The following is a 57,671-nucleotide window of genomic DNA, read 5'->3' as shown; positions in this document are numbered from 1 at the left end:
GGAATCGAATCCTGACATGAAAAAGCATACTTTATCTGGCTTATTAGCATTATCTGTATTAGTCGGCTGCTCTAGCAGCGATGAGATTGTTCCAGATATCCCACCTTCCGAATTATATTCTGAAGCTCAAGTATCTTTGCAAAGTGGAAACTGGTTATCGGCAATCGATAAGTTGGAAGCTTTAGATTCTCGATATCCATTTGGCGCTTATTCAGAGCAAGTCCAATTAGACCTTATATATGCCTACTACAAGAATGATGACTTGGCTCTGGGATTAGCAACCATAGAGCGATTTTCCCGCTTAAATCCAACGCATGAAAAGCTTGATTGGGTGTTGTATATGCGTGGCCTTACTCACATGGCACAAGATCGTAATTTTATGCATGACTTGTTCAATGTAGATCGCAGTGACCGAGATCCAGAACCAGTGAAAAAGGCTTTTGCTGACTTTAAAAAATTACTCGAGCGTTACCCAAACAGCCCATATGCAGAAGACGCTCAAAAGCGTATGATTTCACTAAAAAATCGTCTTGCTGATTACGATCTCGCAACTGCAGATTTTTATCTTCGCCGCGAAGCTTGGATAGCTGCAATCAATCGAGCACAAGAGTTACAGAAAACCTATCCTGATACTGAAGCTGCCCTAAAGTCCCTTAAGATTCAGTTAGAAGCATACCAAGAATTAGGCCTAGAAGATGCTGTAAAACACACTCAGCAATTGATTGACTTGAACACGCTATAGATTGAACTTGTAGGATATATGGTTAAGAGTGAAAAGCTAAACATATTCTACAAGTCCGTCATTAACACCTGTATATATTTTTCAGCCGAGGGGTGCACTAAAAAGTGTAAGCTTTTTAGTTTGTTACACTAACAATCTAGCAACTCCTCATATCTTCACAAGCCTTTTCTTTCATCCAAAGATTCAATTCTAGATATCGATCACGTTTGAATTTCCTATCTCGAAATACAACCAAAATATCGATCAAGATCACATTATTTTGATTTTAGATAGGTAATCTGAAGTTAATCCACTAAGGGTGCTACAGAGGAAGAATATCTATGAAAGTAAACATCACTGGTAAAAACATTAACATCACCTCTGCTATCCGAACTCATATAGAGAGTAAATTTAAGAAGTTAGAAAAGTGGCAAGTCGATATTATCAGCTGCCAAGCCTGCTTTAGTGAAGAGCCAAATAAACAGATGAAATTTGAGGCGGTAATTACAGTACCTAAAGGTAAGTTGGTTGCTTCAGCTGTACATACCGATCTTTATGCTGCTGTTAATGAAGTAGAACAAAAGCTCGAGCGACAACTAAACAAGCTGCGTCATAAGCCAGAAGCTCGGCGTGCTGAGAAGCTCGAGCCCGAAGAAATCGAAGCTGAATAACCTTTGTCAGAGTCAGTTTTTAATAACCACTTAAAAAATAGCGCCTCGTGCGCTATTTTTTTGCTTGACGCTGATTAACTGCTTGCTTATTGTGTTAGCGCCATCACAACTATATTGATAAATATGATTCTAAACTGCCTGTTCTTTTTTGACTTATTTTTTCTCCAATAGATCTGGAGGCACTCTCGTTTTCGAAAGATAAGTCAGAAACGAACAGGAAGCCTCCCAATTGGGAGGCTTTTTTTATGAGGACAACAAGATGACTGAACAAAAATACTCACTCGATGATATTCGCTCACGTTTAAATGAGTTAGACGACGAACTGTTAAAGCTCTTATCGGAAAGAAGGCAAATGAGTATTGAGGTAGCCAAAAGCAAGGTTCAGACATCTAAACCTGTACGTGACGCTGATCGCGAGCAGCAACTTTTGGTAAAACTAATTAATGCAGGACGTGATAAATATAAGCTGGACGCTCAATATATAACAAAACTATTCCATACTATTATTGAAGATTCGGTTTTACTTCAGCAATCTTACCTACAAAACCTCGCTAACCCAGAGCTCAGTCGCAAACCGTTAGCTAGGGTCGCATTTCTAGGAGCAAAAGGGTCATATTCTCACCTTGCTAGCCTTGAATATTTCAGCCGAAAAAATACCGAGTTAATAGAACTCAACTGCCAGCATTTTAAAGAAGTTGCTCAAACGGTTGAATCTGGCCATGCGGACTATGGCGTTCTCCCGATTGAGAACACCAGCTCAGGTTCAATTAATGAGGTATATGATTTACTTCAACATACGACTTTGCACATTATTGGAGAAATTATTTTGCCAATAGATCACTGCTTAGTTGCCACATCGGACGTGCGAATAGAAGATATCAAAACACTTTACTCACATCCTCAACCACACCAGCAATGCAGTGAATTTCTGAGTCGATTTAAAAATATCACACTTAAATCATGCACAAGTACTGCTGATGCCATGAAAAAAGTAAAAGAAATAAATCAAAGCGATGTAGCAGCCATTGGCCATGCAGCAAGCGGTAAGCTTTATGGCTTACAACCTATACAGACAAATATTGCTAACCAAACCGAAAATCACACTCGCTTTATCATTGTTGCAAGAAAACCTGTGGAAGTATCCAGTCAAATACCAGCAAAAACAACTCTAATAATGTCGACTTCTCAAGAAGCAGGATCCTTGGTTGCAACCTTATTAGTTTTGCAAAAATATTCAATTAATATGAGCAAACTTGAATCTCGACCTATTATGGGGAACCCATGGGAAGAAATGTTTTACGTAGACTTAGAATCTCACCTTGAATCTAAACAAATGCAGAAAGCACTTCAAGAACTCACAAAACTAACTAAGCACCTAAAAGTTTTGGGATGCTATCCGAGCGAAAATGTGTCACCCACAAAAATAAGAAATGAATAAAAAAGGAATATAGATCAAATAAATAATCTCATATGACTGACACTGATCAGAAAAATATTTAATATAGTTACATCAGTTGCATATAAATGTAGTGTCAGTCATTTCAGGCATGTCATTTTGAGCGAATTTATCGGAGCATATGGAGCTTCACGTTTGACATGAGATCGCTATTTCTCCTTTTGCTTGCGTTCACCACGCAAAGCTTTTCAGCACAAACTAAAACACCAATAAATATTTACATGTGGGAAGATACGATCTCACCGTACGTCGTTGAGGATTGGGAATCATCAACAGGCATACCTCTCGAAGCCACACATTTTGATAATGATGATGAGCGCAGTTTGTTGATGATGAAAAGTCAGCAATTGCCCTTTGATGTAATGATTTTAGATAATGTCTCTGCCCAAATATACGGGCGCTTAGGTTTATTTAAGGATCTCAGTAACCTCAAAAACCGCGAACATAATGGAAAAAAGTGGCTACAAGCTTGTGGTGACTATGCAATCCCCTATTTTTGGGGAACAGTAGGAATAGCATATAGAAAAGATATAGTCCCAGCGCCACCAGCTACATGGGGCGAGTTTATTTCTCCTCCTAAAGTACTGGAAGGACGTATCGGAATGATCAATGACAGCATTGAAAGCTTTCTCCCAGTATTTTATAGCTTGGGCCTGACCCCAGATGAAGATAATCCAATACTTATAGAAGCGGCTTACCCTAAAATACAAGCCTTCAACACTAAAATACTAACATACGAGTATATATTGAGTTATGTAAGGGGGCCACAATACACCAATGATAATCTTGCCATGGCTTTAGCCTACAGTGGAGATCAATACTCTCTCAATCGCTATTTTGTCGGTGATAAATGGGCGTTTACTATTCCGGATGGTGAAATCTTCATCTGGATTGATTGCCTAGCGATCAATAAACGTTCATCTAACCCTGAAGGGGCACAAGCCTTTCTAGAATACATTATGGATCCCGATGTAGCTGCAAAAAATGCAATATTTATCAAAGCTTCAACTCCAAACCTTACCGCATTAAAACAAATGCCTGATTGGTATAAAAATGATGCATCATTGTTTCCAGCACAACAAAGAATAGATCAGGGTCGAGTTGATGTCGCACTGTCTCCTGAAAACATAAGCTTACGAACTAAAATACTCAATCGCATTCTAAAACGTCATGAAACTCAGTACTAGAGTACTGTTGCTAGTATCGCCAGTCATTCTAATCAGTGCTGCATTTTCTAGCTACGGTATATATAACAATCAAAAAGATGCGTTAGTAAAACGCGAAAATAGTTATCTTCAATTAACGATGGAAAAGTTGGCTGGGCATTTTCGTCAGTCTGTAGCTATATTAAACAGTTACTCTCTGACTCTAACGAAAAGCGATATCATACGCCATTATTTCATCAAGGAAGATAACCCATATCGCGAGATGGAACTCATCGATACGCTGCACACTACGCTCTCTAGCCTCCAAGTGAATAAAAACAGCGATGTGGCAGTAGCGATCCTCGATCATACTCGCAGTCCCTTGTTTTATGCCGATAACCAACTCGACCCGTTTTCAACGCTCGATAAAAAGGTGCATAATTTCGTCGAAGCTAATTATCGGTTGACTGGAAATGATTCCTTTATCGGATTTACCCAGAATCATCAGGGCCAGAGTGTCCTCATCCGCTACGATGTTCTCGATATAGACACCTTGATGTCTCCACTCAGTTATAATAAAGACCACTTCTTTTTTGTTGTCGTCTATTTGTCGTTAGATAAGTTCGATCAGCTCAAACATATTATCGAGTTTGACAATGATAGCAGTATCTTTTTCAGTGATTACCCTATTGTTAAATCAGGTTTAACACAATCGGTTGAGCTGTTGTCAGGTATTTATGCCGTTTTAGATCCTGCTCAATATTTACTCACAGAGCAACTTTATACAATTAAACAAAGGTTAGTACTCTTTTTTGGTGCTTCTACTGTTGTCACAATTTTTATTCTACTCTTTCTGCTACATAATCGGGTGATCAGTCCGATTACTTTTCTAGATAAACAGCTACAGCAAGTAGAGCAGCGCCAAAGCTGTAATATTCAGCGCCTTAACACTAGTGATGAGATTGGAAGACTATCAGCTAGATTCTACGACATGTATAAAGAGCTCAGTTCGATCTATCAAAAAACCAAGGCGATGGCTGAAAATGACCACTTAACCCAACTCGCAAACCGGTATCAATTTCGAATATGTGTAAATCAAACCATAAGAGATGATATTCTATGTAGTCAGGCTTGGATTTTGTATATTGATTTAGACAATTTTAAATACGTTAATGACAAATATGGTCATCATGTAGGTGATTCTCTCCTAATCAATTTCGCAGAGCACATTCGTAAAGTAAGCCACACCTATGAGCAAAAACAAGGCACAAAATGTCTAGCATCGAGATTATCCGGTGATGAATTTGCTATTTTTATCTCCTCTTCAACGCAGGATGATTACTCATACCAACTCGCCGAGGATATACTAGAGCCAATACAAAACTCTCAAGGCTCTCCTTTAGGCAATTTTCCTATCACTGCCAGTATAGGTATCGCAACCTACCCTAAAGATGGCCAAGATCTGGAAAAACTACTTTCCAATGCAGATACAGCTATGTATCAAGCAAAACGGGCAGGAAAAAATCAAATAGCTCGATATTCACAAGAGCTAGATGAGGTTGTGCGACGCAGAAATCAAATAGAGCAAGCGCTTAGAAACGGTGAGTTCGATGATGAATTTTCATTGATGTATCAACCCTACTTTGACCGTTCCGGTAAAAAAATTGTTGGTGTTGAGGCGTTACTGCGTTGGTTTTCACCTAATATGGGCAAAGTCAATCCGGCAGAGTTTATACCGATCTCGGAAAAAACTGGCCTATTTGGCAAAATTGATCGCTGGGTTATTCATCAGGCCTTCAAGGACTTCACGGCATTACAAAAGTGCTTTGAGTACCCTCTTCAACTATCAATCAACTTATCCTCTGCAGAATTGGACTCCCAGCTATTGGCCAGAGACATACAAAATGCAGCTCAAAAATTTCATGTGGAGCCAAGTTTAGTTGATTTCGAAATTACGGAAACCTTTGCTACTGACTCACAAAGCTACCCTCTTTTACACGAACTGTCTTTGATGGGCTTTAAGCTTGCTATTGATGATTTTGGTTCAGGTTATACCTCTATCACTCAACTAGTGGAGTATCCAGTACAAAAAATCAAACTCGACAGAGAATTTCTTACCACATTGATCAAAACTAAAAATCAGAAAGTCATTAAGCCATTGGTAGAGCTCTGTCACTCTCAGTCCATGATAGTGACAGCAGAAGGAATAGAATCTGTATCTATGTTAAACTGGCTGGCGGATAATCATTGTGATTATATGCAGGGTTATTTTCTATCTCCTCCTCTATCACTATCAGAGCTAAAGCTTATTAATCAATCGGAACATAGGTGTGAAGATGTCAACACAGAAAGTTGTTATCACTTCTCTTAACCCTGCGAAAAAAAAAGCTGTCGAAAGTGCTTTTAAGACTGTCTTTGGCGCACAGAGTTTTGAGTTTTTGGCAATTAAAGTGCCAAGTGGCGTTGCAGATCAACCTATGTGTAATAAAGAAACTCGCATGGGCGCTATTAACCGAGTACAAAATGCAAAAAAGTCCCAACCAAGTGCAGACTATTATGTGGGTCTAGAAGCAGGGATAGAAGGCAATACTACTTTTGCATGGATGGTTATAGAGTCAGCAACACAGAGAGGGGAGTCTCGTTCAGCCAGTTTGATGCTACCACCATTAGTATTAGAAAAACTGACTGATACGAACGAGCTCGGGGACGTGATGGATGAGGTGTTTGGCACCGAAAATATTAAACAAAAAGGCGGGGCTATCAGTTTGTTAACTCACGATCTTTTAACTCGTAGTAGTGTCTATCACCAAGCATTGATATTAGCGCTGGTCCCATTCACTAACCCTGAATACTTTCCCGACAAACGCTTGAATATCGAATAAGGCTATTCGATATTCAAGAGTGAGAGAATCTGCGCTTTTTCTGTTTCTGACTTTGATTTTAGCTCATTGGAGCCTCGAGTTATTGTCGCCACTCCCACACCCAACTTGTTACTTATCTGCCTTTGTGAAAGCTCCCCTTTAAGCAATTCACAACAAATATTTACACGCGCAATCAACGCCTCTCTCTCATCCGCAGTCAGTAGCATAGTGAGCAGTATCTCGTGTTGATTAGATTTAGCACTGCTTTTTACCAGATCTAAAATTTGTTGCCACTCATGATATTCGGTTTGTGTTGCCATTTACTGTATAGTTCCAAAGAATGCTCTAGACAAGTTGGGTCTACTGACCTTTTGATTAAATATTAGTTAAGGTGAAAACATATAAATCGCGCTAGTGGTTTAGAGATACTCTCTCACTTCGAAGCACTAATACCTGGTTTCAATCTCATGTTGATTTAGAAATGCACCATCTACTCCTAGCAAGTCACGATAGTATGTTTCAAACATCAAGATGTTTTGGACATAGCCACGTGTTTCTTTGAAGGGAATAGCCTCTATAAATGCATAGGCATCAAGCCGACCTTGAGTACGCTCTCGCCACGTTTTAACTCGATGTGGTCCCGCATTATACGCAGCAAGAGCAAAAACTCGATTATTATCGTATCTTTCTAGCAAACCTTTTAGATAGTGACTGCCAATTTCAATATTTTTCCCGACCTCATACAAATCATTACTACTACGATACATTAATTGATATTTACGTGCCGTATATTTAGCAGTAGACGGCATCACTTGCATAATGCCTCTGGCACCAACAGGCGATCGAGCTAATGCATCAAGTGCACTTTCTTGCCTAGCTAAAGACATCAAGGTGATAGGATCAATACTATGTTTTTCTCCATAAAAGTCGAACCACCACTGATGAGCTACAGGGAAACGCAGTTCAATATTATCCCACATTTTTGCTTGAATACTGGCTTTAACTGAAAGGTGGGACCACTGCTTGTTGGCAGCGTATGCTGCTAACATCTCTTTCTGCTCATCGTTAGCTCGGTCGAGTAACCATTGCCATTCATTTTTGGCTACTGCAACTTTATCACGCTCAATCAACTCTTCAATTCTAGTTAAAGCAGGTCGAAACGGTTGTACTGCCGCTTGCTGAAAAGAAATAGTAGAGACTGGGTAGTTAATAGAGCGTTTTATCTCTTTCGCCGCAGCAACACTGTAAAAGTTTCTCTGACCAACAATCTTCTCTAAACGTTGACTACCCTGTTTAAGTTTTCCTAGAGCCAGTTCGCTTCGCCCTAGCCAATATTGCCAACGCAAGCTTGCTTGCTTATTCTCAGGAAGTAAATCGATCCAATTAATGACTCCCTGCCAATCAGCGTCTTGTATTGCAAGACGTATACGTCTTTCTATTAGCTTATAGTTCGAAGATGTGGCTATTTTTTTATCACGCCAATGTCGCTGTAGTAGGGAGTCTGTATTGATTAATCGAAATGCTAGATAATCAGCTAATGGTTGAACTTGTTCCTTCGACATTTTTTTAGCAGAAACCACTTGCTCAAAAACACTAAAGGCTTTCTTACTATTCTTACGAGCAAGCTTTCTTATAGCCATTGCTGTCAGGGTTCGGTACCAATCATTATCTGGCTTATCAAACGCAAAATCGAGTACTTGTTCAGGGTGATTGAACAAGGTTTTCATTTCCTTAGCTTGCTGTCGCGCTTTCTTGGTTTTGAGTTGCTTTCTCAAAAAGTTCATCAAAGAGCCATTGCTCGTTTCGAATACAAGTTTCATTCGTTCAAGGATGTCTTGATCTGTCCTCCTCCCAGATCTATCCCAAACACTAAAAAGATCATCACACGCTTCAGAAATACTCTCTCCTGATAGCCATAGTTTTTTAGCTCCTGCGAAGGCTTTTTCTATATGTCCTGTTTTATATAAAGCGTAGTAATAATGACATTGATAACTTTCACCTCGAGGTTCGGCCGTTTGAAATGCAATCAGCTTTTTCCACTGTTTTTTATATGCAAGACTATCGATATAAGGAGCCCGTATCCGGCCAGAAAATGGAACCGTTTTGTAGTTTTCAATAAAGGTATCGACTTCTTCTGGTGTTCTATCTCCAATGTTAATCAAAAATGCTCGATAATCTGTATAGGGAGTAAGTGGATAGTCCTCTATTTGTTCACGAATATTAAAATACTGAGATACCTTCCCGGCATCCAACAAACGCTGAGCTTTATCATAGATAGTGCGCTGCTGCTGAAGGTCTCCAGCCAAAACAGGTAAAGCTATCATTGCGCTGCAAACCATTGTCCCCAACACAAGAGACAGTGACTGAATGCGATGCAGCGACTTAGGAAACGTTAGCGTCATAAGTTCTCATCCCAAAGAGAAGTTAAGGTTTAGTTCGCGGTTATATTCGATTAATACAACAATCCAAAACACGTTAGAAGAGAGCGTGTTGGTTAACTTTCACATCGGCCAAACTAGGCTAGTACGATTCTTTTTTGGGGTTATGATTAAAGGATAGTCATAAAAACAAGATCTGCATCACAAAAAGTAACCAATAGACTTCTTTCTCAAATTAGCAACGATGATGCGTTTACAAATTACTCTCAACATACCCACATTCTAAACAGAACCATCAATTTACTAGATAAAAATACTAATAAAATCATATCAATGTGAAGTTTCCCTATAAAATATCCATTATTACTAACAATAAAATCAGAACTATAATCTAGCTCTTAGAAGGTAACAAAGCATCTCGTCTTAGTATAAAATACCCTTCTACTTAAATTCATAGTCTAGGGACAATCGGCAATGGCTGAATACGTATATACCATGTCTCGGGTGAGCAAAGTTGTGCCACCGAAACGTCAAATTCTCAAAGATATATCTCTCAGTTTTTTTCCAGGAGCAAAAATCGGCGTTCTAGGTTTAAATGGTGCGGGTAAATCAACTTTGCTGCGTATCATGGCCGGAATTGATACAGATATAGATGGAGAAGCTCGCCCACAACCTGGATTAAACGTCGGCTACCTACCTCAGGAGCCAGTGCTTGATGAATCAAAAACGGTTCGAGAAATCGTTGAAGAGGCAGTATCTGACGTTGCAGGAGCAATGAAGAGATTAGATGAAGTTTACGCTGCCTACGCAGAGCCTGATGCCGATTTTGACGCTCTGGCAAAAGAGCAAGGCGAGCTTGAAGCATTAATACAAACAAAAGATGGACATAACCTAGAGAATGCTCTTGAAAGGGCTGCAGATGCATTACGTTTGCCCGACTGGGATGCCCAAATTAAACACTTATCTGGTGGAGAAAGGCGTCGAGTAGCAATTTGCCGTCTATTGCTTGAAAAACCTGATATGTTACTGCTTGATGAGCCAACTAACCACCTTGACGCAGAATCTGTAGCTTGGCTTGAACGCTTCTTAGTCGACTATACAGGAACTGTAGTTGCGATTACCCACGACCGTTACTTCTTAGACAACGCCGCTGGTTGGATCCTAGAGCTAGATAGAGGAGAAGGCATTCCTTGGCAAGGTAACTACACGTCCTGGTTAGAACAAAAAGACGCACGTTTACAACAAGAGGCTTCTCAAGAGAAAGCCAGACAAAAGACCATAGAAAAAGAACTAGAATGGGTGCGTCAAAATCCCAAAGGACGTCAAGCTAAATCTAAAGCCCGTATGGCACGATTCGAAGAGCTTCAGAGCAACGATCATCAAAAACGTAATGAAACTAATGAATTGTTCATTCCACCTGGTGAACGTCTAGGTGACAAAGTTATCGATGCAAAAAATATCTCTAAGTCATTTGATGGGCGTGTATTGATTGATGATTTATCCTTTAGTATTCCCAAAGGTGCAATCGTAGGAATCATTGGTGCTAACGGCGCAGGTAAGTCAACGTTATTTAAGATGCTAAGTGGCGTAGAACAGCCTGATTCAGGAAGCATTGAAATGGGTGATACCGTCAAACTCGCTTCGGTAGACCAGTTCCGTGACAGCATGGATGATACCAAATCCGTGTTTCAAGAAATCTCAGAAGGTGCTGACATTATCAAAATCAACAACTTCGAGATTCCTGCACGCGCATACTGTTCTCGCTTCAACTTCAAAGGCAGTGACCAACAGAAAATTATTGGCGATCTGTCAGGAGGTGAACGTAACCGAGTTCACCTAGCCAAACTGTTAAAAGCTGGCGGCAATGTATTATTACTTGACGAACCTACCAACGACCTAGACGTTGAGACGCTCAGAGCGTTGGAAGAAGCGCTGTTAGAATTCCCGGGCTGCGCTATGGTTATCTCCCACGACCGCTGGTTCTTAGATCGGATTGCAACCCACATTATTGACTATCGTGATGAAGGTCAGGTCAACTTCTACGAAGGTAACTATACTGAATATATGGAATGGCTGAAGAAAACGTTAGGCCCAGATGCAGCGGAACCTCATCGGATCAAATATAAGCGTATCACTAAGTAACATTCGCTTATCATTCGAAGTAAGGCCGCTTAGTTTAGCGGCCTTAATTTTTTCAACGTTACTGGAAACAAAGTCATAATCTCACCTTGTTGATTTTAAAGACTAAGTGGTAGTTATTCCTGATTAAAAACATAAATGTTAGGCACCACAGAGAGAGACAACCATGATAGAACGCCGACAATTTTCGCGTATTATTTACCAAACGCCAGCGGTTTTATCGCAAAACAATAAAGCAGTAGAATGCTTTATTTGCGATCTATCCCTACATGGATTACTACTCACGTCCGACAATGCAGATGAGCTAAGCCTTAATACCATGGTAGACGTAGAGTTTTCACTCCAAGATACTGATATCATTCTTGAGCTTGTAGGAAAAATTGTTGGTCTCAACAGCAATGTAATACGCCTAAGTATCGACCATATAGATATCGAAAGTATTGGTCACCTTAAAAGGTTAATCGAATTAAATGTGGGAGACGATGAACTGCTCCATCGAGATATAGAGCATTTAACCGATTTAGGAGAATACCACTAACGGGGAGGACACAAGATTGCAAGGAACGATCAATAGTCCAGAATCAAAGCCTGATTCAACACTAGAAGCCCCCTATTATATACCTAGGGAGCATTCACCGATAGTAGACTAAACTACTCCCTGTGGATAGAATCATTCGCCTGCTTTAGCAAGTTTTGGCTCTCATACATGAAGTGCTGGGAATAATCACCAAACCAATCACTGACTTGATTAAAGCTAGATACAAACGCCTGTTTATCGCGTTTTTCAAGCGTCTTGATTGCTTCACCAAAGCAGTAATGAAAGCGTTTAATCATTTGTATATTGTCATCAGATGAAAAAATAATATCAGCATACAGATTTGGATCTTGGCCAAATAAGCGCCCTACCATTGCCAGTTCAAGTCGATAAATAGGCGAACTGAGTGCAAGAAGCTTATCAATACTCGGGTTCTCTCGACTCAAATGTAAACCGTAAGCAAATGAAGTAAAGTGACGTAAAGCTTGAATGAATGTCATGCCGTGATCGTGTTCAGATGCATCCATGTCACGCAAACTCACGCCCCAGATAGAAAACTGTTTAAGTAACCATTGATATTCCACTTCACCTCGACCATTGCAATAGACAATGACTTGCTTGGCTAAACTAGGAACGTCAGGTCCGAACATAGGGTGCAGTCCTACAACTGGTCCTTGGTGAATATCAAGCATAGCCTGCAATGGCTTAGCCTTGATTGAGGTCAAATCACACAGAATACAGTTTTGGGGCAAATTACTCAGTTTACTAATAACGGTAAGCGTAAGATCAATCGGCACAGTGACAACCACTAAGCCAGCTGTCGCTAATATACCATCAGCTTGGTCCCAGTCATCACGACCAATGACTTCAACTTGGTAGCCGGATAACTTAAACATTTTACCAAACAATCGTCCTAGCTTGCCTTGGCCACCGACAATAACCACAGTTCCCAATTCTGGCTTCAAACACTTAAAACCAGCATCTTTCTCACTTGCATAAGATTCTCGCATAGTGCGGCGTAAAATATCTTCAATCAGTTGAGGGGGAACCCCTATTTTCTCGGCTTCTTCACGACGTGAGGCTAACATGGCCGCTTCACGATCTGGAACGTATATAGGTAAACCATGAATACTTTTTACCTCACCAACCTTCTCTACCAAAGACAAGCGTTGTGCCAGCAAATCAAGAATTTTCTTATCTACAGCATCGATTTGATCGCGCAGTTCGTTTAATTCAATGGCCATTAATATTCCTTCTTAATCTCTCACTAACCTTTAAGTCGCTGCTCTAAAAATGGGACCAGTTCACTATGTGCTCGACGCAATAGTGCCTCAGTCTCGCCCCAATTAATACAAGCATCGGTAATTGAGACTCCATATTTCATTTGATTGAATGGAATATCTGAAGCTTGATTACCTTCATTTATGTGGCTTTCAATCATCAAACCTATGATAGATTTATTACCTTCACGGATTTGATGAATCACGTCTTCAGCAACCAGTGGCTGGCGACGGAAGTCTTTACGAGAGTTCGCGTGACTGCAATCAACCATTAAGGATGGAGATAGTCCTGCTTTATCCATCTCCAACTCGCACTCTGTAACAGATACTGAATCATAGTTGGTCTGCTTTCCGCCACGCAAAATCACATGACCATCAGAATTTCCTTGAGTTGTTAACAATGCCACTTGCCCTTCACGACTGATCCCCATGAATCTATGGCTGGAAGACGCCGCTTGCATAGCATTTATTGCTGTAGATAAACTACCGTCTGTACCATTTTTAAATCCGATTGGCATTGATAGACCACTAGCCATTTCACGGTGAGTTTGAGATTCTGTTGTTCTCGCGCCAATTGCGGCCCAGCTAAAAGTATCAGCGAGATACTGAGGGCTTATAGGATCGAGAGCTTCAGTAGCAAGAGGGATTTCCATTTCAGCCAAATCCACCAATAACCTTCGGCCAACGTGTAATCCTTGCTCTATATCAAATGATCCATCAAGTTGAGGATCATTAATTAATCCTTTCCACCCCACAGTGGTTCGAGGCTTTTCAAAGTAGACTCGCATCACAAGATAAATTTGATCATTTAATTGCTCAGAAAGTGCTTTCAAGCGTCTAGCATAATCTTTGGCTGCATCAATATCATGAATTGAGCATGGTCCACAGACAACCAACAAACGATGATCTTTTTTATGAATAATGTCCGATATTGTCTGCCGAGACTGTTGAATAAAATGGCGAGCCTTTTCACTTAACGGCAACTTTGCTTTAAGTTCCTCAGGAGTGATAAGCACCTGCTCTTCGGTAATATTTATATTGCTCAATTCACTTTTTTGCATAACCACACTTCGTACATTTATATTTACACCAATTCACCTCACTCCTGCTAAGCAGGGTAGAAACACCATATCAGGCTTTAATTAAAACTCAAGGTGTAAATCAAAAAAAACAGTGTAAATAATCATATACATTCATGACTGGTAATGTGTTTGATCGCTTCTGATGCATCTTTCCACTCTTGACTACGATAAAGTTCGTCAAGTTTAAACGATTGTTTCTTTACCAAGCCGATAGCCTGTGGAACTTGGCTTATTGGCAAATTGTCTAGCACCTCAACTTGAGCATCACGTTGGTTGCAAACAAGCACCATGTCACAGCCGGCGGCTAATGATTTTTGCGCACGCTCAGCAACACTGCCCATGACTGCCGCACCTTCCATCGTCAAATCATCAGAAAAAACAATACCTTTAAAACCTAACCGTTCTCTTAATACCTTCTGTAGCCAATATTCAGATCCACTCGCTGGATTCGGATCAAAATGAGGAAAAATGACATGAGCTGGCATCATTGCATCAAGTAAATTGTTTTTTATCTGAGCATCAAAAATTGCCATGTCCTGCTCAAATATTGACTCTCGATAATCATGAGGCGTTTCAAGATGAGAGTCTTCTGTTACGCCACCATGACCTGGAAAATGCTTCCCTGTTGTCGACATTCCAACAGACTTCATTCCACGCATAAACGCACTACTATGACGAACTATGGAATCAATACTTTCACCAAAAGAACGACTGCCGATCGCTTTTGATTGGTGACCTTTATCGAGAACCGGGGCAAAACTAAGATCGATATCATGAGCAATCAATTCAGCGGCCATGAGCCACCCACCTAACTCAGCTAGCTTTTCACCTTGGTGCTGCTTAGCGTATTGTTCTGCTGCTGGAATTTTAGAAAAGCCCTGTTTAAAACGCTGTACTCTTCCCCCTTCCTGATCGACACCAATTAAAATAGGCCTCTTAGCAGCAATACGGATGGACTGATTTAGTGCTATCAGCTGCTCATTATCAAAATAATTTCGAGAAAAGAGTATGACTCCTCCCACTGTCGGGTGTTGAAGAATCTCTTTATCTTCCGCCGTCAGTTCACACCCTTCTATATCAAGCCACAAAGGTCCCATACAGTTTGCCCTCATTATTTAAATAATTATCGAAGTATTATCCTTGCTGAGATACAAAGATAATAACAAGACTTTGATAGTATCGGCAGAAGCTTTGTTTTGGTATCTCATTTTTCAAATCCCAAATTGAATTGATCAGGCACCTCGCTCCTAAGCTATTGATAATAAGTTCCCATAAGTCATTAAATAATGCCTTATCTATCGCTTTTTCGTGCTATATCATCGCATACTATGTACTAGGAGACATTTTAGGAAAACAGTGTTCAATGAAAAAAGAGCAATACATTGGCATTATGTCTGGGACCAGCCTAGATGGCATCGATGTTGTGTTAACAGAAATATCTGATGGCAAAGTAGAATTAATAGAGGCTAAAAGCTTTGAATATCCGGATGTAATCAAGCAACACGTCTTAAGTGTATCCCTTGGCCAGAGTACAGATCTAACCAAACTCGGCAAATTAGATAATCAACTAGGTCACCTCTATGCTGAGTCCGTTCTGGCGCTCCTAAAAGAAACGGGAGTGGACAAAGAAAGAGTTACTGCCATTGGTAATCATGGTCAAACGGTTTTTCACCAGCCTACAGGGAAAACGCCATTTACCATACAGCTGGGTGATGCCAATATCATTGCTGCGAGAACAGGAATTACTACCGTAGCAGACTTTAGACGCAAAGATATAGCACTGGGAGGTCAAGGCGCGCCATTGGTCCCAGCCTTTCATGACGCTCTATTTCGCTCACAAGAATTCACCACTGTGGTGCTGAATATCGGCGGCATTGCCAACATTTCTGTACTGAGCCCAGAGCAATCGGTGCTCGGTTATGATACGGGCCCTGGCAATCTACTAATGGATGCTTGGTGTGCGAAACATAAAGATTTGCCTTATGACAAGGATGCTGTTTTTGCCTTGCAAGGGAGTGTGCACACTCCTTTATTAGATGAGCTGCTAGCCGAACCTTATCTGACAAAACCATCTCCCAAGAGTACCGGGCGTGAGCTGTTTAATCTGACATGGCTAGGCAAGGTATTAGAAAAATACTCATGCTCAGCTGAAGATGTACAAAGAACTTTATGCGAATATACAGCTCAAACCATTTGCAATGAAGTTAAAAGATACGATAACAATAGTCGGCAAAGACTCCTAGTCTGTGGCGGTGGAGCTAAGAACCCTTTATTAATGAAACGATTGAAGGCGCTTTTACCGCTCTGGTCGGTTGAATCAACAGAATCGGAGGGAATTGATAGTCAAAATATTGAAGCGATGGCGTTTGCTTGGCTTGCCTATCGCCGCATGCATAACCTACCGAGCAACATACCACAAGTCACGGGGGCAAGTCGCTTGGCTTCTCTTGGTGTCGTATATTTTGCCGATTAGTTCTAGTTATATGTAAGGAAGATCATGACAAACGACGCATTGATTAACGCACTTTCTCATTTGATATCAGAAGGTCGTAATCCAGATACCATGGACATTGATACCCTCTCATCATTGGACATTGTTGAGCGTATTAACCAGCAAGATAAGCTAGTACCTCTCGCTGTCGAAAAAGTTCTACCAGAGATAGCACAAGCCGTCGATAAAATCACTGACGCCTTTAAAATTGGTGGCCGACTGATATATATGGGCGCTGGAACAAGTGGTCGTTTAGGTATATTAGATGCCTCTGAGTGCCCCCCAACCTTTGGCGTTTCTGATGATATGGTGGTTGGATTAATTGCTGGTGGTAAAGAAGCAATATTAAAAGCTCAAGAAGGAGCAGAGGATTCACCATCGCTAGGGGAGCAAGATTTAAAAGGTATTAAACTTTCCCATCAAGATGTACTAGTTGGCATCGCGGCTAGCGGGCGCACTCCATATGTCATTGGCGGGCTAGACTACGCCAATAAGGTAGGCGCAACAAGCATTGCATTATCTTGTAATCCACAATCTCCGATTGCCAATATTGCCAATATCGCGATATGCCCTGTTGTTGGACCAGAAGCATTAACCGGCTCCACTCGACTAAAATCAGGAACGGCACAAAAACTCGTACTCAATATGTTGACAACAGCAAGCATGATACGCTTAGGCAAAAGCTACCAAAATTTAATGGTCGATGTGAAAGCGACTAACGCTAAGCTGGTTGCAAGAGCCACACGCATTGTCATACAGGCAACCGATTGTAATCAGCAACAAGCCCAAGACACGCTAAAAAAAACCGACTACGACGTTAAACTCGCTATTTTGATGATATTAACTGGTCTAGACAAAGAGTCAGCTAAAGAACAGCTAAGCCTTCAACATGGTTACTTGAGGAAAGCTGTCATTGAACAAACAAGCGGGAGTTAACATAAATAATGCGCCTAACTTTAAATTAGGCACTTGGTAATATTGGCGATGTAACAGGTTCAATTTTAAATGAGTTAATTGGAATACTCATTCCAGCCACGCTGCCATTCCATGCGAAACTTTTGCGCATCATCACTTCCTTCACAGACACCATCATAGTGCTGACCTGTAAGTCCTATTTGGTAGGCATGATTTGGATTGCAAAACTCTTCTAATCCAACCATATAACCTTGTTCATAGTCACTATGCTTTGTACTTCCTAGTTTAGCAAGCTCGCTTATGGAACGCTGATTATTACCTCGAATACCATCTTGATAACCTATCGTGTACCAATCACCTTGTTGGGCAAGCTGCTCTGTAGTGACTGCGCAAGCAAATAGCGTAGTTAGCATAATGAGAAGGGTTAGTTTTTTCACAATGTTTCCTAGTTTGTCTATCAAGTACCTAACGGATGCCAAGGGATAATGTCAATTGCCGCCGTTTGCGTCAACACCTCTATTACTCAACTTTCTAGATCCTAAACAAAGTAATAAAAACGGATTTGTTAAGAACAATAACCGAGCTAACAGAACCTAATGACATGGATATGTATTATATCGACTCATAACTTACTTATCACTGTGGAGCAAGTGTCATGATTTGGTTTTTAAGCTGTGTTGCAGCACTCGTTGGAGGCTACTTCCTCTATGGAACATTTATCGAAAAAATTTTTCGTATTAACGTAGAACGTCAAACTCCAGCACACAGTAAACCTGACGGAGTTGATTATGTGCCCATGTCAACTAAAAAGGTTTATCTAGTTCAGTTACTCAATATCGCAGGCGTAGGCCCTATTTTTGGCCCAATAATGGGTGCTTTATATGGCCCTGCAGCCATGCTGTGGATAGTCATTGGCTGTATTTTTGCGGGCGCTGTACACGACTATTTCTCTGGTATGTTGTCAGTACGCAATGGCGGGGCATCTATACCGACAATTACTGGGAAATACCTAGGCAAAAGCGCCAAACACTTTATGAATATTTTTGCGATTGTCTTACTGCTACTGGTTGGTGTTGTATTCGTTTCAGCCCCTGCTGGCATGATCACTAATCTTATCAACGACCAAACTAACCTATCGGTTAGCATGACAACAACTGTCATCGCTATCTTTATTTATTATATTGTCGCTACCCTCGTCCCTGTAGATAAAATAATCGGTCGGTTTTACCCACTGTTTGGTGCATTACTCCTTTTCATGTCTATTGGTTTAATCAGTGCAGTTACACTATCAAGTGAACACACGCTAATGGGGAGCTTTCAAGTCAAAGACATGTTTACCAATCTAAATCCAAACGATATGCCTCTATGGCCAGCATTATTTATTACTATTGCTTGTGGTGCTATATCTGGCTTCCATGCGACTCAATCACCACTCATGGCTCGCTGTATGGAGAATGAGCGCAATGGACGATTTGTCTTTTATGGCGCGATGATTGGTGAAGGAGTCATTGCCCTTATTTGGTGCGCACTTGCTCTGTCCTTCTTCGACAATTTAGAGGCTCTATCACAAGCGGTAAGTACCGGAGGACCCGGAAACGTTGTCTATAGTGCGTCTTTGGGCTTACTAGGGGTATTTGGTGGCGTCATGGCTTTTTTGGGAGTGGTCATTTTGCCAATTACCTCAGGAGATACTGCCTTTCGTTCAAGTCGTCTGATATTAGCTGAATACTTCAACATGGAGCAGAAAACACTCACTAACCGACTGATAATAGCTGCCCCACTCTTTATTATCGGTGGCATACTGACCCAAATCGATTTTGGGATCATTTGGCGATATTTTGGATTCGCGAATCAAACCACGGCAGTGATGATGCTATGGACAGCATCAGCTTACTTAGTTCGCCAAAATAAACTCCATTGGGTAACCACGATTCCCGCGATCTTTATGACAACGGTTGTGATCAGTTTTATTCTCAATAGCAGCACTCTTGGATTGGGTCTTGCTATAGACATATCAACCGCCGTTGGTCTTATCTGTTCAGTTATGACAACTCTTTATATCACCAAGCTTCCAAAACAGACTCAACAAGATGAAGGTGAACAAAGCGATACTGAAACCGAAAAGCTAGCATAGTCGATAAAAAAGGCTCCTTGGGAGCCTTTAAATATGTAAGTAATACTCATGACTGGAAAAAGCACAGTAAGAGCGACAAGCCAGACTAATCAACTTGTTTGATTTGTAGCTCTTTCGGTACTTCGAAGAACATATTTTCTTCTCTACCTTGTACTTCTTCTACCGTCCGGGTTCCAATCAAGTCTTGAATTCGTTCGAGGATCTTGTTCACAAGCTCTTCAGGTGCAGAGGCTCCAGCGGTAACACCGACTTTTACTTTGCCTTCTAACCATTCAGGCTCGATATCTTCAGGACAATCGGTCAAATAGCCAGGAGTACCCAACTTTTCAGCCAATTCCTTTAATCGAGTAGAGTTAGATGAGTTTTTCGACCCTACGACAATCACAACATCAACATCGACTGCCATATCTCGCACGGCATCTTGGCGGTTTTGGGTTGCGTAGCAAATATCGTCTTTGCGAGGGCCTTGGATATGTGGAAAAACCCGACGAAGCTCTTCAATCACATCCGCAGTTTCGTCAACGGACAAGGTTGTTTGGCTCACATAATGCAAGTGAGTAGGGTCTTTAACTTTGTCGACAAGTCCAATAACATCTGCTGGTGTTTCAACCAAATATATACCACCCTGATCGCTTGCGTATTGTCCCATAGTTCCTTCGACTTCAGGATGTCCAGCATGGCCAATCAAGACAACTTCCATATGCTTACGGCTCGCGCGCGCAACCTCCATATGGACTTTGGTGACTAGTGGGCAAGTTGCATCAAAAACCGTTAAATCTCTCTCTTTAGCTTCCTTTCGAACTGCTTGCGAAACACCATGAGCAGAAAAAATCACGATATTATCATCTGGAACTTCGCGTAACTCTTCAACAAAAACAGCGCCTCTTTGCTTCAGCCCTTCCACAACAAATCGGTTGTGAACGACTTCATGACGGACATAAATCGGTGGCTGATAGAGCTCCAATGCACGCTCGACAATACTTATTGCACGATCGACACCTGCACAAAAACCACGTGGGTTAGCTAAAAGAATTTTCATTTCATTGCTCATAATGAGTCTATTGTTACTTCAGTTCATTATTCTACTGACAAAATTTCAACTTCAAAAGTCACATCTTGACCAGCAAGAGGATGATTAAAGTCTACCGTTACTGAATCACCTGCGATTTCAGTAATGATTCCCGGTATTTCCACGCCATCAGGGCCGGAAAATGCCATAACTGTTCCGATTTCCACTTCTGCGTCACCGACAAACTTAGCTCGGTCCATATAGTGGACATTATCAGGGTTTGGAGCGCCAAATGCATCTTTAGCTTGCAGCTCAACAGTTTTTTGCTCCCCAACCTTCAAACCTAACAAACATTGTTCAAAGTTTTCACTCAGACTGCCATCACCCATAACGAACTTAGCTGGTTTGCCCATGTTATAGGTACTATCAGCGACAGAACCATCTTGAAGTTTGATCGTAAAATGCAGGGTCACTGCAGATTGTTGGACAATAGTCGTCACAATATTATTTCCTTGATACTATTTAGAGTTCTCAATTTACAGAGAGCTCAAGCATAAACGCATCACTTTGTTACCAAAAGTAAGCGTAAATTTAACCAATCTCTTGGCCTTTCTTATTACGGAAGCCATCCAGAATAATCATCACAGCACCAATACAAATTGCACTATCGGCAAGGTTGAACGCTGGCCAATGATAACTTCCCCAGAAGAAGTCCAAGTAGTCAACCACAAAACCATGTACAACGCGATCAAATACATTACCGACTGCTCCGCCAATGATTAGGGCGTAAGCAATGTTGTTCCATTTCTCTTTAGCTGAAAGTTTACTCATCCAGTAGGTTAGTAGACCCGTGACCCCAAAGGCAATACCTGTAAATAACCAGCGTTGCCAACCTGCTTGATCACTTAAAAAACTAAATGCAGCCCCATAGTTATGGACATAGAGTAAATTAAAAAAAGGTAACACCTCGATACGATTAGCCCAGCCATAACCCATGGTGTCCATGACTACGAGTTTAATACCAATGTCGATAAGAAAAATAACCATGGCAACCCACAGCCAGCGCACTCCAGAATTCTTAAGAGTTAATGCTTGTTCGTTCATACCATTCCTAAAACTAGCCCCAGTAAAGACTGGGGCTATCGATTGACTAAAAAGTTCCGAATGAAGCTAACATTCGCTTGTTAAGCGAACTTACGCACTTCACCCTCTCCTTCCACGTTAGATACGCAGCGACCACAGATTTTTTCATGACCATCAATACTGCCTACATCAGGTGAATGATGCCAGCAACGATCACATTTATCTGCATCTACCACTGACACCTCAACAAATAGCCCCTCAATATCGGTAGCCTGTGCTGCATCCGATTTCTCACTGATAGGTCTTACAAGCGCTGCTGAAGTGAGCAACACAAAACGCAATTCGTTGGCCAGCTTATTTACTTTTTCTGCAATAGCATCATCAGCGTATAAAATCACTGAAGCCTGCAATGCACTACCTATAGTTTTGTCATTTCGAGCAGCTTCTAGCAGTTTATTTACTGAGCCTCTAATAGTCTGAATGTCAGACCAAAATTCATTATTTAGTGCTTCACCATCGGCAAGACCAAACAAACCATCGAACCATTCACCTGTGAAAACAAATTTGTCACGTTCACCTGGCATCTCATTCCAAATTTCGTCTGCAGTAAATGACATAATTGGCGCCATCCAACGGACCAGAGCTTCAACAATATAGTAAAGTGCTGTTTGACAACTACGCTGGGCATGCCCACCACGTTTAGCCGTGTACTGACGATCTTTAATGATATCAAGGTAGAAAGAACCCATTTCGATCGAGCAGAATTGCATTAATCGCTGTGTTACCCCATGAGTATTGTACTCATCGTAAGCTTTAATGATTTCTTCTTGAGCTGCAAGTGCACGTCCAACAGCCCAGCGATCTAACGCCACCATGTCTTCTGCTGCAACAATATCCGTTTCAGGATTAAAGCCACTAAGATTGGCCAAGAAGAATCGAGCAGTGTTACGAATGCGGCGATAAGCATCAGCGCTGCGTTTTAAAATCTCATCAGAAACGGCCACTTCGCCAGTATAATCTGTTGACGCTACCCATAAGCGCAAAATATCCGCACCGAGCTTGTTAGTCACATCTTTCGGAGCAACAACATTACCAATAGATTTAGACATCTTGCGGCCTTGACCATCAACCACAAATCCATGAGTTAGGACTTGTTTGTATGGCGCTTCGCCCTTCATCGCTATCGATGAAATGAGCGACGACTGGAACCAACCTCTGTGTTGGTCAGAACCTTCAAGGTATAAGTCTGCACTATGACCCTTGTATTCTTCACGAGCATCAACAACAGAATAGTGAGTCACACCTGAATCAAACCATACATCAAGTGTATCCAGCACTTTTTCGTACTTGGCTGCATCATCACCTAGTAAGTCTGAAACTTCCAGATCCCACCATGCTTGGATACCTTTTTGTTCAACTAGCTTAGCAATTTGTTCAATCAACTCTGATGTATTTGGATGCAATTCAGCCGTTTCTTTATGAACAAACAGTGCTATTGGCACACCCCAAGTACGTTGACGAGAGATACACCATTCAGGACGGCCTTCAATCATCCCCTCAATACGGCTTTGCCCCCATTCAGGCATCCATTCAACGCCTTTGATAGATTCAAGCGCTTTGCTACGCAGCCCAGCTTGATCCATAGACACAAACCACTGCGGTGTGGCGCGGAAAATAATAGGGGTTTTATGGCGCCAACAATGCGGATAGCTATGTTCATAAGCATGGTGATGAAGTAACGCGCCTTTTTCTTTTAGCGTTTCAACAACAGCATCATTTGCTTTAAACACATGTTGACCAGCAAACCGCTCAGTATCTGGTAGGTAAACACCATTAGAGCCAACAGGGTTTGCTACTTCTAAATCATATTTGTTACCCACCGCGAAGTCTTCTTGGCCATGACCTGGGGCGGTATGAACCACACCTGTACCAGATTCAGTGGTGACATGATCGCCAAGGATAGCAGGCACGCTAAAGTCGTAAAACGGGTGATCAAACTTAGACAGTTCAAGATCACTCCCTTTAGCAAAACCGAGGTTGTGATAATGCTCAACACCAACGCGATCCATCACATCTTTAGCCAGCTCAGACGCAACGATAATACGCTCAGGGTTTTCCCCTTCCACTTGAACTAATACGTATTCAAGGTCATCACGCAGACATACTGCTCGGTTTGCAGGCAGTGTCCAAGGTGTTGTGGTCCAAATAACGATGGAAATATTACCGTGGCCTTCATGACCTTCCGTCAACGAGAACTTAGACAGTAAAGCCGCCTCATCACTGGCTTTAAAGCGAACATCGATAGATGGGGATACTTTATCTTTATACTCGACTTCTGCTTCAGCCAGTGCACTACCACAGTCCGTACACCAATGGACAGGTTTAAAACCTTTTAGAAGGTGGCCATTATCGGCAATCTTACCGAGTGCACGAATGATATTGGCTTCTGTAGCAAAATCCATAGTGCGGTATGGTTTATCCCACTCACCCATAATACCAAGGCGCTTAAAGCTCTCTTTTTGGCCCTCAACTTGACCAGCGGCATACTTACGGCACTCTTCACGAAATTCAGCAGAAGAGATCTTTTGTCCCGGTTTACCTTTCTTTTTTTCTACCATTAGTTCGATTGGTAGGCCATGACAATCCCAACCCGGAATGTACGGTGCATCAAAACCAGAAAGTGTTTTGGATTTAATAATAATGTCTTTAAGAATCTTATTTAGTGCGTGGCCAATATGAATGTCACCATTCGCGTATGGAGGACCATCGTGTAGAACGAAAGATTTTTTGCCTTTCTTCGCCTTACGGATTTCTCCGTAAAGGTCTTCTTTATACCAACGCTTAAGCATTTCTGGCTCACGATTAGCCAGATTGCCACGCATTGGAAACCCTGTTTCAGGAAGGTTCAGGGTATCTTTATACTCACTCATCGATTCTTAATTCCGTTGTGTTGGGTGACAGTTAGACATTATGCCAAGCAGCGAACTAAACCGCTTGGTCTTTATACTGACGCAGCCACACCCTTGCTGCATCAGCATCCAATTTAATTTGTTGTTTTAGTAAGTCAAAAGACTCAAATTTTTGCTCATCTCGAATTTTATTTAACAAGACGATCTCAAGCTGTTTCCCGTATAAATCTGCATCAAAGTCAAATAAATGAACTTCTAATTGCTGGCGAATACCATTCACCGTTGGCCGAGTGCCTATATTTGCAACGCCACCTATCGGTCGCTCATCTAGACCAAGAACATGAACGGTATACACTCCTGCGACTGGTGAGACGCAACGTTTAAGTGGAATATTCGCGGTAGGAAAACCTATGGTTCTGCCTAACTTTCTACCATGAGCAACTCTACCACTGATGCTGTAATTTCGCCCCAGCATCTTTGAAGTGAGTGGTAGGTTATCACTCGCTAAGGCTTCTCGTATTGCCGTACTACTGATACGCAGTTGCTGCAGACAAAAGCTATGGGTATTCACCACCTCGAAACCATGTTCCTTCCCGGCTGCTTGTAACATTGCAAAGTTACCTTGCCGCTCTCGACCAAAGCAAAAATCATCTCCAACGACCAGAAACTTAACACCCAATCGCCTTACCAACAAGTCACTAATAAAGTCTTGGGCAGTTTGATTAGCAAAACCATGGTTGAAATTGACACACAGCAGGCGGCTAATATCGAGTTTATTTAATTGAGTAAACTTATCTCTCAAACGAGTTAATCGAGCTGGCGCTTTATCTTTAGCAAACAGCTCCAATGGCTGCGGTTCAAAGGTCATGACGGTCGAGGGCAAACCGATTTCTTTTGCCTTATCAGATAGTTTATTTAAAACAACCTGATGGCCAAGATGTACTCCATCAAAGTTACCTATCGTCAGAACACACCCCGCATGATGTGCTTTGATATTGTGGATACCTCGAATCAATTCCATTCAGCGCGTCTAAGTCCTATTAGCTTCAAATTTAATACTACGTGAAACCGACAGATTATATACTAATCATCCTTGCTGTGTCGCGGCTTTTAAATCTTTTAAACGTATACCCATAATCAAAAGCGAAATTACATAAACCGCAGCGCCTCCGCCGATCAAAAGGAATAGCCAAATAACTCGATTAGATAAGCTCCAATTTAACCAGACGGATATATCTTCTAGTTGCCATAAAATAGCGCCAGCCATCAAACCACCAGCAAGGATCGATTTGACAATGAAAACCATAGTTCGTCGAGTCAATTGATATACTTCGGCTAGGTGGAGACCTCTATATAACAATGACATATTCACCAAAGCAGATAATGCTGTTGCGATGGCTAGACCAACATACCCATAGAACCAAGCGAATATAGCGTTAAACACCATATTGGTTACCATGGCGATAATTCCGTACTTAACAGGCGTTTTGGTATCTTGGCGCGAATAGTAACCCGGAGCGAGAACCTTAATCAGCATAAAGTTAAGCAGACCAGAGGCATAAGCCATCAAAGACATGGAGGCTCGTTCAACGTCCGCAGGGCTAAACTCCCCACGCATAAAAAGAACCATTAGCATAGGCTTAGCTAGCACCATCAAACCTAAAGTGGCTGGAACACCGAGCAAGACGACCATGCGAACTCCCCAATCCATAGTCTGAGAAAAGCCAACACTATGAGAATCTACGTGCTTTCGTGACAAAGCAGGTAAAATGACGGTAGCAATAGCGATACCAAACAAGCCTAAAGGGAATTCAAGTAAGCGATCTGAATAATAAAGCCAACTAATTGAACCCGTTTGCAAGAAGCTGGCAATAAAGGTATCAAACAACAAATTAATCTGACTAACAGACACACCAAATAAAGCGGGGATCATTAGTGTCCGAATTTTAACTACTCCAGGGTCCTTCCATCCCCAAGCAGGTTTAACAAACACTCCAGCTTTGACCAAAAAAGGAATTTGGAATAAAAATTGAACCAAACCGCCCAAAAACACGCCAATTGCCAAACCTACCTCAGGCTGAGATATCCTTGGCGATATATACCAAGCCGATAAAATGATCATTACATTGAGGAAAACAGGCGTAAATGAAGAGACGGCAAATTTTCCCAAGGTATTTAATATCGCACCAGATAGAGCAACAAAGGTGATAAACCACAGATAAGGAAAAGTAATCTTGAGCATAAAGCTCGCCAACTCAAATTTTCCGGCAGAAGGGCCACCATTAACCCAATCAAGAAACCAACCAAAGCCAAATAAAGCGGTAACGGCGCCTGAGCATAAAACGCCTAAGACGGTGACGATAGACACTAGAACACCTAAAGTACCCGCTGCTCTCGCGATTAATTGACGTGTTTTATCCATATCACCCGTTGCATGATATTCCGTCAGGACGGGCACAAAGGCTTGGGAGAAAGCGCCCTCGGCAAATAAACGACGCAGAAAGTTGGGGATTTTATTGGCAAAAAAGAACACATCCGCACTTGCGCCAGCTCCCATTAAATTCGCCACAACAACATCGCGCACTAGCCCAAGCACGCGAGAGATAAAAGTCATAGCACTAACAATTAGTCCTGATTGGAGTAGACGTTTACTCACAGCCACCTCGAAAGTCATGTAATACTGATAATTGAGCTCTACTCTACAACAGGAATGTCAGTGCTAGAGTAGATTAGTATTAGCAATGAAAAAAAAATACTGATAGAATCCCCGCCATCTTAACCGTGAAGACCCCTCTAATCCAAAATTTGTTTGGCTTCGATTGGTTTTTGCACAAATCATTTGACATTTAAGTGCAAATGGGGGATATTCCTCGCCCTTAAATTGTCACCGAACTTAAGTTTTTGGGAGTTAGACCCTTGGCAAATAGTAAATCTGCTAAGAAGCGCGCTATCCAAGCTGAGAAACGTCGCCAGCACAATGCTAGCCGTCGTTCAATGATGCGCACTTACATGAAGAAAACTGTTGCTGCTATCGAAGCAGGCGACAAAGCTGCTGCAACTGAAGCTTTTGCTACAGTTACACCAATCCTAGACCGTATGGCAACTAAAGGCCTTATTCATAAGAATAAAGCTGCTCGCCACAAGTCTCGTTTCGCTGCTGCAATCAAAGCTCTTTAATTTGACTCTGATTCCTTTAGCGAAAAAAACCGGCCTAGGCCGGTTTTTTTATATTCTGGAAAGCTAAGTTTATACCTCTGCTGTCTCTGCGCAATATAGGTTATGAAGAAGATGAATCATAGACTTAACTTCTTCACTACTTAACGTGTAAAACACGGTTTGTGCCTCTTTGCGAGTGTTCACTAAACCATCACGACGTAACCATGCTAAATGCTGCGATAATGCCGATTGGCTTAACTCTAACTGACTACATAACTCGCCAACAGAAAGTTCTTGATTATGCAATAAGCATAAAATTTGCAGGCGTCTTTCATTTGCCATGGCTTTAAGTAGTACCACCGCTTTGGCAGAATTCTTTTCCATTTCTTTTAAATTCATCGGCTAGCACCTCTTAAGACAACATAACAACTCGAGCCTGTCATTTACATATTGATACATTAACAAAGCTGATACTAATCTATTTGCATCAAGTAATCTATTTGTGACAACCAAAAATATTAGTACTCGAACAAATCGGTAAAATCAGCGTCACATACATTCTTAACCGCAGGGTGTTGAATCATACGTTCTGCAAAAATAACGTAATACTCTTCTTTGAGCTCTTTAACATGCTCTATCAGTTGCAAGGGTAGATCATTTTCAACTTCCGATATGTAAAGAGAAGGAGCCAACAGAATTACATCGGAGTGATAGCGGGAGAAAGACTTCATCAAAGCTGCATCATCAAACTCTCCTAGAATATTAGGCTGCAACCCCTGATAATCAAACCACTGCAATACTTTTCTCCCCATTGCCGTTCGGCTGCCAGGTATCAACAGTTTTTTCTTTTCTAGTACCGCTGGAAATGTTAGCTGCCCTGTATCGCCATTAGAGAAAAAACCCATATGACATTCCCCAAGCTTTTTACTGTATAAGCCAGGGAGCTGACTTGAATCAACGGGGCAATCAGACAAAATCATATCGAGTTTATGTTGAGATAGCTGCTCAAGAAGCATTTCATGGGTTGATTCAAAACAGCGCAAGTGAATGCTATTATCTGGTGGAACAGCTGTCATGAGGACCTTGCTCACCAGACGTTTAGATAGAGCATCCGCAACCCCAACATCAAACAACATATTGGCTCGCTGGCTGTAATTAACGATATCCAGCATCTCGTAGCTAAGACCAAACATACGCTCAGCATATTTAAAAACCAGTTGCCCTAGCTCAGTAGGCTCAATACCTCGACCACTACGTTTAGTTAGTTTACCTCCCATACGCTCTTCCAATGCCTTTATCTGCCCTGTTACGGTTTGGGGAGTAAGGAACAGAGCATCAGCTGCTTTTGTCACTGAGCCTTGGTTACATACCATCCAAAAGTAATAAAGGTGATTGTAATTTAAGTGCGACATCATCTCTCTCTGTGCTTTCAATATTGTTATCGGTTATAGCAAAACCAGTTTATGACAACAAGTATTCGAAAAAACCGAAATAAAAGCATCAATAAGCATGATTAAGGCGAATTTTACTTCATGTAGAATGACAATTCTGAGTAACCTGCATCACAAAACTTTGTTTTTAAATTCTAACCAGAGAAAGTTTAAATATAAATAATCAATAAAATCAAAAACTAAAAACCATTAGAGCTTCTTAATAAGCAAAAAATCACCGCAACATATAACTGTAATATTAATGACATAATTAACCTCTACTATCGCCAACAGTTTTAATAATTGACCGTAACAATGATTCTGGTCCACGGAGAAAATTTATGAACCAAGCTATTACAACAGCAGCACCTATGTCGAGTACAACTCGATGGTTGCGCTGGGCTAACTTGGCATTCATGCTGTACCTATTTCTTTTAGCAGTATCTATGGTTGGTAGTGGTTTTAAATGGGCAACAGGCGATCAAGCGAAGGTTTTATTTGAATTTGCTTCACATCCAATTGCTGGCTTGATGATAGGTTTAGTTGCTACAGCTCTCATCCAATCTTCAAGTACCGTCACTTCTATTATTGTAGGGCTTGTTGCAGGTGGCTTACCTGTTGAGACTGCTATCCCAATGATCATGGGAGCGAATATAGGTACAACTGTAACCAATACTCTCGTTTCTCTGGGACACATTAGCGATAAAGATGAATTCAAACGTGCTTTTGCCAGTGCCACGATTCATGATTTCTTCAACTTGTTAGCTGTGGCTATTTTCCTACCTCTAGAAATGATGTTTGGTATTTTAGAAAAAGTTTCTCATTGGCTAGTTTCACCATTTCTGGCGACAGGTGACATGAGTATTAAGGGGCTAAACTTCATCAAGCCTATTACTAAACCCGTTGTCGGAGCACTCAAAGAACCATTGAGTACCTTTGGCGATACAATGGGCGGTGTGATGCTTATAGCTATCGGTATCGCAACCATTTTTGTAGCGATTACCGTGATGGGTAAATTGATGAAAAGCCTGATGGTTGGGCGTGCTCGTGAGATCCTCAAAAGCGCAATTGGTCGCGGCCCAATCCATGGCATCTTATCTGGATCAGTAGTTACAGTATTAGTACAGTCTTCTTCAACAACCACAAGCTTAATGGTGCCTTTAGTTGGCTCTGGCGTATTAAAAGTGAGAGATGTTTATCCCTTTACTTTAGGTGCCAACATAGGTACATGCATTACAGCATTGTTAGCGGCAACGGCTGTATCAGGTGAATTCGCTGTGTTTGCACTTCAAATAGCTCTAGTGCACCTATCATTTAATATACTAGCAACCCTATTTATTTTTGGTATTCCAGTACTTAGAGAGCTACCTGTTAAAGCTGCAGATATCATCTCAGACATGGCGGTAAAAAATAAAGCGGTTGTCGCTGGCTACCTCTTAGCTGTGTTCCTAGTCTTACCTGGCACTATCCTAGCACTCAGTGCGTAACATAAATTAATCTTTAACTCAAATTTCAAAAGTATTATTTTACCCTACCCCCGCAAAATTAATTTGCGGGGGTTATGCGATCTAAAAAAACATAATGGAATATATACTTAATTGAGTTTAATCCGTCTTATAAATTCATCAAGGTTATGACCATTGTTTGGTATCCTAATACGACAAAATTGATTGTCAATATACTTATAAGTCTTTTTAAAACCTTTAGCTGGAGTCACTTTAATACCTAAATTTCTAAAATATTTTTCTGCATCAACATCTTTACACTTTACCAAAAATATTGGTGTCTTTTTACTGGTAGGAAATACCTCAATACCACACTCCCTGATTGCACATAATATTTTTTCTTTGGTTTGAATAGTCCTATTAACTGAGTCTCTCAAGAAATTATCGACTGAATCTAATGCAATAGATGCAATCTTTAGCGATGAAATAGGTACACAAAATGGAATTATTGAACTGTTAAATAAAGGTATAAGATCACTATTAACAATAGCATAGCCCAAGCGTATTGAAGCTAGACCAAGGCCTTTTGAAAAGCTTCTAACTACGATAAGGTTATTAAAGGTTTCTGTTAATTTAATCATTGACTCAGAGTCATCTAAGTAATCTCCATATGCTTCATCTACAACGAGTATACTTTTATTTTCTTTACATTTTTCCAATACCGATATAAGTTCTTCTCTATCATAAATATACCCTGTAGGATTATTTGGATTATCAATATATATTAAAGATTCTGGATATAATGAGATATTATTCAAAAGGTCTTCAAAATTTTCACTAGGAATATATTCACCTCCTGAAACTTCCCACTCCGTTACTACATCATAAAACTGAGGCCCAATACCAAGCATTACTTTATTATTCTTTGTGGCAATTTTATGAAATATATTAGACAATAAAGCCATTGATCCATTTTCGAGAAATACACATTTTGGACTAATGGAATACATCTGACCTATTTTATATTTAACTAAATCTAAATTCTCACTACTATAATATTTTTTAAGATCATTAATCTCTATATTAAATGAGCTAGAATTAATTGGTGAACCATGTGGGTTAATACCAAGATTGCAATCTATCTCATAATTTTGGGGAATATAACTATCATTACTTTTGATAAGATTATCATTTACAAATCCTTAAAATCGATTTTTTATATGAATCAAATAAAAACAACATAATTCCAAACCAAATACCTGAGAAAACAATAATATCATTAATTGATATAGGCTCATCGAATATAAAAATAGCAACAAAGAATATTACGGTGGGGCCAATATACTGAAGAGCACTTAAAGTTGTATAATCTATCATTTTAATCGCATAGCCCATACATATGAGTGGTATGCTTGTAACCAAACCAGATAGAATTATCAAATTATCATTTATGATGACATTTAAAGAAGTCTCTAAATTTAGAGTAAAGTATGTTAATGCAATAGGTAACATGAATATCACCTCAATATAAAAACCCTCAATAGCATTTACTTTAATAATTTTCCTTATAATTCCATAAAAACTATATGTCATCGATAATATAATTGAAACCCAAGGAATCTCATCCAAAGAAAAAATGTCGTACTAATAGAAAATATAACAATAAATATTGATATTTTTTGTAGATTAGATGTTTTTTCTTTTAATATTATACTAGCCAAAAATATAGACAATATTGGTGATATATAATATCCTAAACTTGCCTCAATTGTCATGTTATTATCTATAGCCCAAACATAAACCCACCAATTAGCTCCATTAAGCAACCCTGTAATCATTAGAAAAAAAATTTTAAATCTATCTAATTTTTTCACATCCGTTTTTTTTAATCTATAAATATAAAAAAATGGCAGAATAGAAAAGAATGAAAAAATCACTCTATATGAAATTATTAGGCTAGAGTCTACACCATCAAAAATCTTAAAGTAAATAGGAGCAAGACCAAGAAACACATAAGTAGAAATACCTAGAATTACTCCAAATTTTTTTGTTCCATTTTATTAAATTAACTTGTTAAATTGGGTAAAATATTCATCATATTTAGATAATGGCTAATTGCTATGAAGAATCCAAAAACCATAACCGTCAAAGCAATAAATGTACCTCCTGGCACTCTAAAGCCTTCCGTGATTTTTGAGGATCTTCTAGTTTTAATAACCAAAATAGCGGGGATAATACAAGTCCATATAGTAGCAATAGCGCCTGCATAACCAATAGCAGTTACAAAGCCGAATGGGAATATAATAGAAAAAATTAGTGGAGGAATAAATGTTATAAACCATGATTTCGTTCTACCACTTTTATTATCTTCAAATTTGAAAAAATCTGAGATGAAATCGAAAAGCCCTAATCCAACGCCAATAAAAGATGATATTATTGCAGCTAATGAAAAAGAAAAGCTTGCTTTTTCTATAATATCACCACCTACTCTATTTGATAAGGATGAAATTAAAAAATCAACATTACCACCATTATTTATTATTGGAATAAAACCCTCCCTAGGAATATTACCAAATATACAAAATATCCAAACAATATAAAAAGACAAAGCAATAAGAGTTCCAAGTGATATTGCTTTTACAGCCTTTTTCTCACTTCCATAATAATTTCTCATTGTTGATACAGAATGATGATAGCCAAACGATGTCAATGCTACAGGGAAAAGAATTAAAGACTTTATAGCATAGTTATCATCCTTATTTTTATAATCCATCAATATATCTGAATTTATACTGAAAAATAAATCATAAGTTAAGATAATAAAACTTAAAAACATAAAAATAACTAGCAGCACTGATGCTCTATCAACCGCTCTAGTGGAACGCCAAACAAAAAATGAAAGAAAAAAAACTGATAGGAATGATAATAACTTCTCATTAACCTCGAATATATCACCGAGCAAGAGTCCTATTGAGGTTATGTAAGCATATAAAATTATAAATCCAACAAAATATACAGAAACATTATTAATGAAACTAACATTTTTGCCTAGGATATCTTTAGTAATGGTACTGTATGAAGCTTTTGATGGAAATCCTTTCAAAGACTCTAATAACATAGCACCAGACAATGTCATAATTATCATCGTTGCACTCATTATTAAGATTGACCAAAAGAACCAACCTCCAGCTCCTGCAGTTGGTAAGCCCAGCATACCAGCACCAACGCATACGGTTGCGATAATACACGCACCACCCCAAATAGATGGTGAGGAATTAGTTTTATTCATAGGATATAATTCTCAGTATTTAAAACTTTACAGCGAAGTTAAATATTAATCGATACAATAATTGACATTATAGTAATGATTTTATTGAAATCATCATATTACCTAAAAAGTCATTACTATAAAACATTATTTATATCTGACCCACAGATAACAAACAAATTACCGATATAGATCACAAAAAAGCCACTTTTTAATATGTAGCTTAATTTTAATGGAATTTAAATTATTAAATTTAAATTCCATTAAAATAAATCACTTTATTATTATTTTAATTTAATAATATAATTGATTTTTGTAATTATGAAACATAAACATAACAATGAAAATCTCCGTAATACACTTAAAAAATCGATTGAAAATCCATTTGTAATGATGCACCGTTACATCATTACAAACTGTATAGGATGATTTACAAACTATGATAGAGATTAAAACAACAACAACTGATGTCCCGCTTAGAGGAGCTGATCTCAGAGAAAACGCTTTTACAATCTACCAATCATTACTAGAAAGTTTTGATACTGATGAATTGATGCTTTTAGAGTCTCTCGGCATAAACTCCGTAGATTCTAGAGTTTCTATGATTGGCATAAACCCTGTGTTCACTATTAATATAAAAGATAGAGTCGTTACTATACAAAGCAACACCGAATTTTTACATAAAATTAAGATACATGATGATATAGCATCACTTATAGAATCATCTTGTGATATATCATTTTATCAGCTTAAAGATAAAAATCTGGTTTGGGAATTTTTAAAGGATCTTGAAAAAAACTTTATCCAAGTACCTAAAGATAAGTATGGAATCTTGACTTTTTGCTGCTTTTCCTATGAAACTATTCACTATATTGAAACAATTCCGCAGGCTATTAATAATGATAAAAATGATAAAAATGATGTAACTTTGATTCTCTATCAATCACAATTAGTTATTGAAGAAAATAAAGCAGAACTTATAAACTATACACTACCCGGCGTTAGGGATGTTTGTGTTAATAGTTTAATAAAAAAAGCTTCGAACTTTGATAATTTAGATGAAAAAGAGCAGATTAAAACTAAAAAATTTAGTATAGCCCAAGAAACAAAACGTGATGGATATTTTAAAAAAGTTAGAAAAGCATTACATCATATAAATATAGGTGATATTTATCAGGTTCAGATAGGGCACAAGATCCAAGTAAAAGCGGAAATTACACCAATTGATGTATACAGAAGACTACGACAATTGAATCCATCACCATATATGTATTTATGTAGCATTGGTGGTGAAACAATAATTGGGGCAAGTCCTGAGTTATTTTTAAGAATCAATACAGAAAATGAAATATTAATGCGTCCGATTGCAGGTACATTAGGTAAAAAGAAAGGAGTTAATATCACTAGTGCAAAAAAACATTTACAGTCAGATATAAAAGAAGTCGCTGAGCATATGATGCTAGTTGATTTATGCCGTAATGATATATATCGGTTCTGTAATACTAATTCACTAAATGTTTCGTCTTTATTAGATATCGAAGAGTATTCTCACGTATATCATATGGTATCAACAGCTACTGCAACTTTGAAGCAGGACACTGATAAGTATGATGCTATTGTCGCATCATTCCCAGCAGGCACTATGACAGGTGCTCCCAAAGTAAGAGCTATGGAGATTATTTCCAAATTAGAAGATAGTGAGAGAGGTAGATATGCAGGAGCTCTAGGCATCCTTGGAATGAAAAGTAATTATATAAATACAGCACTTTGCATCCGAACAGCTACTGAAGAAAATCAAGTTTATACTCTTAGAGCATCTGCAGGAGTTGTTTCAGACTCCGAGGAAAACTCTGAATATTTGGAAACTCTTCACAAAATGGGTTCTATGTTCAAAGCCATTACCGGAGAGGAAATATCATGCCATGTAGAGTAATAATAGTTGATGCCTATGATAGTTTTGTTCATATATTGGCAGCATATTTTGAACAGTTAGATTGTAACGTAACTGTACTAAGAAATGATGACCCAAAATTATTAGCCCTCATTGATCCACTTCATAATGACATAATTGTATTGGGTCCGGGTCCTGGGCACCCTATGCAATCTGGTTACAATAGTATTCTAGATAAAAATGCAGGGAGATTACCTGTACTTGGTGTATGTTTGGGGCATCAAGCTATCGCTTTATATTATGGTTGTACTATTGAATATGCTAATAATCTGGTACATGGAAAAACAAGTATAGTTAAACACGACGGTAAAGGATGTTTCTCATCCATAGACGAAAGCAACTTTAAAGTTATGCGTTATCACTCTATTGTCGTAGCAAATAAAAATATACCGAAACAAATGGCACCTACATCTTATTCAGATGATGATAGTTACATTATGGGATTAAGACATAACTATTTCCCCGTAGAGTCTATACAATTTCATCCAGAAAGCATTGGTACTGATAATGGCTTAGATTTGATAAGAAACTTCATAAAAACTTACACCAACTATAATAAGGATTAAAAAATGTTTAATTACTCTAACAATAATAGTTTTAATAAATTCAAAAATCATTATGAGCCAATTTCTTTAGCCTATAGAGACTTAAGAATTACGGAAAGCAAACTTATAAATTGGAAAGAGGAACAGCTCAGAAGAGTTATTAAACATGTACAAAAAAACTCCCCATTTTAGAGTAAACACCTAAGTCATATTGATTCATCAAAAATGACTTTAGATAATCTACACCAATTACCATTCACAACTAAAGATGACCTACGTGAACAAATGCTGAAGATTTTGTCGGGCTCTTTAAATGACGGTCTATACTACTATGAAACTACAGGAACGACAGGTCCAGCAACCCCATGTCCTAGAGATATAAACGAAAGCTATGCCAGTAATCTACAATTACAGTATGCATACGAGGACATGATTAAGGCTATTTTCCCTGCTAACCATAAGCCGATTTTAGGTATTCTTGGACCAACTGAAGTTCATTCTTTTAGTGACACATTGGGTTCTATTGCTTCCAATATTGGAATTTGTCACGCCAAAATTTGGCCAGGTTCACCTATCATCGGTTTTGACAAGTGCCTCAATCTCATACGTGATTTGAATATTGAAATTATAGCTACTTCACCAGGGCAAGTTATGACTTTGGCTAAAGAAGCGATTAAACGTGGATTGGATCCAAAAAGAGACTTCAAAATTAAAGCTTTCATGCTGAGTGGTGAGCTGTGTACTCCAGAACTCGCCGAAAATCTTGAGAGTATATGGGGGGCAAAAGTTTATAATAGTTTGTACGGTTCTCAAGAAGCTTTTGTCATAGCATCATGTACACCAAATGGCAAGTTGCGCCCACATTTACCCAACTATATTATTGAATTAATAGATCCAATTACAGGGAAATACCTCGGTGAAACTGGAGAAGGTGAACTGGTAGTAACTTGCTTGGTTGACGGACTAAAACCACTCATCCGCTATCGTACTGGCGATATCGTATCAATTAGGTCTAAAACCGATAAACCCCTTTTTGAAAAATATGAAATTGAAGTAGTTGGTAGAGTAAAAGATTCCGTTAAATTAAATAATAGCTACTTTACAGCTGCACAAATAGAATCGAGTCTTATAAAAGATATTCATAACTGCCTTGGTTACCAAATAGTTCTTACCAATAGCAATGACCAAGACTCCATTATAGCCAAGTTAGAAATACCTGGCTTATCTTCAAATGAACGACGGTCGTTAATAACAGAAACAAGCCTACGTATTCTAAAATCTTTAGGCTGTAATAGTACGATAATGATCGTAGATGACTTATCTGAACATGTAAACCTTGGTGGTTGGATTAAATGGAAGGCCGCAAGATTAATAGACAGCCGTCTAGCAGATGAAGTTTCAGAGCCAGATGCAGAATTGAGTGCTCATGATTTAATGGAAAGGCTCAACAATATATGAACCTTGTTGCCAAACCTATAAATAATAATCACCAAGACTATGAAAAATTGAGAAAATGGCGAGATAACTATATTGGTTTTAATCCTGCTAACGAAGCAAACTTTAGGTATTGGGAATTAATTAGAGATGAGTTCTCTTACTCTTTTGCTTTTCACTATCAGGGGCAATTAGTCGGAAGCGTACGCTTTACTCCTCTAGGTCACGGAATCACAATGGGAGAAAGGCAGCTAGATATCATGAGGTTCGTTTCTTCACCCCTTAAGACTTTAGAAGTAAACAGACTTGTAATTGATAAAAAAGCTAGAGGTAAAGGAATTATGCATGAGTCATTATCGCATTGCTTTAATTGGATTTTTTCCAATACTACCCATCAGAACTTAATTGCCCTGTGTTCACCACGTATGGTTCCTCTATACCACACAATAGGTGCTAAAACTATTGGTTATAATATTGGCCATGAGACAAATAAAACCTACTCACTAATAAATATTAAATTAAAGGATCTAAACAATGTCAGATTTTAAAAAACGTCTTGATAACGCTATTTCACGTGAATGGCAACATATTAAGAATGGTGTTTTTTGGAATAATATAATGTCCAAACCTGTCGACAGTGAAGTCTATAAATTGATGATGGAACAAATATTTCATTACACTCGTCACAACTAAATAAACCAAGCAGCTTCAGCTTATTGTACATCTCCTGAAAATCGTAGATTGCTTCGCTTTGTATATAAACATGCATTAGAAGAGCTAGGGCACGAAAATATGGTCATTCACGATCTTAAAAGTGTTAATCTATATGATGAAAATTTTAGAGATAAAAATCCATTACCGGCTACTCAAGCTCTAATTTCTTATTTATACAAAGTAGCACTTGATAAAGGAGCCGTCGCAAGGTTAGGCTATAGCTATTGGGCTGAAAGTTGCTATGATCATATAGACCCATTACTTAAAAAATTATCCAATGACTTAAATCTAACAAAAAACAATATGACTTTTTTCATAGCCCACTCCGAAATTGATTCTAGACATGCTGAAGAAGTAAATGAAGCCATTTCATTTTGCGAACCGACAGAAGAAGAACAGGAAGATATTATAAACACAGCGGTGACGACTTTATATTTAACAGGACAAATTTTAGAGCAAGTATATCGAGAATATTTATCACCTGTTTATAAATAATAAATCTTTATCTAATCAATAATTAACCGCCACATACTTTGTGGCGGTAAGAATACTTCACAGGGTATAAATAATGAAAATTTGCGTAATTGTTGGCTCTAATAGACTTCACGGAATTAGTAGGCAGGTTTGTAAATTAATAAAACAATATATAAAAGGGAAAGCAGAAGTTTCTTACATTTATCTATCAGAAAAAAACATTGAATTATGTGATGGTGATAACAAGTGTTCCCATCAACCTTGTTCAATTAATGATGATATGGAAAGTATTGTTAGAGAAATGTTTAAAGCCGATGGCATTATTTACATGCCAGTTATGCATGCATATGGCACAAATAGTCGCTTTCAAGCTTTTTTAGAGCGTGCTGGTTACGGATATTTTCGACCATTGGACAGGCCACTAAAAGACAAGGTCGCATCAGTAATTGTTATAGGTCGCCGATATGGACATACATCTGTATATTCCCAGATAGTTCTCAACATTATGCTAAATAAAATGATTTTGGCTGGTTCTGGTTTTCCTGTTCTGTTCATGGGTATGCTCGGTCAAGCTTCAGATGACCTTGAAGCACTTGAAGCACTTGAAGAGACATTGGATAGAATGATTTCGGTTTCTTATAGGCTTAATGCAGGGATACTCATTAAGGAGCAAGTATATGCCTAGTGGATCATTTGTTTTCATTATATTGGCATTTTTTATCATACTATCACTTCTTTATAATTTTTTGATTATCACTATTCCAAAATTTTTTTTAACCTATACCAGGTTGAAAATACGGTACTGCTATCAATTAAAAGAAGAAAGAGTAAAAGTTGGTAGTGTAAACTGGAGTTTTTTACGTGGAGGAAAAGGTTTACCAGTTATTCTATTGCCAGGTTTTGGTAGTCATAAATATCAATGGGGAAACGAGATTTATAAATTAACTTCAAATTATGAACTTATTATTCCAGATTTACCAGGTGGTGGAACAACAAGAGTTTCACCTGACGCTGCTCTTACTCCAATAGCTCAAGCCGAGCGTGTTAGTGACTTTATAGATAAAATAGATATAAAACAGCCATGTATATTAATTGGAGCTTCTGTCGGTGGCCTAATTGCAGGTATATTGATAAAGCAAAAACCTACTATTGCTAGAAAATTGATACTGATTGGACCTGCAGGTTTTAAAGGAGAGAGAAAGACTGAAGTCATAGAAAATTATCTTCATAACGGTCAACATCCATTTAGTTACACAAATTATAATCAGCTTAAAAATCTTTACGCACTGCTTTTTTATAACCCACCTAAGATTCCAAAGTTAATTGGAAACTATCTAGCACGTGTTAACAAAAAAGCCATACATATACGTGAACGTTATGCAAAAGACATGCGACCCTTTATTCTTGACGGTCTAGATGGAGCATTAGATAAATTTCCAAATCAGATACTAATTATTTGGGGAAAGTATGATAATATATTTGATCACACTAATTCTATTCAATATTCTAACAAATCAAATAATATTTACACTCATATAATCGAAGCAGGTCATCTCCCTTATCTAGAGAAGCCGGATAAAGTCTATAATTTGATACTTAGATTTTTAAATGATAACAATTATTAATAGATTATTACCAAAATATGATAACTAATACTATAAAAAATATGAAAGCCTTAGATGTTTTACTTTGCCTCTTAGTTATGATTCTCTGGGGATCTCAAGTAACTGGAGTGAAAATAGTCTCGGAGGAAATCCCACTGTTTACTATATTGTTAATTAGATTCTCAATTATAAGTGCATTTTTATTTCCATTTATGAATAAAGTAGATATAAAAATTTTATGTAAAATGGCAATTATTTCATTATTCTCGACTAGTATTCATTTCTTTTTACTTTACCAAGGGATAGCTTTAATTCCAGCAGCGACTTCCGCTGTTATATATCAACTAACGCCTATATTCACAATTATACTCTCAGCATTAATATTGGGGGATAATATAAAAAAATCCTCTATACTAGGCATATCAGTTGCTTTTGTTGGCATTATATTCATGTTTGGCGGAATAGACCTAAAAGCAAATATTATAGGAGGAATATTCGTTACTCTTGCCGCTTTTTCATTTTCCATTGGAACTGTTTTGACCAAAAAACTGGGCCCATTCGATCCTATTAGCATGAACTGCTTTTCAGCTATTTTCTCAATTCCTTTTATGCTTACGATGGCCTTAGCGAAGGAAGGCAATATCTTTACGGCACTTAGCCAAAGCTCAGTAATGACATGGCTTGTTTTATTATATGTAGCGCTCAGTGGAGGAGTTATAGGTTTTGCTATCTGGTACCATTTACTCAATAGGTATGCAATAACAACTCTATCGCCCTATACTCTCCTAATTCCGCTGTTTGCAGTATCTATTAGTGAATCACTACTTCATGAAGGTTTAAACTTACACTTCATTTTAAGCTCTGTAACCATCATTATAGGAGTTGCCATGACACAGATTAATTTCACAAGACACTTAAATTTTAAAAAATAAACATATAGATTGTAATTTAATCTATATAAAATTTTTAGTATAATTAAACTAGTCAGTTTATAACACTAATTGACTAGTTATTAAAAATTTTATTTTTTAGAAAATCTTCTATTTTTTTATCTTGTAAATTAGCAGCCCCTCGTGTTATTTTAGAAATGCTTACACCTAGATTACAAGCAATTTCTCGTTGTGGACTTTTACTATTTATAAGTTCGTTATAAATATTTAAACGATCTGAAATATCTTCTATCTCTTTCTTTGTAAGAATACAATTCAATATTAGCTCCATATCCGAAGTTGAATTTATCCGATACAAGGTCTTGATTAACATTTCAAATGCTTGCTTGTTAGACATAGCTCTACCCTTTTAGTAAAAAATACAAATCCATTAGTCTAGATTATTTTTTAATATTAGTACTAATTGAAAATTAACATGCATAAGTTTGATCATAGCGAATGTTAACTATAATTTAAATAGATATTATTCTTAAAGAAAAGATTAAGTTTTTATTGGTAAAAATACACAATAATAAAAAATCATAGTGTGTTCATCCGCCAAAATCGGATGAACTCTCACCGTAGTTTAAACTGCAACAGAGGCCGTAATTGCAGGATAAGGTTCATATCCTTCTAATTCAAAATCTTCTAGCTTGTAACCATAGATTGTATCAGGTTTTCGGTTTAGTTTTAGAGTAGGAAGCTTCCTTGGAATACGAGATAATTGTTCTTCAACTTGTGCCATATGATTGTTATAAATATGTGCATCTCCGATCGACATTATCAACTCTCCAACTTCTAAATCACATTGCTGGGCCAACATATGTACCCACAAAGCAGCTTGAGCCGTGTTAAATGGGTGACCCAAGAACAGATCGTTGGACCGAACTGTGCACATTAAGTTTAATTTATTGTCTGATACTTGAAACTGGTATAACAAATGACAGGGAGGAAGAGCCATTTTTCCTGCACGAACATTTTCTTTAGGGCTAAGCTTTTCAGTAGGTAAATACTCCACATTCCAAGCATGAAAAAGAATACGACGAGATGTAGGATTGTTTTTTAACAAATCAACCACATAATCAATTTGATTGATCGGTCCCCCTTCTTTACATTCCCATGCAGTCCACTGTTTACCATATATAGGGCCTAAAGAGCCATCTTCTAATGCCCATTCGTCCCAAATCTTTGAATCTAAATCATTGATATTGGTACTACCGGATATGAACCAAAGTAACTCATTCACGACACCTTTAAAGAAAACCTTTTTAGTGGTTAAAAGTGGGAACCCTTTCGATAAATCAACACGATACATACGACCAAATACCGAGCGAGTCCCAGTTCCAGTTCTGTCAGATTTTTGCCCACCATTTTGATACACATCTTCCAACAACTCTAAATATTGTTTCACATTTGTTCCTTATTTTATTTCGTCTGCTGTGGGATCACATCTTTATAGTGGCCACGTTTATATGCCCACAACATCATCAAAATGCCGCCAATAACCATAGGCAATGACAAAATTTGACCCATGGATATAAAGCCGCCAAATAATCCTAAGTGCGCATCGGGTTCACGAACATATTCAACTAAGAAACGGAATGAACCATAGCCCGCTAAAAACAATCCAGACACGGCGCCAAGTGGACGCGGCTTTTTGATAAACCAATTCAAGATCAGAAACAAAACAATCCCTTCAAGGGCCATTTCATATAACTGAGAAGGATGGCGAGGTAGAGGCCCGCCGGTTGGGAAAACCATTGCCCATGGCACATCCGTTACACGTCCCCAAAGCTCGCCGTTCATAAAGTTACCAAGTCTACCCATACCTAAACCAAAAGGAACCAGTGGGGCGATAAAGTCAGCAACACCGAAAAACGTACGGCCATTCTTTTTGGCATACCAGAACATGGCGCTAATCACACCCAACAAACCACCATGGAATGACATGCCGCCAGTCCAAACTTTAAATAAGTAAAGAGGATCTTGTAGGAAGAGATCAAAGTTATAGAATACAACATACCCGATACGACCGCCGATGACGACCCCAAGGAATCCAGCAAACAAGAGATCCGAAACCTGTTCCCTTGTCCAACCGCTATCTGCTTGGTCTGCTCGCCTATTAGCCAACCAGAGAGCAAACGCAAAACCAATTAAATACATCAAACCGTACCAACGAATTGATAAAGGCCCAAGTGAGATCAAAACGGGATCGATATTGGGGAATTCAAGGAATCCTTGAGACATAAAACTACCACTCTTTTGGTGTTAAGATAATTTAATGAGAGTTCGTTACCACAGCATAGTTCCCGCTACAAAGAGCAAAAACACCGCAAAGATTTTTTTCAATGCATTAGTCGGCAAAGATGTCGCCATTTTAGCACCAATACGTGTCGTCAACATGGACGCTGATGCAATCGCGAGAAGGGCAGGTAAATAAACATAGCCCAAACTATACATTGGCAGAGATTGTGCCTGATAACCATGCAAGATGAAACCTATCATTCCTGCCATGGCAATAAAACACCCGCACACTGAGGAAGAGCCAACAGCCTTGCGCATTTCCACACCATGACGGTTAAGAAAAGGAACAGACAACGAACCTCCACCAATACCTGCAAGGCTTGATACCATACCTATACCAGTTCCAATAGAGATAGTCGCCAAGTTGCCTGGCATGGTTTTAGTGCTCTGCCTTTTAATCGAGAACAACATTTGGATAGCCAAACCTAACACAATAAAACCAAAGACCTTAGGCAAATATTCAGTTGGTAACCATTCGGCAATATTTGCTCCGAAAAAACCACCAACAATAACTCCAGGCATCAACCACTTAACAACATGGATATCAACATTTCCGAGCTTGAAATGATTAAAAGCTGAAGAACCTGAAGTGACAATAATTGATGCAAGAGAAGTAGCTAACGCTATTTGCATGCTAATTGCGGGATCAATTCCGGCAAGCGGCAAAAGAAATAATAAAGCAGGCACTACAATTAAACCGCCGCCAATACCTAGTAGCCCTGCCATTATCCCCACAATCCCCCCAAGAAGGACTAGCATGGCCAAAAATTCAATATTCACATCGTTCCTTTTTTATTTTCCTGCGCGGATAAAGCCAGAGAAGCCTTTGTCAGCAAAGAAGCTTTTCATCATCGCATAAATATCATTACCATATGGCTTCATCAAGGCCTGAGCTGCTAGTTCCTGTAATTCGTGGCTGTCCGTATGCCGAAGTAAATATTTAACTTTCGCCACATTGGAGGTATTCATACTCAAACTTCGATATCCAAGACCGACCATAAGCAGAGCGCCAATAGGGTCGCCAGCCAACTCGCCGCAAATACACACAGGTAACTTAAGTTGTTCACAAGTTTGATGGATATGCTCAAGCGCCATCACAACAGAAGGGTGCATCGATTCATAAACGTCAGCCACCCGAGCATTATTTCGATCAACCGCCAGCAAGTATTGAGTGAGATCGTTGGTTCCTATAGATACAAAGTCGACTTTTTCTGCGATAAGAGGCAATAAATATATCATTGAAGGGACCTCAACCATGACTCCAATCGCTGGCATAGCAATTCTACTGTCTTGCTTAGCAAGTTCTTGATGAGCACGTTCGATCAACTCCAAAGCACTATCAAGCTCCTGAGTTCCTGAAACCATGGGAAGTAGAATACTGAGATTTTGATGATCGACGCTCGCTTTCATCATAGCTCTTATTTGCATAACAAAAATATCAGGATGATCAAGGGTAAAACGAATTCCTCGCCACCCAAGGAAAGGATTATCTTCCTCGATAGGGAGGTAAGGTAAAGCTTTATCTCCCCCTATATCTAAAGTGCGCATTACAACACGCTTATCAGGATAAGTGCTAAGAACCGATTTATATTGGAGAACCTGCTCCTCCTCAGATGGAAAGCGGTGGTGGAGTAAAAAAGAAATTTCAGTTCTGTATAAACCCACACCATCAACGCCTTGATTTATCGCTATGTTAGCATCAGCGCTAAGTCCGGCGTTGAGCATTATTTCGATACGTACATTGTCCTTGGTCTGCGCAGGCTCAAGAGCTTTTTGGTTAACTAAGGTGGCAAGCTCCCCCTCTTCTTCAACCAACTCTCGATATTCCCTCAGCAGTTGGTGATTAGGTGAGATAAATAGCTTGCCACTGTACCCATCAACGATGCCATCCCTACCATTAATTTCCCTTAGGTTTAACGTAACCCCCATCACAGTGGGGATACCGAGAGCACGAGATAATATTGCTGCGTGAGAGTTTGCCGCACCTTCAAGAGCGACAACGGCAAGTAACTTTTCTCTCGGTATGGATGCAAGTAATGTTGCTGTCAACTCACGAACGACCAGAATTACAGGTTTTTCAAATTCTGGTTGACACCTTTCGGTATTTTGGAGAAAAAAAAGTAGGCGCTGTCCGAGTTCTTTCACATCCTGAGCCCGTTCACGCATATACACATCTGACATTTTTGCAAAGCGATTAGAATAATTCTCAACCACTTGCCTCAATGCCCAGTCAGCTCGGTCTCCTTTTTGCACCTGACTTTTGAGATCCTTGCGGAGCATAGGGTCATTGAGCAAGTGGGTAAAAAGATCAAAGATAGCCAATGCGTCTTTATTGATTTCACCATCAAACTTTTTTCGCATTCTACGAAAATCACCGAGAGCTTCTTCAATCGCTAACAGTAATACCTCTTGCTCACGTTCGATATCTAAAGTGGATGCTGGGTACACCTCTGATAAATCAACTAGAGTGTCATCCCAACGAAACTCGCCAATTGCAACACCAGAAGAGGCAGCAATACCTCTAATATCATCTTGACCTTTCTCTAGACGCCATTGGCCTTGGCTTTGGGCATGAGCAATAATCACAGCTAACTGAGCCGCAAGCGTTACTAAAAATGACTCTTCAATTTCATTGAATTGACGGGGTTGCCTTTGCTGAACGACTAAAACGCCAAGTACTTGCCTGCGGTAAATAATGGGGGTGCCAAGAAAGCTGTGATAGATCTTCTCACCAAGTTGAGAGAAGTATTTGAAATTAGGGTGCTTTGAAGCTTCTGCAAGATTTAGAGGTTCAGCACTACGCTTAACTAAACCGACCAGCCCTTCGCTGAAGTTTATGTGGATTTTTTTTCCTTTGAATTTAAGCCCCTGTGTAGCCATCAACTCTAAACGCTGCATGTCTTCATTGGCAAGGTAAACAGTACAGCACTCAGTCTTCATAGCACTGCACGTTTGAGTAACGAGAACCTTTAAGGCCTGATGAATATCATCTAATTTGGATACCTGTTCAACAATGTCCCTTAGTTGAGAAAGCATGTCTACCCTCTTCTATGCTTATGCTTATGCTTGCGCTTACCTTTCGCTTTACGCTCCTTAAATGGCATAGCCACCGAAGAGAACTCTTTCATTGCCCTGCGGTAAACATCCCGTTTAAAAGACACCACTTGCCTTACAGGGTACCAATAACTTACCCATCGCCAACCATCAAACTCAGGGGCATTTCCTCGTTGCATATTAATCCGTGTTTCATCACAGTCCAAACGAAGAAGAAACCATTTCTGTTTTTGTCCAATACAGACAGGTTTGGAGTCCCAGCGAACCAATCTTTTGGGTAACTTATATCTTAACCAATGACGACTCGTTGCTACTATCTTAACATCCTTATCAGTAAGACCAACCTCTTCATATAACTCCCTATACATTGCCTGCTCGGGAGTTTCACCATCGTCAATTCCTCCTTGAGGAAATTGCCATGAATGTTGTCCGTATCGTTTAGCCCAGAAGACCTGACCATGGTTGTTACAAATTACTATCCCCACATTCAAGCGGTAACCATCGCCATCTATCACTGGCCAACCTCTAATAAATTCTTAATTACTGTGATTTTTCCACATATCCCCAGATGTAGCAAACTTACTCTTCCAATTGACACATAAAACATGCACTGCAAAGCAATTTATGAATAGAATCCCTACTACTAAATAGTTATTCACATTACAATGCGATGCTCACCACATTTATTCACCTTTTCTGTGTATAAGTATGTGAAGAATTCAAAAAACAGAGAACAACTTAGTCTTAACATTAAAACCAAAGATAAATTTCTCGACCAAATAAGAATACAAATTTAATTAAAATCAGAATGTTAAATGTAAACTTATAGTGGTAACACTGAACAGTTAAGGTTAGAATCACTACTCAAACTTAGATCGGTCAAAGATCCATCAAGGCTCAATTTATCCACAAAATGATCTTACCAAAGGCAAAGATTTCGCAAAAAACAAGCCCTAAATCATCAAAAAAACCTGTTTATTCATACACTCCCCCATTTACATTTTACTATGTACCTACATAGGCTGTGGATAAGTTGATTGCTGATGATCTTTCCATCTATTAAGATCAACAGTAGACACTTTTAACTATAAATCCGATACACTAACGTCGTACTAAAGATCAAATAGACACTATGAAAATTGAGCCAAAATCTGAGCAAGAGCTGTTCAACCGTTCAATGGAGCTAGCTGGTGTTAGCTTTAAAGAGCTAGCACAAGAAGCCAAGCTCACTGTTCCGCCAAACCTAAAAAAAGACAAAGGCTGGGTGGGACAGCTGTTAGAATGGCACCTAGGTGCTACCGCAGGAAGCAAAGCTGAGCAGGATTTTAAGCACCTAGGAATCGAACTAAAAACCATCCCTGTGAGTTACACTGGTAAACCATTAGAAACAACCTTTGTATGTGTGGCACCATTAACTGGGATTCAGGGGTTAACATGGGAAACTAGCCACGTATGTAATAAGCTTTCTCGAGTACTATGGGTTCCAGTTGAAGGAGAGCGAGAAATCCCTCTTGCTGAACGCCGTGTAGGAACACCACTTATCTGGACCCCTAGTAACGAAGAAAATGCTCAACTTAAAGCTGACTGGGAAGAGCTAATGGAAATGATCGTACTAGGTCAAGTTGAAAAAATTACCGCTCACCACGGCCAAATTCTGCAACTGAGGCCCAAAGCAGCCCACAGTCGCGCTTTGACGGAAGCATATGGGGCTTCAGGAAAACCTATTATGACATTACCACGTGGTTTCTACCTCCGTACGCAGTTTACCTCGCATATTTTGGCAAACAACTTTTGCTAGTGTGTCGTTAGGGACAACTCAACATCATTGTACAATGGTCCATCTCCAGCCCCGCATTCATCATAAGTATTATGCAAGCGCAAGTAAGCTTTCTCCACCCCGAGCTTTAACAGTGCTTCTCTAACCAAGTCCAAAGACTCGAAGTGGATAGGTTCATCTTTTTCTTTGATCGGCTCTAATCTGTGTTTATATTCCACTGCAAGCAGGTAGTGTGAGAGATCAGAACACCCGATCACAAAAACTCTTGGTGGCTGATAGCTATCTTTATGATGGCCATGGATCCATTTATCTAGCTGACTTTTTTGCATACCTCACCTCCATGTTAAATTTTAGTTAAAACCAGCAGTTTTGCGAAATTGTTACTAAGTTAGATTTCATCTGGTGTTTCGATATCCTATATTGGTATAAATAGCGATTAGGGTAAGGAAGATTCATGCAATACAATAAGTTACCTCACTCATCTCTTGAAATCAGTCAAATATGTCTCGGCACTATGACCTATGGTGAACAAAATTCAGAACGAGAAGCATTTGAGCAACTAGATTATGCACTAGAGCGAGGAATAAACTTTATAGACACAGCGGAGATGTATCCAGTCCCGCCCAATTCAGAGAGTCAAGGATTAACCGAAACATACATTGGTAACTGGCTGAAAAAGTCTGGTAGAAGAGAAAAAGTCGTACTGGCAACCAAAATAGCAGGCCCAAGAAATATACCCTACATCCGTGATAATATGAGCCTTGATAGGCGTAATATTCATCAAGCAATCGATGGCAGTTTGAAGCGACTGCAAACGGATCATATAGACCTTTATCAGCTTCACTGGCCACAAAGACGAACAAATTGCTTCGGCCAACTCAATTATCCATATCCTAGCCAACAAGAGGATGTGACCTTAATCGAGACTTTAGAAAGCCTAGCTGGTCTAGTTCAAGCAGGAAAAATACGTTATATCGGTGTTTCCAATGAAACACCATGGGGTGTCATGACTCTGCTCCGTTTAGCAGAAAAACATGAACTTCCGCGTATTGTTTCTATCCAGAACCCATATAACCTTCTGAATAGAAGCTTTGAAGTAGGATTATCAGAAATTAGTCACTATGAAGGTGTTGAGTTATTAGCATACTCACCACTCGCATTTGGATGCCTTAGTGGTAAATATCTAAATAATTCTCGTCCCAAAGGAGCTAGATGCTCGTTATTTGAGCGTTTTGTGCGTTATTTCACACCTCAAGGAATTCAAGCAACGGAATCTTATGTAAATTTGGCAAGAAAACATGGTTTAGAGCCAGCACAAATGGCCTTAGCGTTCGTTAATCAAAGACCTTTCGTCGCTTCTACCATTATAGGCTCAACCAATTTGGAACAGCTAAAAGCAAACATTGATAGCCTAGACATTGAGCTCAGTGAGGAGCTACTTACTGAGCTTCAAGATATCGGAACAACTTACTCCAACCCATGTCCTTAAAGAAAAAGCCAGTTAGATAAACCAACTGGCTGTAGTTTGGGGCCAATTGAAACTCAATTGGCCCGATAAATTACGTCGGTATTCGCGAAGAGAGCACTCGTCGAAGGTGGCGAATACGGCGTTCGGTTTTCACATCATCAGGGACAGTATCTCCAATGCAACGGCCACCTTTTTCTAAACCTACATCACGCATAAGGTGCTCGTTAGCAAAAGGGATTTGAAATGCAGCACGACGAACTCGACGTTTCCACTGTCTTTCTTCACGACGTAAATCAATTTTAACTAAGAAAATAGCAAGTTTTAAATAAACAGAATGACTCATAATGATTCTCCAATCGGTGTGGCCGAGGAAAGTCAACGAGTAAACCTGAGGTAGGCTTTATTTTAATTCGCTGCTCTCTCCGCAGCCAATTAAAATAAATAGACTCGGATTAATTAAATTACTTTTTTACTCTTAAAATCACAGGCACCGGATGTAGTGCTTTTATCTGAGATAAAGAAAAAACCAAAAGTAGAGGCATTGATCGATGGTACAAATTTGAAATGTGTCATTGTTCGCCTCCAAGAAAATAATTAATCCATTTAATGTGGGTGTAATTTTTAAATCACATGACAATTCTATGCATATTGAGTTATATTTCAATGTGTTTTTATCAATAACTTATAATAAGAAACTTTCATCTGAATTTTATCCCATCAAGATAAGTGAAACGTAATATTTCTCTTAAGATAAATGAAAATAGCAATTTATCTACTATGAATAGTCGTACAAAAGAAATATAACCACATTATAAAAAATGTGGTCGTATCCCATCATACCTAGCTAGCAATATCGGCAATTAAGTTATGCTTATTGAGCAACCTGTACATAGTAGCACGCGAAACACCGAGCTCTTTCGCTGCCATGGCAACTTGCCCTGAGTGCGATTCCAGGACGAGCAGTAATGCGTCCCTTTCACTACTCTCACGTATGCTCTTTAAACTGCGCTTCACTTCACTTCGCTTGGGCAAATCTAGGTGTTGCTCATCCAACATAACAGTGTCTGACATTAGAACAATGCGTTTTATCTGGTTCATTAACTCGCGAACATTTCCAGGCCAGTGGTATCGAGTAAGATCGCGAACCGCTTTTTCAGTAAAACTTCTTGCCTGAGCATTATATTCTTTAGAGTATTCTTGGAGAAAATGACGAGCTAAAATGGCAATGTCACACGCTCGTTCTTTTAAGCTTGGTACATTAATACGTAATACGTTGATGTAATGGTATAACTCATCATTAAAATTACCATCCATTAGCGCCTTTTCAATATCACCAGAATTTGCGGCTAAGATGCGAACATCTACCTCTTTTATTCCTTCTTCTGTATCTATAGTGCCTTCCTGCAAAAATCGTAATAGATTGAGTTGCTGAGAATGAGGTAAAGTCAGAATATCATTAAGTAGAATCGTTCCGCCATCCGCTTTCTCTAGAATTGATGGCTCAGATAAATCATCTCGATTAATACCAAAAAGATCACTTTCCAACCTTCTTTCAGACATTGCACGGCAGTTAACCGAAATAAACTCTTTCTGAGAACGAGATGATGTTTTATGCACTGCTCTAGCAACCGTTTCTTTACCGGTACCACTTTCTCCGTAAATCAAAATACTGACATCAGTTGGTCCTATACGTTTAATTTGATCACGTAGACGTTTCAATGGAATTGAATTGCCAATTAGTCCCATATCGTCATTGCTACCGTAATGAGGCCATACTTTCTTCTCTAGCTTTAACATGCCAAGTTGATGACCAATAGTACTCAATAACTGAGCGTCTGGTATTGGGGCTGTAAAAAAGTCGATACAAAAGTTAACAATGAACTGGCAAATAGTATCAGAACTTAGCTGAGATTCTCGGATAAATGCAAGCCAACGAACTTGCTTATGATTGCTAACTAAATTTGCGATACCATTAAGACTAAATTCATCGTGACTCAAATCAACGATACCAATACACGGTCCTGTCTCAGTAAATAATGAATCCGCTTGACGCAAGTCTGCACACTGAGTACAGCGCCATCCGACCTGCTCTAGGACTGATAACCATGGTTCATATGTCCCGCCTACAACAATCAGTGAACCAGGAATAGAGTCCATTCGGAATTGACTAGCCATGCAATACATCCCTTTCATTTTTTTGAATTGTAATAATGTGTTCCCGAAAACACGCTAACGCAAACGTTACATTATCGAGACTCGCCTAGATAATCTGTCTCAAGATTAAGACTAGTGAGTGAATTATATAATTTACAGAAAATTTTTCGCTATAGAACTGATGGAAGAATCAATAAAGCCTCGCAAAACGAGATATTGAGCCAAATTCTCCTATAAACACCTGAATAATATAAGTTTTAAACTGAGTGATCTCTAATGGGCTATAGGAAAATATATTATTACTAATTTAAATAATTTCAAAGTGAATTTAAAAACAAAAAAATGAATAAAAAACCACCAAGCACATGCTAAGTTTATCTAGTTAGTAACAAGATCATGATGCTAAATATCGCTCTGCCTGTTGTGCTTTATAGTCACGCACATCCTTAACTAACATGACAATAACAAACAAACTTAAAGTTATGTTCGACATGGGGTAAGCGATCCATATACCTGTAATACCAATTAACTTCGGCATTATATACAGAAATGGTAATTGAATGGCGATATTTCCTACAGTAACAAACATCGCTTTTGATCCTTTATTAATTGCTTGGTAATAAGCTGCAGCGACCACTAGAAAACCATCAAATGCTAGTGCAAATAAATGTAAGCGAATCCCTATAATAGCATTTCCAATCAAGGCTTCATTGGTGTGATTAAATACTGATACAAACTCTTTGGGAAATAGGTTCAATAAGCACACAGCTCCCAGCCCAATGGTTACTGTGCTTATTATTGCCATTCTAAGTAACTTTCTGACATTTTCTTGCTGGTTAGCCCCATGATTATAACTTACCAGCGGCTGCATACCATTTGCGATGCCCTCTGCAATGAGGTAGTAAACCGTGACAATATAGCCAAGGATCGCATAAGCCCCAATGATCATCTGATCACCATAATGTGAAAAGAGACTGTTGTGAACAGCAATCATAATTGCACCGTAAGCGTACATAAAAAAGCTTGCAAAACCAATGCTGACTATCTTAGGTGCCAAATATAACTTGGGCCTTAGATCTGACATGCGAAGACGCAATGTCGCTTTATGGGAAAAAAAATAGAGCACACCGACTAGGCTTACAAACATCTGAGCTAACCCAGTAGCGATAGCAGCACCGGTTAATTCCCACCCCCAAAGGGCAATGAAAACATAGTCAAAAAGAATATTAAGCAAAGCGCCTACAATCATCAAATAAGTGGCAAGATTAGGACTATTGTCATTACGCAATAAAAATGGCATCGCAATGGATCCCAGCGTAAACACACAAGCAAGGATAAGAACCTCCAAATATTGCAGCCCCAACTCAAATATACGCTCTTGAACCCCTTGCCAGCGCAGAAAATCGTCAGATAACCAGTACAAACCACTGGCAATAATTGGCATCAACAAACCTAGTAGTAATAAGCCTGTCGAAAGAACTTGTTTAGCTCCTTTGCTATCTTGTTGGCCTTGATGGATGGAAATAAGCGCCCCTGTTCCGACACCAACCATCATACCTATAGCTAGAATAGAGCCAATGATTGGCCATGCGACGTTGATTCCTGCTAAGCCATCAGCCCCTACATAACGACCTATAAATATACCATCCACAACTTGGTAAAAACCTGAGACTAGCATTGCTAATACTGTTGGAAAGGTATATTTAAAAAACTGACGATGTATCGATATTTGCATAGAAAACCATTGTATTAGAACAGGATAAGCGATATAAATCACGCAAGTTCATTGTTTAGTGCCTAGTTTAATATAGGGGTAGAAAACTCTTTGTTTGATTGTTAGTTCTTTGTTTAGCGCCTATGTGCTGTGCTTTTACGTAACTTGTTCTTGCAATAAAAAACCGCAGCATGATTAAACTGCGGTTTCAAACTTAAATAAATGGGTTAGAGGGATGCTTGTTTCTCCAATGAACTCGATAATTCCCTTTTCTGTATTTGCTCATAGATTCCCTGAAGCTCAAGAAATGCATAGCGATGCTCAACATAATCAAAAACGTTGAAGGAAATCGCTAACTTATAGAAAGAAACGGCTTTGGCTAAATCACGCTCAGTTCCCTTTGACTGATAACGTTTACCCAAATAAAAATATGCTTCCGTCAATCGTTGTGCCCGAACCGTTCTATCTTTACTCGTACCGTATATTGCATTAAATGCATCTTTTTCAGAAACTTCGCCTAACATGATTGCAACAAGAAACCACCCCCATTGCCTGTCAGCATTTTTATAGCTTAGTTCTAGCTCTTGTTTTGCAACATCAGGATAGACCTCAGACTTCACTATATAAAGCCATAAAGCTCTGAAAGGGTCAGTCGGATCTTGATCATAGTGCTTTTGCATATCTTCAAGGGCTAACTCAAACCGATCGCCATAGTACAAAGCAATTGCCCTGTTTCGGGCAGCGTAAACATTATCAGGTGCCAATTCTAAAGCGGAGTCAAATGCATCATACGCAGCATCAAAGTTTCTATTCTCGGTAAAGTAAACACCGAGTAAATTAAACAAGTCGGCTTGAGCAGGGACAATAGCCAACGACTGTTCATAATCCAGCCTTGCTAAATTTCTCAAGCCTACACTATCGTAATAATTCCCTCTTTCAAAGTACATCTTAGCTCGAGTTTCATTTGGCAAATCATTCCTTTGAAGCAATTGACTCAACCTAGCGATTTGCACTTCTTGCTGTAATGTTGGTTGCAGAGCTTCCACCATAGGAGGTAATACCCAATCGGGTTGACGGTCAATCAAAGAGGAACAACCTAGGTTACCCAATAAAGTCATGCTTAATATGGCAGCTTGAAACCATTTCACAGATAAATACTCCTATCGCTAAAACCCTGATTACCTAATAGGCATAAAAAAGGGAGCTCAATGCTCCCTTTATAACATGCTTTAAGCCAAATAAGCTAATTACTCGGCATCAACAGATGGTTTATCTGCTACCGTTTCTTCAGCAGGCTTTTCAACTGCTTCTTTCATGCTAAGACGTACACGCCCTTGACGATCAATTTCAAGCACTTTAACCTGAACTTCTTGACCTTCAGTGAGGTAGTCAGACACTTTCTCAACACGCTTCTCCGCGATTTGAGAGATGTGAACCAGACCGTCTTTACCCGGAAGAATAGTAACAAATGCACCAAAGTCAGCAAGGCGAGCAACCTTACCTAAGTATATACGGCCAACTTCAACTTCTGCTGTGATCTCTTCGATACGACGAATAGCTTCTTTAGCTGCAGTACCTTCTGTAGCCGCAATCTTGATCGTACCATCATCTTCAATTTCTATAGTAGTGCCTGTCTCTTCAGTTAGAGAGCGAATAACAGCGCCACCTTTACCAATCACATCTTTGATCTTTTCAGCACTAATCTTCATCGTATGGATACGAGGTGCGAATTCAGAGATATCTTCACGAGCATCAGAGATGGCTTCATCCATCACTGACAGAATGTGCTTGCGCGCGCCTTGAGCTTGGTTAAGCGCAATTTGCATGATCTCTTTAGTGATACCTTCGATCTTGATATCCATTTGTAGTGCAGTGATACCTTCGTTAGTACCTGCAACTTTAAAGTCCATGTCGCCTAGGTGGTCTTCGTCACCAAGAATGTCAGAAAGGACAACAAAATCATCACCTTCTTTAACTAGACCCATTGCAATACCAGCAACCGAAGACTTGATTGGTACACCAGCGTCCATAAGAGCTAGGGAAGTACCACATACAGAAGCCATTGAAGAAGAACCGTTAGATTCTGTGATTTCTGATACAACACGTACTGTGTATGGGAACTCATCGACAGAAGGCATGACAGCAGCAATACCACGCTTAGCAAGTTTACCGTGGCCGATTTCACGACGCTTAGGAGAACCAACAAAGCCTGTTTCACCAACACAATATGGAGGGAAGTTATAGTGTAGTAGGAAGTGATCTTTACGCTCACCCGTTAGCTCGTCAATAATTTGCGCGTCACGCTGCGTACCTAGTGTCGCAGTAACAAGCGCCTGTGTTTCACCACGAGTAAATAGTGAGGAACCGTGAGTACGAGGAAGAACGCCGGTGCGAACATCAAGCGCACGAACCATATCTTTTTCACGACCATCGATACGTGGATTACCAGCGATGATACTACGACGTACTACCGTCTTTTCTAGATCATGGAAGATGGTGTGGATTTCTTTTGTGTTTGCTTCTGGATTTTCAGCAAGCAGCACTTCGTTAACTTCCGCAGCGATCTCGTGGATGCGATCGTAACGCGCCATTTTTTCAGTAATTTGGTATGCTTCAACAAGCTTAGTTTCTGCAAGTTCAGCTATCTTAGTGTTAAGCGCTGTGTTCTCTTCTGGTGCAACCCAATCCCAAGCAGGTGTCGCGACTTCAGCTTTAAACTCGTTAATCGCTTTGATAACCGCTTGCTGTTGGTCGTGACCATATACTACCGCAGATAGCATTTCTTCTTCTGTTAGGTTATCCGCTTCAGACTCAACCATAAGTACCGCAGACTCAGTACCCGCAACCACAAGATCTAACTTAGAAGTCGCCAATTCAGTCTCGCTTGGGTTAAGCACTAATTGACCATCAATATGACCAACACGAGCAGCACCAATAGGGCCGTTAAACGGAATACCAGAGATAGCAAGAGCCGCAGATGTACCTATCATGGTAACAATATCTGGCTGAACATCTGGGTTAACAGAAACGACAGTAGCAATAACTTGCACTTCGTTTTTGAACGCATCAGGGAAAAGTGGGCGAATTGGACGGTCAATAAGACGAGCCGTCAAAGTTTCACCTTCTGAAGGGCGGCCTTCACGCTTAAAGAAACCACCAGGAATTTTACCTGCAGCGTATGTACGCTCTTGGTAGTTTACAGTTAATGGGAAAAAGTCTTGACCTTCAACGGCTTCTTTTTTACCAACAACAGATACAAATACGGCTGTATCATCCATAGTGACCATTACTGCTGCGGTCGCTTGACGAGCAATAACGCCAGTTTCTAGAGTAACGGTGTGGTTACCGTACTGAAACGTTTTAACAACTGGTTTTTCGAACATTGTTATTCCTTGGTTCTGAAAGCCCCAAACTGACTCTCAGAGTGTGTTAAATGACACT

Annotated in this window: 53 protein-coding genes and 1 other annotated feature; of the genes, 23 read left to right on the top strand and 30 right to left on the bottom strand. The window is 39.4% G+C overall.

The window, feature by feature from the left end:
* The first annotated feature begins 16 nt into the window (after positions 1-16).
* From AAFM34_RS02815 to yjjX, 6 genes are all read left to right on the top strand, one after another.
* Complete coding sequence (locus AAFM34_RS02815) at positions 17-742, top strand: outer membrane protein assembly factor BamD (protein ID WP_341659764.1); 726 nt, start codon at positions 17-19, stop codon at positions 740-742.
* Positions 743-1,062: 320 nt separating this feature from the next.
* Positions 1,063-1,392 (top strand): ribosome hibernation-promoting factor, HPF/YfiA family, encoded by a 330-nt coding sequence (gene hpf / locus AAFM34_RS02810; RefSeq protein WP_341659762.1) that lies wholly within the window; start codon positions 1,063-1,065, stop codon positions 1,390-1,392.
* Positions 1,393-1,517: 125 nt separating this feature from the next.
* Positions 1,518-1,639: a sequence feature (Phe leader region), on the top strand.
* A gap of 12 nt (positions 1,640-1,651) precedes the next feature.
* Entirely contained in the window at positions 1,652-2,830 is a 1,179-nt protein-coding gene (gene pheA / locus AAFM34_RS02805) for a prephenate dehydratase (protein WP_341659760.1), read from the top strand.
* 158 nt (positions 2,831-2,988) lie between these two features.
* A complete protein-coding gene (locus AAFM34_RS02800) occupies positions 2,989-4,035 on the top strand; it encodes a spermidine/putrescine ABC transporter substrate-binding protein (RefSeq protein ID WP_341659758.1) in 1,047 nt (348 codons plus the stop codon).
* Positions 4,019-6,364 carry an EAL domain-containing protein gene (locus AAFM34_RS02795; RefSeq protein WP_341659756.1) on the top strand — a complete coding sequence of 782 codons (2,346 nt, stop codon included), beginning with the start codon at positions 4,019-4,021 and terminating at the stop codon, positions 6,362-6,364. The genes AAFM34_RS02800 and AAFM34_RS02795 overlap by 17 nt, the downstream gene beginning before the upstream one ends.
* Positions 6,330-6,875 (top strand): inosine/xanthosine triphosphatase, encoded by a 546-nt coding sequence (gene yjjX, locus AAFM34_RS02790; RefSeq protein WP_341659754.1) that lies wholly within the window; start codon positions 6,330-6,332, stop codon positions 6,873-6,875. Before AAFM34_RS02795 ends, yjjX begins: the two co-directional genes overlap by 35 nt.
* A gap of 2 nt (positions 6,876-6,877) precedes the next feature.
* Here yjjX and trpR (AAFM34_RS02785) read toward each other — a convergent pair whose 3' ends face one another.
* Positions 6,878-7,174 carry a trp operon repressor gene (gene trpR, locus AAFM34_RS02785; RefSeq protein WP_341659752.1) on the bottom strand — a complete coding sequence of 99 codons (297 nt, stop codon included), beginning with the start codon at positions 7,172-7,174 and terminating at the stop codon, positions 6,878-6,880.
* A gap of 126 nt (positions 7,175-7,300) precedes the next feature.
* Entirely contained in the window at positions 7,301-9,256 is a 1,956-nt protein-coding gene (gene sltY / locus AAFM34_RS02780) for a murein transglycosylase (protein WP_341659750.1), read from the bottom strand.
* A gap of 450 nt (positions 9,257-9,706) precedes the next feature.
* Between sltY and ettA the strand changes: the two genes are divergently transcribed.
* Both ettA and AAFM34_RS02770 read left to right on the top strand, forming a co-directional pair.
* Positions 9,707-11,374, top strand: coding sequence for an energy-dependent translational throttle protein EttA (gene ettA / locus AAFM34_RS02775; RefSeq protein ID WP_341659748.1), 1,668 nt, complete (start codon positions 9,707-9,709; stop codon positions 11,372-11,374).
* 163 nt (positions 11,375-11,537) lie between these two features.
* Positions 11,538-11,909: a PilZ domain-containing protein gene (locus AAFM34_RS02770; protein ID WP_341659746.1), complete on the top strand. Its 372-nt coding sequence runs from the start codon at positions 11,538-11,540 to the stop codon at positions 11,907-11,909.
* Between the two features lie 113 nt (positions 11,910-12,022).
* Here AAFM34_RS02770 and tyrA read toward each other — a convergent pair whose 3' ends face one another.
* The 3 genes from tyrA to nagZ form a co-directional block, all read right to left on the bottom strand.
* The gene (gene tyrA, locus AAFM34_RS02765) at positions 12,023-13,150 is read right to left on the bottom strand and encodes a bifunctional chorismate mutase/prephenate dehydrogenase (RefSeq protein WP_341659743.1); all 1,128 of its coding nucleotides are present in this window, start codon (positions 13,148-13,150) and stop codon (positions 12,023-12,025) included.
* A 23-nt stretch (positions 13,151-13,173) separates the two neighbouring features.
* Entirely contained in the window at positions 13,174-14,247 is a 1,074-nt protein-coding gene (locus AAFM34_RS02760; RefSeq protein ID WP_341659742.1) for a 3-deoxy-7-phosphoheptulonate synthase, read from the bottom strand.
* 122 nt (positions 14,248-14,369) lie between these two features.
* Positions 14,370-15,365 (bottom strand): beta-N-acetylhexosaminidase, encoded by a 996-nt coding sequence (gene nagZ / locus AAFM34_RS02755; RefSeq protein WP_341659740.1) that lies wholly within the window; start codon positions 15,363-15,365, stop codon positions 14,370-14,372.
* Between the two features lie 266 nt (positions 15,366-15,631).
* On the opposite strand from nagZ, the gene AAFM34_RS02750 reads away from it, so the two are divergent.
* Positions 15,632-16,741, top strand: a complete 1,110-nt coding sequence (locus tag AAFM34_RS02750; RefSeq protein ID WP_341659738.1) for an anhydro-N-acetylmuramic acid kinase — start codon at positions 15,632-15,634, stop codon at positions 16,739-16,741.
* Positions 16,742-16,765: 24 nt separating this feature from the next.
* Complete coding sequence (gene murQ, locus AAFM34_RS02745) at positions 16,766-17,695, top strand: N-acetylmuramic acid 6-phosphate etherase (protein WP_341659736.1); 930 nt, start codon at positions 16,766-16,768, stop codon at positions 17,693-17,695.
* 74 nt (positions 17,696-17,769) lie between these two features.
* Here the strand turns inward: murQ and AAFM34_RS02740 are convergent, their stop codons facing one another.
* Entirely contained in the window at positions 17,770-18,111 is a 342-nt protein-coding gene (locus AAFM34_RS02740; RefSeq protein WP_341659734.1) for a DUF2799 domain-containing protein, read from the bottom strand.
* Between the two features lie 218 nt (positions 18,112-18,329).
* Between AAFM34_RS02740 and AAFM34_RS02735 the strand changes: the two genes are divergently transcribed.
* Entirely contained in the window at positions 18,330-19,808 is a 1,479-nt protein-coding gene (locus AAFM34_RS02735) for a carbon starvation protein A (protein WP_341659732.1), read from the top strand.
* A gap of 85 nt (positions 19,809-19,893) precedes the next feature.
* Here AAFM34_RS02735 and ispH read toward each other — a convergent pair whose 3' ends face one another.
* From ispH to murJ, 6 genes are all read right to left on the bottom strand, one after another.
* Positions 19,894-20,859, bottom strand: a complete 966-nt coding sequence (gene ispH / locus AAFM34_RS02730; protein WP_341659730.1) for a 4-hydroxy-3-methylbut-2-enyl diphosphate reductase — start codon at positions 20,857-20,859, stop codon at positions 19,894-19,896.
* A gap of 26 nt (positions 20,860-20,885) precedes the next feature.
* On the bottom strand, positions 20,886-21,317 hold the full coding sequence (fkpB, locus tag AAFM34_RS02725) for an FKBP-type peptidyl-prolyl cis-trans isomerase (RefSeq protein WP_341659728.1): 432 nt from the start codon (positions 21,315-21,317) through the stop codon (positions 20,886-20,888).
* 91 nt (positions 21,318-21,408) lie between these two features.
* A complete protein-coding gene (gene lspA / locus AAFM34_RS02720) occupies positions 21,409-21,921 on the bottom strand; it encodes a signal peptidase II (protein WP_341659725.1) in 513 nt (170 codons plus the stop codon).
* 80 nt (positions 21,922-22,001) lie between these two features.
* Entirely contained in the window at positions 22,002-24,830 is a 2,829-nt protein-coding gene (gene ileS, locus AAFM34_RS02715) for an isoleucine--tRNA ligase (protein ID WP_341659723.1), read from the bottom strand.
* A gap of 55 nt (positions 24,831-24,885) precedes the next feature.
* Positions 24,886-25,830 (bottom strand): bifunctional riboflavin kinase/FAD synthetase, encoded by a 945-nt coding sequence (ribF, locus tag AAFM34_RS02710; protein WP_341659721.1) that lies wholly within the window; start codon positions 25,828-25,830, stop codon positions 24,886-24,888.
* A 66-nt stretch (positions 25,831-25,896) separates the two neighbouring features.
* A complete protein-coding gene (gene murJ, locus AAFM34_RS02705) occupies positions 25,897-27,465 on the bottom strand; it encodes a murein biosynthesis integral membrane protein MurJ (RefSeq protein ID WP_341659719.1) in 1,569 nt (522 codons plus the stop codon).
* 260 nt (positions 27,466-27,725) lie between these two features.
* Between murJ and rpsT the strand changes: the two genes are divergently transcribed.
* Positions 27,726-27,986, top strand: a complete 261-nt coding sequence (rpsT, locus tag AAFM34_RS02700) for a 30S ribosomal protein S20 (protein WP_004410238.1) — start codon at positions 27,726-27,728, stop codon at positions 27,984-27,986.
* A gap of 69 nt (positions 27,987-28,055) precedes the next feature.
* On the opposite strand, the gene AAFM34_RS02695 is transcribed toward rpsT, so the two are convergent.
* On the bottom strand, positions 28,056-28,364 hold the full coding sequence (locus tag AAFM34_RS02695) for a metalloregulator ArsR/SmtB family transcription factor (RefSeq protein WP_341659714.1): 309 nt from the start codon (positions 28,362-28,364) through the stop codon (positions 28,056-28,058).
* 119 nt (positions 28,365-28,483) lie between these two features.
* On the bottom strand, positions 28,484-29,377 hold the full coding sequence (gene nhaR / locus AAFM34_RS02690; RefSeq protein WP_341659712.1) for a transcriptional activator NhaR: 894 nt from the start codon (positions 29,375-29,377) through the stop codon (positions 28,484-28,486).
* 359 nt (positions 29,378-29,736) lie between these two features.
* Between nhaR and AAFM34_RS02685 the strand changes: the two genes are divergently transcribed.
* Complete coding sequence (locus tag AAFM34_RS02685) at positions 29,737-30,882, top strand: Na/Pi symporter (RefSeq protein WP_341659710.1); 1,146 nt, start codon at positions 29,737-29,739, stop codon at positions 30,880-30,882.
* Between the two features lie 107 nt (positions 30,883-30,989).
* On the opposite strand, the gene AAFM34_RS02680 is transcribed toward AAFM34_RS02685, so the two are convergent.
* The 4 genes from AAFM34_RS02680 to AAFM34_RS02670 all read right to left on the bottom strand — a co-directional run bounded on the left by AAFM34_RS02680 (position 30,990) and on the right by AAFM34_RS02670 (position 34,129).
* A complete protein-coding gene (locus AAFM34_RS02680; protein ID WP_341659784.1) occupies positions 30,990-31,916 on the bottom strand; it encodes an aminotransferase class I/II-fold pyridoxal phosphate-dependent enzyme in 927 nt (308 codons plus the stop codon).
* A gap of 112 nt (positions 31,917-32,028) precedes the next feature.
* Positions 32,029-32,352 carry a hypothetical protein gene (locus AAFM34_RS02675; protein ID WP_341659708.1) on the bottom strand — a complete coding sequence of 108 codons (324 nt, stop codon included), beginning with the start codon at positions 32,350-32,352 and terminating at the stop codon, positions 32,029-32,031.
* Positions 32,353-32,429: 77 nt separating this feature from the next.
* Positions 32,430-32,873, bottom strand: a complete 444-nt coding sequence (locus tag AAFM34_RS20995) for an EamA family transporter (protein WP_371833245.1) — start codon at positions 32,871-32,873, stop codon at positions 32,430-32,432.
* A gap of 32 nt (positions 32,874-32,905) precedes the next feature.
* Entirely contained in the window at positions 32,906-34,129 is a 1,224-nt protein-coding gene (locus AAFM34_RS02670; RefSeq protein WP_341659705.1) for an aromatic amino acid transporter, read from the bottom strand.
* Positions 34,130-34,547: 418 nt separating this feature from the next.
* On the opposite strand from AAFM34_RS02670, the gene AAFM34_RS02665 reads away from it, so the two are divergent.
* The 8 genes from AAFM34_RS02665 to AAFM34_RS02630 all read left to right on the top strand — a co-directional run bounded on the left by AAFM34_RS02665 (position 34,548) and on the right by AAFM34_RS02630 (position 41,762).
* The gene (locus AAFM34_RS02665) at positions 34,548-36,041 is read left to right on the top strand and encodes an anthranilate synthase component I family protein (RefSeq protein ID WP_341659703.1); all 1,494 of its coding nucleotides are present in this window, start codon (positions 34,548-34,550) and stop codon (positions 36,039-36,041) included.
* Complete coding sequence (locus AAFM34_RS02660; protein WP_341659701.1) at positions 36,026-36,625, top strand: aminodeoxychorismate/anthranilate synthase component II; 600 nt, start codon at positions 36,026-36,028, stop codon at positions 36,623-36,625. Before AAFM34_RS02665 ends, AAFM34_RS02660 begins: the two co-directional genes overlap by 16 nt.
* Positions 36,626-36,829: 204 nt before the next feature.
* Positions 36,830-38,062, top strand: a complete 1,233-nt coding sequence (locus AAFM34_RS02655; RefSeq protein ID WP_341659699.1) for an AMP-binding protein — start codon at positions 36,830-36,832, stop codon at positions 38,060-38,062.
* Positions 38,059-38,586 carry a GNAT family N-acetyltransferase gene (locus AAFM34_RS02650; protein WP_341659697.1) on the top strand — a complete coding sequence of 176 codons (528 nt, stop codon included), beginning with the start codon at positions 38,059-38,061 and terminating at the stop codon, positions 38,584-38,586. The genes AAFM34_RS02655 and AAFM34_RS02650 overlap by 4 nt, the downstream gene beginning before the upstream one ends.
* A 193-nt stretch (positions 38,587-38,779) precedes the next feature.
* Positions 38,780-39,247 carry an iron-containing redox enzyme family protein gene (locus tag AAFM34_RS02645; RefSeq protein ID WP_341659695.1) on the top strand — a complete coding sequence of 156 codons (468 nt, stop codon included), beginning with the start codon at positions 38,780-38,782 and terminating at the stop codon, positions 39,245-39,247.
* A gap of 73 nt (positions 39,248-39,320) precedes the next feature.
* A complete protein-coding gene (locus AAFM34_RS02640; protein WP_341659693.1) occupies positions 39,321-39,911 on the top strand; it encodes a flavodoxin family protein in 591 nt (196 codons plus the stop codon).
* The gene (locus AAFM34_RS02635; protein ID WP_341659691.1) at positions 39,904-40,851 is read left to right on the top strand and encodes an alpha/beta hydrolase; all 948 of its coding nucleotides are present in this window, start codon (positions 39,904-39,906) and stop codon (positions 40,849-40,851) included. Before AAFM34_RS02640 ends, AAFM34_RS02635 begins: the two co-directional genes overlap by 8 nt.
* A gap of 17 nt (positions 40,852-40,868) precedes the next feature.
* The gene (locus AAFM34_RS02630) at positions 40,869-41,762 is read left to right on the top strand and encodes an EamA family transporter (RefSeq protein ID WP_341659689.1); all 894 of its coding nucleotides are present in this window, start codon (positions 40,869-40,871) and stop codon (positions 41,760-41,762) included.
* A 73-nt stretch (positions 41,763-41,835) separates the two neighbouring features.
* Here the strand turns inward: AAFM34_RS02630 and trpR (AAFM34_RS02625) are convergent, their stop codons facing one another.
* The 6 genes from trpR (AAFM34_RS02625) to rppH all read right to left on the bottom strand — a co-directional run bounded on the left by trpR (AAFM34_RS02625) (position 41,836) and on the right by rppH (position 47,632).
* Positions 41,836-42,117 carry a trp operon repressor gene (gene trpR, locus AAFM34_RS02625; protein WP_341659687.1) on the bottom strand — a complete coding sequence of 94 codons (282 nt, stop codon included), beginning with the start codon at positions 42,115-42,117 and terminating at the stop codon, positions 41,836-41,838.
* A 228-nt stretch (positions 42,118-42,345) separates the two neighbouring features.
* Complete coding sequence (locus tag AAFM34_RS02620; protein ID WP_341659684.1) at positions 42,346-43,170, bottom strand: thymidylate synthase; 825 nt, start codon at positions 43,168-43,170, stop codon at positions 42,346-42,348.
* Positions 43,171-43,184: 14 nt separating this feature from the next.
* Complete coding sequence (lgt, locus tag AAFM34_RS02615; RefSeq protein ID WP_160931992.1) at positions 43,185-44,006, bottom strand: prolipoprotein diacylglyceryl transferase; 822 nt, start codon at positions 44,004-44,006, stop codon at positions 43,185-43,187.
* 45 nt (positions 44,007-44,051) lie between these two features.
* Positions 44,052-44,822: a sulfite exporter TauE/SafE family protein gene (locus AAFM34_RS02610; protein ID WP_341659782.1), complete on the bottom strand. Its 771-nt coding sequence runs from the start codon at positions 44,820-44,822 to the stop codon at positions 44,052-44,054.
* A gap of 33 nt (positions 44,823-44,855) precedes the next feature.
* A complete protein-coding gene (gene ptsP, locus AAFM34_RS02605) occupies positions 44,856-47,099 on the bottom strand; it encodes a phosphoenolpyruvate--protein phosphotransferase (RefSeq protein WP_341659681.1) in 2,244 nt (747 codons plus the stop codon).
* Between the two features lie 2 nt (positions 47,100-47,101).
* Positions 47,102-47,632, bottom strand: coding sequence for an RNA pyrophosphohydrolase (gene rppH, locus AAFM34_RS02600; RefSeq protein WP_341659680.1), 531 nt, complete (start codon positions 47,630-47,632; stop codon positions 47,102-47,104).
* A gap of 617 nt (positions 47,633-48,249) precedes the next feature.
* On the opposite strand from rppH, the gene mutH reads away from it, so the two are divergent.
* A complete protein-coding gene (gene mutH, locus AAFM34_RS02595) occupies positions 48,250-48,915 on the top strand; it encodes a DNA mismatch repair endonuclease MutH (RefSeq protein ID WP_341659678.1) in 666 nt (221 codons plus the stop codon).
* On the opposite strand, the gene AAFM34_RS02590 is transcribed toward mutH, so the two are convergent.
* Positions 48,912-49,223: a DUF6482 family protein gene (locus tag AAFM34_RS02590; RefSeq protein WP_341659676.1), complete on the bottom strand. Its 312-nt coding sequence runs from the start codon at positions 49,221-49,223 to the stop codon at positions 48,912-48,914. The genes mutH and AAFM34_RS02590 overlap by 4 nt on opposite strands.
* A gap of 125 nt (positions 49,224-49,348) precedes the next feature.
* On the opposite strand from AAFM34_RS02590, the gene AAFM34_RS02585 reads away from it, so the two are divergent.
* A complete protein-coding gene (locus AAFM34_RS02585) occupies positions 49,349-50,383 on the top strand; it encodes an NADP(H)-dependent aldo-keto reductase (RefSeq protein ID WP_341659674.1) in 1,035 nt (344 codons plus the stop codon).
* Between the two features lie 70 nt (positions 50,384-50,453).
* On the opposite strand, the gene AAFM34_RS02580 is transcribed toward AAFM34_RS02585, so the two are convergent.
* The 5 genes from AAFM34_RS02580 to pnp form a co-directional block, all read right to left on the bottom strand.
* The gene (locus AAFM34_RS02580) at positions 50,454-50,705 is read right to left on the bottom strand and encodes a DUF1127 domain-containing protein (RefSeq protein WP_341659672.1); all 252 of its coding nucleotides are present in this window, start codon (positions 50,703-50,705) and stop codon (positions 50,454-50,456) included.
* Positions 50,706-51,202: 497 nt separating this feature from the next.
* The gene (vpsR, locus tag AAFM34_RS02575; RefSeq protein WP_341659670.1) at positions 51,203-52,537 is read right to left on the bottom strand and encodes a cyclic-di-GMP-binding transcriptional regulator VpsR; all 1,335 of its coding nucleotides are present in this window, start codon (positions 52,535-52,537) and stop codon (positions 51,203-51,205) included.
* Between the two features lie 373 nt (positions 52,538-52,910).
* Positions 52,911-54,251, bottom strand: a complete 1,341-nt coding sequence (locus AAFM34_RS02570) for an MATE family efflux transporter (protein WP_341659780.1) — start codon at positions 54,249-54,251, stop codon at positions 52,911-52,913.
* A 206-nt stretch (positions 54,252-54,457) separates the two neighbouring features.
* Complete coding sequence (gene nlpI / locus AAFM34_RS02565; protein WP_341659667.1) at positions 54,458-55,378, bottom strand: lipoprotein NlpI; 921 nt, start codon at positions 55,376-55,378, stop codon at positions 54,458-54,460.
* A 99-nt stretch (positions 55,379-55,477) separates the two neighbouring features.
* Entirely contained in the window at positions 55,478-57,613 is a 2,136-nt protein-coding gene (gene pnp, locus AAFM34_RS02560; protein ID WP_341659665.1) for a polyribonucleotide nucleotidyltransferase, read from the bottom strand.
* Between the last annotated feature and the right edge of the window lie 58 nt (positions 57,614-57,671).

The organism is Vibrio sp. (assembly GCF_038138445.1).
GTDB lineage: Bacteria > Pseudomonadota > Gammaproteobacteria > Enterobacterales > Vibrionaceae > Vibrio.
The sequence above is the reverse complement of the archived record's forward strand: the minus strand, read 5'-3'. Positions and strand labels throughout refer to the sequence as shown.

What these genes read in the sequence shown, in the direction of transcription:
- AAFM34_RS02815 (WP_341659764.1), top strand. Translation starts at nt 17, where the DNA reads ATGAAAAAGCATACTTTATCTGGCTTATTAGCATTATCTGTATTAGTC.
- hpf (WP_341659762.1), top strand. Translation starts at nt 1,063, where the DNA reads ATGAAAGTAAACATCACTGGTAAAAACATTAACATCACCTCTGCTATC.
- pheA (WP_341659760.1), top strand. Translation starts at nt 1,652, where the DNA reads ATGACTGAACAAAAATACTCACTCGATGATATTCGCTCACGTTTAAAT.
- AAFM34_RS02800 (WP_341659758.1), top strand. Translation starts at nt 2,989, where the DNA reads ATGAGATCGCTATTTCTCCTTTTGCTTGCGTTCACCACGCAAAGCTTT.
- AAFM34_RS02795 (WP_341659756.1), top strand. Translation starts at nt 4,019, where the DNA reads ATGAAACTCAGTACTAGAGTACTGTTGCTAGTATCGCCAGTCATTCTA.
- yjjX (WP_341659754.1), top strand. Translation starts at nt 6,330, where the DNA reads ATGTCAACACAGAAAGTTGTTATCACTTCTCTTAACCCTGCGAAAAAA.
- trpR (WP_341659752.1), bottom strand. Translation starts at nt 7,174, where the DNA reads ATGGCAACACAAACCGAATATCATGAGTGGCAACAAATTTTAGATCTG.
- sltY (WP_341659750.1), bottom strand. Translation starts at nt 9,256, where the DNA reads ATGACGCTAACGTTTCCTAAGTCGCTGCATCGCATTCAGTCACTGTCT.
- ettA (WP_341659748.1), top strand. Translation starts at nt 9,707, where the DNA reads ATGGCTGAATACGTATATACCATGTCTCGGGTGAGCAAAGTTGTGCCA.
- AAFM34_RS02770 (WP_341659746.1), top strand. Translation starts at nt 11,538, where the DNA reads ATGATAGAACGCCGACAATTTTCGCGTATTATTTACCAAACGCCAGCG.
- tyrA (WP_341659743.1), bottom strand. Translation starts at nt 13,150, where the DNA reads ATGGCCATTGAATTAAACGAACTGCGCGATCAAATCGATGCTGTAGAT.
- AAFM34_RS02760 (WP_341659742.1), bottom strand. Translation starts at nt 14,247, where the DNA reads ATGCAAAAAAGTGAATTGAGCAATATAAATATTACCGAAGAGCAGGTG.
- nagZ (WP_341659740.1), bottom strand. Translation starts at nt 15,365, where the DNA reads ATGGGACCTTTGTGGCTTGATATAGAAGGGTGTGAACTGACGGCGGAA.
- AAFM34_RS02750 (WP_341659738.1), top strand. Translation starts at nt 15,632, where the DNA reads ATGAAAAAAGAGCAATACATTGGCATTATGTCTGGGACCAGCCTAGAT.
- murQ (WP_341659736.1), top strand. Translation starts at nt 16,766, where the DNA reads ATGACAAACGACGCATTGATTAACGCACTTTCTCATTTGATATCAGAA.
- AAFM34_RS02735 (WP_341659732.1), top strand. Translation starts at nt 18,330, where the DNA reads ATGATTTGGTTTTTAAGCTGTGTTGCAGCACTCGTTGGAGGCTACTTC.
- ispH (WP_341659730.1), bottom strand. Translation starts at nt 20,859, where the DNA reads ATGAGCAATGAAATGAAAATTCTTTTAGCTAACCCACGTGGTTTTTGT.
- lspA (WP_341659725.1), bottom strand. Translation starts at nt 21,921, where the DNA reads ATGAACGAACAAGCATTAACTCTTAAGAATTCTGGAGTGCGCTGGCTG.
- ileS (WP_341659723.1), bottom strand. Translation starts at nt 24,830, where the DNA reads ATGAGTGAGTATAAAGATACCCTGAACCTTCCTGAAACAGGGTTTCCA.
- ribF (WP_341659721.1), bottom strand. Translation starts at nt 25,830, where the DNA reads ATGGAATTGATTCGAGGTATCCACAATATCAAAGCACATCATGCGGGG.
- AAFM34_RS02695 (WP_341659714.1), bottom strand. Translation starts at nt 28,364, where the DNA reads ATGAATTTAAAAGAAATGGAAAAGAATTCTGCCAAAGCGGTGGTACTA.
- nhaR (WP_341659712.1), bottom strand. Translation starts at nt 29,377, where the DNA reads ATGTCGCACTTAAATTACAATCACCTTTATTACTTTTGGATGGTATGT.
- AAFM34_RS02685 (WP_341659710.1), top strand. Translation starts at nt 29,737, where the DNA reads ATGAACCAAGCTATTACAACAGCAGCACCTATGTCGAGTACAACTCGA.
- AAFM34_RS02675 (WP_341659708.1), bottom strand. Translation starts at nt 32,352, where the DNA reads ATGTTACCTATTGCATTAACATACTTTACTCTAAATTTAGAGACTTCT.
- AAFM34_RS02670 (WP_341659705.1), bottom strand. Translation starts at nt 34,129, where the DNA reads ATGAATAAAACTAATTCCTCACCATCTATTTGGGGTGGTGCGTGTATT.
- AAFM34_RS02665 (WP_341659703.1), top strand. Translation starts at nt 34,548, where the DNA reads ATGATAGAGATTAAAACAACAACAACTGATGTCCCGCTTAGAGGAGCT.
- AAFM34_RS02660 (WP_341659701.1), top strand. Translation starts at nt 36,026, where the DNA reads ATGCCATGTAGAGTAATAATAGTTGATGCCTATGATAGTTTTGTTCAT.
- AAFM34_RS02655 (WP_341659699.1), top strand. Translation starts at nt 36,830, where the DNA reads ATGACTTTAGATAATCTACACCAATTACCATTCACAACTAAAGATGAC.
- AAFM34_RS02650 (WP_341659697.1), top strand. Translation starts at nt 38,059, where the DNA reads ATGAACCTTGTTGCCAAACCTATAAATAATAATCACCAAGACTATGAA.
- AAFM34_RS02640 (WP_341659693.1), top strand. Translation starts at nt 39,321, where the DNA reads ATGAAAATTTGCGTAATTGTTGGCTCTAATAGACTTCACGGAATTAGT.
- AAFM34_RS02635 (WP_341659691.1), top strand. Translation starts at nt 39,904, where the DNA reads ATGCCTAGTGGATCATTTGTTTTCATTATATTGGCATTTTTTATCATA.
- AAFM34_RS02630 (WP_341659689.1), top strand. Translation starts at nt 40,869, where the DNA reads ATGATAACTAATACTATAAAAAATATGAAAGCCTTAGATGTTTTACTT.
- trpR (WP_341659687.1), bottom strand. Translation starts at nt 42,117, where the DNA reads ATGTCTAACAAGCAAGCATTTGAAATGTTAATCAAGACCTTGTATCGG.
- lgt (WP_160931992.1), bottom strand. Translation starts at nt 44,006, where the DNA reads ATGTCTCAAGGATTCCTTGAATTCCCCAATATCGATCCCGTTTTGATC.
- AAFM34_RS02610 (WP_341659782.1), bottom strand. Translation starts at nt 44,822, where the DNA reads ATGCTAGTCCTTCTTGGGGGGATTGTGGGGATAATGGCAGGGCTACTA.
- ptsP (WP_341659681.1), bottom strand. Translation starts at nt 47,099, where the DNA reads ATGCTTTCTCAACTAAGGGACATTGTTGAACAGGTATCCAAATTAGAT.
- mutH (WP_341659678.1), top strand. Translation starts at nt 48,250, where the DNA reads ATGAAAATTGAGCCAAAATCTGAGCAAGAGCTGTTCAACCGTTCAATG.
- AAFM34_RS02590 (WP_341659676.1), bottom strand. Translation starts at nt 49,223, where the DNA reads ATGCAAAAAAGTCAGCTAGATAAATGGATCCATGGCCATCATAAAGAT.
- AAFM34_RS02585 (WP_341659674.1), top strand. Translation starts at nt 49,349, where the DNA reads ATGCAATACAATAAGTTACCTCACTCATCTCTTGAAATCAGTCAAATA.
- AAFM34_RS02580 (WP_341659672.1), bottom strand. Translation starts at nt 50,705, where the DNA reads ATGAGTCATTCTGTTTATTTAAAACTTGCTATTTTCTTAGTTAAAATT.
- vpsR (WP_341659670.1), bottom strand. Translation starts at nt 52,537, where the DNA reads ATGGCTAGTCAATTCCGAATGGACTCTATTCCTGGTTCACTGATTGTT.
- AAFM34_RS02570 (WP_341659780.1), bottom strand. Translation starts at nt 54,251, where the DNA reads ATGCAAATATCGATACATCGTCAGTTTTTTAAATATACCTTTCCAACA.
- pnp (WP_341659665.1), bottom strand. Translation starts at nt 57,613, where the DNA reads ATGTTCGAAAAACCAGTTGTTAAAACGTTTCAGTACGGTAACCACACC.